This is a genomic window from Robertmurraya korlensis, assembly GCF_023715225.1.
Lineage (GTDB): Bacteria > Bacillota > Bacilli > Bacillales > Cytobacillaceae > Robertmurraya_A.
On the sequence record NZ_JAMBNS010000021.1, the window covers coordinates 1 to 53,590 of the forward strand.

Annotated in this window: 56 protein-coding genes and 1 rRNA gene; 2 read left to right on the forward strand and 55 right to left on the reverse strand. The window is 38.0% G+C overall.

Features of this window, described 5'->3' with window-relative positions:
* Nucleotides 1–333 precede the first annotated feature (333 nt).
* From lysS to metG, 45 genes are all read right to left on the reverse strand, one after another.
* Entirely contained in the window at nt 334–1,827 is a 1,494-nt protein-coding gene (gene lysS, locus M3175_RS23325) for a lysine--tRNA ligase (protein ID WP_251524252.1), read from the reverse strand.
* Nucleotides 1,828–2,029: 202 nt separating this feature from the next.
* Entirely contained in the window at nt 2,030–3,031 is a 1,002-nt protein-coding gene (gene dusB, locus M3175_RS23330) for a tRNA dihydrouridine synthase DusB (protein ID WP_251524141.1), read from the reverse strand.
* Nucleotides 3,032–3,062: 31 nt separating this feature from the next.
* Nucleotides 3,063–3,275 (reverse strand): helix-turn-helix domain-containing protein, encoded by a 213-nt coding sequence (locus tag M3175_RS23335; RefSeq protein ID WP_251524144.1) that lies wholly within the window; start codon nt 3,273–3,275, stop codon nt 3,063–3,065.
* Entirely contained in the window at nt 3,227–3,754 is a 528-nt protein-coding gene (gene folK, locus M3175_RS23340; protein WP_251524146.1) for a 2-amino-4-hydroxy-6-hydroxymethyldihydropteridine diphosphokinase, read from the reverse strand. The genes M3175_RS23335 and folK overlap by 49 nt, the downstream gene beginning before the upstream one ends.
* A 2-nt stretch (nt 3,755–3,756) precedes the next feature.
* The gene (gene folB / locus M3175_RS23345; RefSeq protein WP_251524148.1) at nt 3,757–4,116 is read right to left on the reverse strand and encodes a dihydroneopterin aldolase; all 360 of its coding nucleotides are present in this window, start codon (nt 4,114–4,116) and stop codon (nt 3,757–3,759) included.
* A complete protein-coding gene (folP, locus tag M3175_RS23350; RefSeq protein WP_251524254.1) occupies nt 4,109–4,882 on the reverse strand; it encodes a dihydropteroate synthase in 774 nt (257 codons plus the stop codon). The genes folB and folP overlap by 8 nt, the downstream gene beginning before the upstream one ends.
* A gap of 79 nt (nt 4,883–4,961) precedes the next feature.
* The gene (gene pabC, locus M3175_RS23355) at nt 4,962–5,822 is read right to left on the reverse strand and encodes an aminodeoxychorismate lyase (protein ID WP_251524150.1); all 861 of its coding nucleotides are present in this window, start codon (nt 5,820–5,822) and stop codon (nt 4,962–4,964) included.
* Nucleotides 5,822–6,421 (reverse strand): aminodeoxychorismate/anthranilate synthase component II, encoded by a 600-nt coding sequence (gene pabA, locus M3175_RS23360; RefSeq protein ID WP_251524152.1) that lies wholly within the window; start codon nt 6,419–6,421, stop codon nt 5,822–5,824. The genes pabC and pabA overlap by 1 nt, the downstream gene beginning before the upstream one ends.
* Nucleotides 6,418–7,818 carry an anthranilate synthase component I family protein gene (locus tag M3175_RS23365; RefSeq protein ID WP_251524153.1) on the reverse strand — a complete coding sequence of 467 codons (1,401 nt, stop codon included), beginning with the start codon at nt 7,816–7,818 and terminating at the stop codon, nt 6,418–6,420. The genes pabA and M3175_RS23365 overlap by 4 nt, the downstream gene beginning before the upstream one ends.
* A gap of 93 nt (nt 7,819–7,911) precedes the next feature.
* Nucleotides 7,912–8,838, reverse strand: coding sequence for a cysteine synthase A (gene cysK, locus M3175_RS23370; protein ID WP_251524155.1), 927 nt, complete (start codon nt 8,836–8,838; stop codon nt 7,912–7,914).
* 131 nt (nt 8,839–8,969) lie between these two features.
* Nucleotides 8,970–9,839: a peptidyl-prolyl cis-trans isomerase gene (locus M3175_RS23375; RefSeq protein WP_251524157.1), complete on the reverse strand. Its 870-nt coding sequence runs from the start codon at nt 9,837–9,839 to the stop codon at nt 8,970–8,972.
* A 21-nt stretch (nt 9,840–9,860) separates the two neighbouring features.
* Entirely contained in the window at nt 9,861–10,742 is an 882-nt protein-coding gene (hslO, locus tag M3175_RS23380; protein WP_251524159.1) for an Hsp33 family molecular chaperone HslO, read from the reverse strand.
* A gap of 35 nt (nt 10,743–10,777) precedes the next feature.
* Nucleotides 10,778–11,554: a type III pantothenate kinase gene (locus M3175_RS23385; protein WP_251524256.1), complete on the reverse strand. Its 777-nt coding sequence runs from the start codon at nt 11,552–11,554 to the stop codon at nt 10,778–10,780.
* A gap of 122 nt (nt 11,555–11,676) precedes the next feature.
* The gene (gene ftsH, locus M3175_RS23390) at nt 11,677–13,656 is read right to left on the reverse strand and encodes an ATP-dependent zinc metalloprotease FtsH (protein WP_251524162.1); all 1,980 of its coding nucleotides are present in this window, start codon (nt 13,654–13,656) and stop codon (nt 11,677–11,679) included.
* A gap of 116 nt (nt 13,657–13,772) precedes the next feature.
* On the reverse strand, nt 13,773–14,324 hold the full coding sequence (gene hpt / locus M3175_RS23395) for a hypoxanthine phosphoribosyltransferase (protein WP_442638229.1): 552 nt from the start codon (nt 14,322–14,324) through the stop codon (nt 13,773–13,775).
* A 24-nt stretch (nt 14,325–14,348) separates the two neighbouring features.
* Complete coding sequence (tilS, locus tag M3175_RS23400) at nt 14,349–15,743, reverse strand: tRNA lysidine(34) synthetase TilS (protein WP_251524165.1); 1,395 nt, start codon at nt 15,741–15,743, stop codon at nt 14,349–14,351.
* A 90-nt stretch (nt 15,744–15,833) separates the two neighbouring features.
* A complete protein-coding gene (gene prkT, locus M3175_RS23405; protein ID WP_251524168.1) occupies nt 15,834–16,853 on the reverse strand; it encodes a serine/threonine protein kinase PrkT in 1,020 nt (339 codons plus the stop codon).
* Nucleotides 16,822–17,622 (reverse strand): vWA domain-containing protein, encoded by an 801-nt coding sequence (locus tag M3175_RS23410; RefSeq protein ID WP_285852443.1) that lies wholly within the window; start codon nt 17,620–17,622, stop codon nt 16,822–16,824. The genes prkT and M3175_RS23410 overlap by 32 nt, the downstream gene beginning before the upstream one ends.
* Nucleotides 17,623–17,649: 27 nt before the next feature.
* Nucleotides 17,650–20,124, reverse strand: a complete 2,475-nt coding sequence (gene spoIIE / locus M3175_RS23415; protein ID WP_251524173.1) for a stage II sporulation protein E — start codon at nt 20,122–20,124, stop codon at nt 17,650–17,652.
* 335 nt (nt 20,125–20,459) lie between these two features.
* Entirely contained in the window at nt 20,460–20,939 is a 480-nt protein-coding gene (locus M3175_RS23420; RefSeq protein WP_251524175.1) for a S1 domain-containing RNA-binding protein, read from the reverse strand.
* A gap of 95 nt (nt 20,940–21,034) precedes the next feature.
* Nucleotides 21,035–21,424, reverse strand: coding sequence for an FtsB family cell division protein (locus M3175_RS23425; protein WP_251524179.1), 390 nt, complete (start codon nt 21,422–21,424; stop codon nt 21,035–21,037).
* Nucleotides 21,425–21,439: 15 nt separating this feature from the next.
* On the reverse strand, nt 21,440–22,072 hold the full coding sequence (gene yabQ, locus M3175_RS23430) for a spore cortex biosynthesis protein YabQ (protein ID WP_251524182.1): 633 nt from the start codon (nt 22,070–22,072) through the stop codon (nt 21,440–21,442).
* Nucleotides 22,069–22,377: a sporulation protein YabP gene (gene yabP / locus M3175_RS23435; RefSeq protein ID WP_251524185.1), complete on the reverse strand. Its 309-nt coding sequence runs from the start codon at nt 22,375–22,377 to the stop codon at nt 22,069–22,071. Before yabP ends, yabQ begins: the two co-directional genes overlap by 4 nt.
* 105 nt (nt 22,378–22,482) lie before the next feature.
* Nucleotides 22,483–22,752, reverse strand: a complete 270-nt coding sequence (locus M3175_RS23440) for an RNA-binding S4 domain-containing protein (protein WP_251524188.1) — start codon at nt 22,750–22,752, stop codon at nt 22,483–22,485.
* Nucleotides 22,753–22,768: 16 nt separating this feature from the next.
* Nucleotides 22,769–24,235, reverse strand: coding sequence for a bifunctional methyltransferase/pyrophosphohydrolase YabN (yabN, locus tag M3175_RS23445; RefSeq protein WP_251524191.1), 1,467 nt, complete (start codon nt 24,233–24,235; stop codon nt 22,769–22,771).
* Nucleotides 24,235–25,845 carry a putative polysaccharide biosynthesis protein gene (locus M3175_RS23450; protein ID WP_251524194.1) on the reverse strand — a complete coding sequence of 537 codons (1,611 nt, stop codon included), beginning with the start codon at nt 25,843–25,845 and terminating at the stop codon, nt 24,235–24,237. Before M3175_RS23450 ends, yabN begins: the two co-directional genes overlap by 1 nt.
* A gap of 109 nt (nt 25,846–25,954) precedes the next feature.
* The gene (gene spoVT, locus M3175_RS23455; RefSeq protein ID WP_119706216.1) at nt 25,955–26,491 is read right to left on the reverse strand and encodes a stage V sporulation protein T; all 537 of its coding nucleotides are present in this window, start codon (nt 26,489–26,491) and stop codon (nt 25,955–25,957) included.
* Nucleotides 26,492–26,721: 230 nt separating this feature from the next.
* The gene (gene mfd / locus M3175_RS23460) at nt 26,722–30,261 is read right to left on the reverse strand and encodes a transcription-repair coupling factor (RefSeq protein WP_251524197.1); all 3,540 of its coding nucleotides are present in this window, start codon (nt 30,259–30,261) and stop codon (nt 26,722–26,724) included.
* A 78-nt stretch (nt 30,262–30,339) separates the two neighbouring features.
* A complete protein-coding gene (gene fin / locus M3175_RS23465) occupies nt 30,340–30,570 on the reverse strand; it encodes an anti-sigma-F factor Fin (RefSeq protein ID WP_251524199.1) in 231 nt (76 codons plus the stop codon).
* Between the two features lie 132 nt (nt 30,571–30,702).
* Nucleotides 30,703–31,263, reverse strand: coding sequence for an aminoacyl-tRNA hydrolase (gene pth, locus M3175_RS23470; protein WP_251524203.1), 561 nt, complete (start codon nt 31,261–31,263; stop codon nt 30,703–30,705).
* Between the two features lie 80 nt (nt 31,264–31,343).
* On the reverse strand, nt 31,344–31,976 hold the full coding sequence (locus M3175_RS23475; protein WP_251524206.1) for a 50S ribosomal protein L25/general stress protein Ctc: 633 nt from the start codon (nt 31,974–31,976) through the stop codon (nt 31,344–31,346).
* Nucleotides 31,977–32,105: 129 nt separating this feature from the next.
* Entirely contained in the window at nt 32,106–33,065 is a 960-nt protein-coding gene (locus M3175_RS23480; protein ID WP_160548422.1) for a ribose-phosphate diphosphokinase, read from the reverse strand.
* 17 nt (nt 33,066–33,082) lie between these two features.
* Complete coding sequence (glmU, locus tag M3175_RS23485) at nt 33,083–34,459, reverse strand: bifunctional UDP-N-acetylglucosamine diphosphorylase/glucosamine-1-phosphate N-acetyltransferase GlmU (protein WP_251524209.1); 1,377 nt, start codon at nt 34,457–34,459, stop codon at nt 33,083–33,085.
* A gap of 213 nt (nt 34,460–34,672) precedes the next feature.
* Nucleotides 34,673–34,963: a septation regulator SpoVG gene (gene spoVG / locus M3175_RS23490; protein WP_003347151.1), complete on the reverse strand. Its 291-nt coding sequence runs from the start codon at nt 34,961–34,963 to the stop codon at nt 34,673–34,675.
* 161 nt (nt 34,964–35,124) lie between these two features.
* Complete coding sequence (locus tag M3175_RS23495; RefSeq protein ID WP_251524213.1) at nt 35,125–35,499, reverse strand: RidA family protein; 375 nt, start codon at nt 35,497–35,499, stop codon at nt 35,125–35,127.
* A complete protein-coding gene (purR, locus tag M3175_RS23500; RefSeq protein ID WP_251524216.1) occupies nt 35,496–36,332 on the reverse strand; it encodes a pur operon repressor in 837 nt (278 codons plus the stop codon). The genes M3175_RS23495 and purR overlap by 4 nt, the downstream gene beginning before the upstream one ends.
* Nucleotides 36,333–36,387: 55 nt before the next feature.
* Nucleotides 36,388–37,257, reverse strand: a complete 870-nt coding sequence (ispE, locus tag M3175_RS23505; RefSeq protein WP_251524219.1) for a 4-(cytidine 5'-diphospho)-2-C-methyl-D-erythritol kinase — start codon at nt 37,255–37,257, stop codon at nt 36,388–36,390.
* 176 nt (nt 37,258–37,433) lie between these two features.
* On the reverse strand, nt 37,434–37,610 hold the full coding sequence (locus tag M3175_RS23510; RefSeq protein WP_119706206.1) for a small, acid-soluble spore protein, alpha/beta type: 177 nt from the start codon (nt 37,608–37,610) through the stop codon (nt 37,434–37,436).
* 177 nt (nt 37,611–37,787) lie between these two features.
* The gene (gene veg / locus M3175_RS23515) at nt 37,788–38,051 is read right to left on the reverse strand and encodes a biofilm formation stimulator Veg (protein ID WP_066059266.1); all 264 of its coding nucleotides are present in this window, start codon (nt 38,049–38,051) and stop codon (nt 37,788–37,790) included.
* A gap of 209 nt (nt 38,052–38,260) precedes the next feature.
* On the reverse strand, nt 38,261–39,139 hold the full coding sequence (yabG, locus tag M3175_RS23520; RefSeq protein WP_251524222.1) for a sporulation peptidase YabG: 879 nt from the start codon (nt 39,137–39,139) through the stop codon (nt 38,261–38,263).
* Between the two features lie 136 nt (nt 39,140–39,275).
* The gene (gene rsmA / locus M3175_RS23525; RefSeq protein ID WP_251524226.1) at nt 39,276–40,154 is read right to left on the reverse strand and encodes a 16S rRNA (adenine(1518)-N(6)/adenine(1519)-N(6))-dimethyltransferase RsmA; all 879 of its coding nucleotides are present in this window, start codon (nt 40,152–40,154) and stop codon (nt 39,276–39,278) included.
* The gene (gene rnmV, locus M3175_RS23530) at nt 40,147–40,707 is read right to left on the reverse strand and encodes a ribonuclease M5 (RefSeq protein WP_251524229.1); all 561 of its coding nucleotides are present in this window, start codon (nt 40,705–40,707) and stop codon (nt 40,147–40,149) included. Before rnmV ends, rsmA begins: the two co-directional genes overlap by 8 nt.
* A 177-nt stretch (nt 40,708–40,884) precedes the next feature.
* Nucleotides 40,885–42,069, reverse strand: a complete 1,185-nt coding sequence (locus M3175_RS23535) for a resuscitation-promoting factor (RefSeq protein ID WP_251524263.1) — start codon at nt 42,067–42,069, stop codon at nt 40,885–40,887.
* Nucleotides 42,070–42,309: 240 nt separating this feature from the next.
* Nucleotides 42,310–43,077, reverse strand: a complete 768-nt coding sequence (locus tag M3175_RS23540; protein ID WP_251524232.1) for a TatD family hydrolase — start codon at nt 43,075–43,077, stop codon at nt 42,310–42,312.
* 183 nt (nt 43,078–43,260) lie between these two features.
* The gene (gene metG / locus M3175_RS23545; RefSeq protein ID WP_251524235.1) at nt 43,261–45,219 is read right to left on the reverse strand and encodes a methionine--tRNA ligase; all 1,959 of its coding nucleotides are present in this window, start codon (nt 45,217–45,219) and stop codon (nt 43,261–43,263) included.
* A gap of 461 nt (nt 45,220–45,680) precedes the next feature.
* Here metG and abrB point away from each other — a divergent pair, with 461 nt between their 5' ends.
* Nucleotides 45,681–45,965, forward strand: a complete 285-nt coding sequence (gene abrB / locus M3175_RS23550) for a transition state genes transcriptional regulator AbrB (protein WP_066059282.1) — start codon at nt 45,681–45,683, stop codon at nt 45,963–45,965.
* A gap of 39 nt (nt 45,966–46,004) precedes the next feature.
* Here the strand turns inward: abrB and rsmI are convergent, their stop codons facing one another.
* The 9 genes from rsmI to M3175_RS25220 form a co-directional block, all read right to left on the reverse strand.
* A complete protein-coding gene (rsmI, locus tag M3175_RS23555) occupies nt 46,005–46,880 on the reverse strand; it encodes a 16S rRNA (cytidine(1402)-2'-O)-methyltransferase (RefSeq protein WP_251524237.1) in 876 nt (291 codons plus the stop codon).
* Entirely contained in the window at nt 46,858–47,643 is a 786-nt protein-coding gene (locus M3175_RS23560; protein WP_251524239.1) for a tRNA1(Val) (adenine(37)-N6)-methyltransferase, read from the reverse strand. Before M3175_RS23560 ends, rsmI begins: the two co-directional genes overlap by 23 nt.
* A gap of 70 nt (nt 47,644–47,713) precedes the next feature.
* Nucleotides 47,714–48,091, reverse strand: a complete 378-nt coding sequence (yabA, locus tag M3175_RS23565) for a DNA replication initiation control protein YabA (RefSeq protein ID WP_119706197.1) — start codon at nt 48,089–48,091, stop codon at nt 47,714–47,716.
* A gap of 31 nt (nt 48,092–48,122) precedes the next feature.
* The gene (ricT, locus tag M3175_RS23570) at nt 48,123–48,932 is read right to left on the reverse strand and encodes a competence/sporulation regulator complex protein RicT (RefSeq protein ID WP_251524240.1); all 810 of its coding nucleotides are present in this window, start codon (nt 48,930–48,932) and stop codon (nt 48,123–48,125) included.
* On the reverse strand, nt 48,925–49,932 hold the full coding sequence (gene holB / locus M3175_RS23575; protein WP_251524242.1) for a DNA polymerase III subunit delta': 1,008 nt from the start codon (nt 49,930–49,932) through the stop codon (nt 48,925–48,927). The genes ricT and holB overlap by 8 nt, the downstream gene beginning before the upstream one ends.
* Before the next feature lie 12 nt (nt 49,933–49,944).
* Nucleotides 49,945–50,385 (reverse strand): YaaR family protein, encoded by a 441-nt coding sequence (locus M3175_RS23580; RefSeq protein WP_251524244.1) that lies wholly within the window; start codon nt 50,383–50,385, stop codon nt 49,945–49,947.
* A 14-nt stretch (nt 50,386–50,399) separates the two neighbouring features.
* Nucleotides 50,400–50,729: a cyclic di-AMP receptor DarA gene (darA, locus tag M3175_RS23585; protein WP_119706193.1), complete on the reverse strand. Its 330-nt coding sequence runs from the start codon at nt 50,727–50,729 to the stop codon at nt 50,400–50,402.
* Between the two features lie 156 nt (nt 50,730–50,885).
* Complete coding sequence (tmk, locus tag M3175_RS23590) at nt 50,886–51,521, reverse strand: dTMP kinase (protein WP_251524246.1); 636 nt, start codon at nt 51,519–51,521, stop codon at nt 50,886–50,888.
* 27 nt (nt 51,522–51,548) lie between these two features.
* Nucleotides 51,549–52,979 (reverse strand): aminotransferase class I/II-fold pyridoxal phosphate-dependent enzyme, encoded by a 1,431-nt coding sequence (locus tag M3175_RS25220; RefSeq protein WP_251524248.1) that lies wholly within the window; start codon nt 52,977–52,979, stop codon nt 51,549–51,551.
* Nucleotides 52,980–53,198: 219 nt separating this feature from the next.
* On the opposite strand from M3175_RS25220, the gene M3175_RS23600 reads away from it, so the two are divergent.
* Nucleotides 53,199–53,402, forward strand: coding sequence for a sigma factor G inhibitor Gin (locus M3175_RS23600; protein WP_251524250.1), 204 nt, complete (start codon nt 53,199–53,201; stop codon nt 53,400–53,402).
* 97 nt (nt 53,403–53,499) lie between these two features.
* On the opposite strand, the gene rrf is transcribed toward M3175_RS23600, so the two are convergent.
* Nucleotides 53,500–53,590 (reverse strand): 5S ribosomal RNA (gene rrf / locus M3175_RS23605); the annotation flags it as partial.

Consider the following 53,590-nt stretch of genomic DNA (forward strand, 5'->3'; position numbering starts at 1 on the left):
AGCCAGGATCAAACTCTCCAATAAAGAGTAAGATTAGCTCTTAAAGTTAAAACGTTGGCTAGTGTGTATTTCAACACTAATCATTTTTTGTTGACGTATGATTTGTTTAGTTTTCAAAGAACAATTTATTTATCCGTCGCTCTTGGGCGACTTTTTAATATTACCAGAACCAAACGTGAGAGTCAACAACTTTTTTAAATTATTTTCTCAGAAGTTTAACTTCTTTTGCGGCAACAGATAATAATATATCACCATATTGAATTGAATGCAACATGTTTTTTATAAAAAAAGCGTACAAGAATAATTTTTAATTCTTGTACGCTATTTTAATCGTTAACGATGTCTCATCGCTGGGAATAACAATACATCTCTAATAGAAGGAGCATTTGTTAGGAGCATAACGAGTCTATCAATTCCGATTCCTAAACCACCTGTTGGAGGCATACCATACTCAAGAGCTTCGATAAAGTCATCATCCATCATATGAGCTTCATCATTTCCTTCTTCACGCTCTTTTAATTGTGCTTCAAAACGTTCACGCTGATCAATCGGATCGTTCAGCTCAGTGAATGCATTCGCATGTTCACGAGCGACAATGAATAATTCAAAACGATCTGTAAAACGAGGGTCTTGATCATTTTTCTTAGCAAGAGGGGATATTTCAACCGGATGGCCATATATAAATGTTGGTTGAATTAACTTTTCTTCTACTTTTTGCTCGAAGAACTCGTTAACAATATGACCATAAAGCATAGTATCTTTAATTTCTACTCCATGTTCTTTCGCTAAGGCTCTTGCCTCTTCAACGCTCATTTCCTTCCAGAAATCAGCACCTGTATATTCCTTAATCGCGTCTACCATATGAAGTCTCTTCCACTCTGGCTTAAGGTTCACTTCATATTCACCGTATTGAATAGTAGTTGTCCCTAATACTTCTTGAGCAATATGAGCAATTAGATTTTCTGTTAGACTCATAATATCTTGATAATCAGCATAAGCCTCATACAGTTCAATCATTGTAAACTCAGGATTGTGACGAGTAGATACACCTTCATTACGGAATACACGTCCAATTTCATAAACCTTTTCTAAACCACCTACGATAAGGCGCTTTAAATGAAGTTCAATTGCAATACGCATATATAATTCCATATCTAATGCATTATGGTGTGTAATGAACGGACGAGCAGATGCCCCACCTGCAATAGCATGCATCATAGGAGTTTCTACTTCAAGGTATCCCTTAGAATCTAGGTATCTTCTCATAGATTGAATGATTAAACTACGAGTAATGAATGTGTGTCTGCTCTCTTGACTCATAATCAGGTCAACATAACGTTGACGATAGCGCTGTTCAACGTCCTTCAGACCGTGGAATTTATCAGGAAGTGGTCGTAATGACTTTGTTAAAAGCTGAAAGTCTTCTACCTTTACAGAAAGCTCTCCTACTTGTGTCTTAAACAATGTCCCAGTTACACCAACAATATCTCCTAAATCAGCAATATTAAAGATTTCATATTGCTCTTCACCCACTGCATCTTGACGAACATATATTTGCAATTGTCCCTTTAGGTCTTGGATATGCGCAAAGCCAGCTTTACCTTTTCCACGCTTTGTCATAATACGTCCAGCAATAGTTACAGCAATATTTTTATTTGCTAGTTCTTCTTTTTCCATTTCTCCGTACTGACTAATAAACTCCTGGGAGAAACCAGAACGTTCAAATCTCTTTCCAAATGGATCGAGACCTTTTCCTTGAAGAGAAGCTAACTTTTCTCTTCTTACTTGCAATTGGTCATTAAGTTCCTCATGACTCATTTTTATCAACTCCATTTTCCTTCTTGTATCTATCAAACATCAATTGCTTGAATTTATGTAATAACCCCATCTTATAAGCATACTATATTATTTTACACAAAGTGAGAAAAACAGACATTAAAAAAGTAAAATAAAATAAAAACTGCCAGCATGAACTGGCAGTTTACATAATCAAACGTATTATATTGAATGTTCGCTTAGAAGTCAAACCTTAACCTACTTGAGATTCCATCGCTTCTTTTTCTTCTTCTTCTACAACTAGAGCAGTTAATAAAGTAAAGAGATCTGCACGAGTATTGCACTCATTAATTGCATTACGCACCTTCGCATTTCCTCTAATCCCTTTTAAATACCAAGCTGCATGCTTGCGCATTTCACGAACAGCTACATATTCTCCCTTAAGAGCGATAAGGCGATCTAAGTGAAGAATACACACATCAATTTTTTCACGAACGGTTGGCTCACCCATGAGCTCCCCTGATTCCAAGTATTTAACCGTACTGTAGATCATCCATGGGTTTCCTAGAGCTGCACGACCGATCATTACTCCATCACAGCCAGTTTCTTCTAGCATACGCTTTGCATCTTGAGGAGTCGTTACATCCCCATTGCCGATTAATGGAATACCGATTGATTGCTTAACCTCACGAATAATATCCCAGTTTGCTTTTCCTTCGTACATTTGGACACGAGTACGACCATGTAAAGAAACTGCCTTACCGCCAGCTCGCTCAACGGCCTGGGCATTCTTAACCGCATAAATATGATCTTCATCCCAGCCCATACGCATTTTTACAGTAACCGGCTTTTTCACTACAGCCGTAACCGCAGAAACCATCTCATAAATTTTATTAGGATCTAAAAGCCACTTTGCTCCTGCATCACATTTTGTGATTTTTGGGACTGGACATCCCATATTGATATCAATAATATCCGCATTAGTGTTTTCATCAACGAACTTAGCAGCCTGGACTAATGTTTCTTTCTCACCGCCAAAGATTTGCAAGCTCAGCGGCTTCTCTCTCTCATCGATGTAAAGCATATTCATGGTTTTTTCGTTTTTTAAAATAATTCCTTTATCACTAATCATCTCCGCACAAACTAGACCTGCACCAAACTCTTTAACAGTTAAACGAAAAGCAGAGTTACATACTCCGGCCATTGGAGCTAACACTACTTGATTTTTCATTTCAATATCACCAATTTTAAGCATATTATCCCTCCTATCTTAGATAATCTATTTATTAATCCACCTCTTGTGGCATTAAATCCTTTATTGAAACTTTCAGTGCTTGAGCCGCTGTTTCCACTAAATGATCTGAAGGCATTCGATTTCCTCGTTCTATTTCACCTAATACAGAAACAGAAACACCGATTTCCTTTGCAAACCCTTCTTGTGTATAACCTTTTAGTTTTCGAAAAGCGCGAATACGTCTTCCCCATTTTTCTGCTTCCATATTCGTACCCCTTCTTTTTCAGCGTTCATATTGAAATAGTCTTCTATCGACTTCGCCTGATTAGGTATCATAATTGAAGAATCTATCTCAAGTAATGGCGCAAGAACAAAGGCGCGTTCCTGCATTCTTGGATGTGGAACAATTAGGTTCTCTGCTTCAATATTTTCTTGATTGTAGAGCAAAATGTCAAGGTCTATTGTTCTTGGACCCCATTTAAATTCCCTTTTTCTACCTAAATTCTTTTCAATACGTAGGCAGATTTCTAACAATTCATACGGTGTAAGTGTAGTTCTAATCAAGATTACCATATTTAAAAAGTCATTTTGTTCCGTATATCCAACCGGAACCGTATCATAAATAGAGGAGCATTTTACCAACTGAATTTCATTTTCCTCTTTTAAATACTGAATGGCATTGACTAGGTTTTTATATCGGTCTCCCATATTTGTACCTAAGGAAATATAGGCAAAGTTATTCAATTTTATCTACTCCTCATTATTTCAACTGCCACTGACTCGTAATGTCCTTGAATTGGTGGATCAGGCTTGATCACCTTTACGGTTACAGCATGAGCTTTAGAAAAGTCTCTTAACACACGCGAAGCAATTCCCTCAGCAACTGATTCAACAAGCTTAAATGGTTCACCTTCCACAATATCCTTACACAGTTGGAAGAGCTCACCGTAGTTAATGGATTCATTCAAGTTATCACTTTGACCCGCCTTCTTCAAATCCACCTCAACAACAAGATCAACCATAAATCTCTGTCCTAATCGATTCTCTTCTGGGAATACACCATGAAAACCATAAAATTGCATACGGTTAACGTAAATTTTATCCATCATATTCTCCTTTTCCCATCATGGCATCCATCATTTTTGCCATTCGACTAATTTCCTTCACATCGTGAACTCTAACGATTTGGCATCCCTGTTGAATACCGTAACATACAGTCGCTCCGGTTCCTTCCATTCGTTCATGTACAGGTAAGTCTAAAACAGCACCTATCATTGATTTGCGAGAGGTTCCAAGGAGAACAGGGTAACCAATAGCTACAAGCTTATGTAGATGTCTCATCATTTCCAAGTTTAATTTTACATTCTTTGCAAAACCAATGCCGGGATCTAATATAATTTGTTCATCACTTACACCAGCTTCCTTCACTAGCGTTATGCTTTCATATAAATCATTCATAACATCCCTGAAGAAAGACTGATAGTTCCGGTCCTCTCGGTTGTGCATGAGAATAATAGGTGCCTTTGTTTCAGCCGCTACCTGTTTCATATTCACGTCAGCCTTAGCACCCCATACATCATTAATAATATGAGCTCCAGCAGCTAGTGCCTCTCGAGCAACATCTGCTTTGTATGTATCGATAGATATAGGAACATCAACCGCATTTGATATAGCTTTAATAACAGGAACCACACGTTCAATTTCTTCTTCTGCAGGTATAAATTTCGCCCCGGGCCTAGTGGACTCCCCGCCGATATCAATAATATCAGCACCTTCTTCCACCATCTCAATCGCTCGTTTGACCGCCTCATCCATCTTATTAAAGCTTCCACCGTCTGAAAAAGAATCAGGGGTAGCATTTAAGATTCCCATGATGATTGTTTTTTTCTTAAAATCTAATGTATATGGTCCGGCAGTAATCAAATAAAGCGCCTCCTAATTCCTTTATTAATTAATTTATTTCTTTCCTACTCCAAAGACTATTTGTATACATTTGATACGCTTGGTGCAACATCCGAAAAAGCTCACCCTTTACACCTGGAAATACAAGTGAATCTACTTTCGAGATTGCGACAATCTCTTGAATCGAGTTTGTAACAAATACCTCAGTAGCTGTATTAAGTACATCTGTTTTATAGAAACCTTCCTTAACCTGTATTCCCTTTTTACTAGCAAGTTCCTTTATAAATGATCGGGTGATTCCATTTAATATTCCTGTACCGAGGTCAGGGGTAAACAATTGGTTATCTATTACCCAGAAAATATTTGAGACGATTCCCTCTGCAATCCATCCATCCTCTGTTAGAAAGATGCCTTCCACATCTGTCCGATTTTCTATTTCTTTTTTTGCCAATAGATTATTCATATAGTGATGAGACTTCAAACGTAAGGGACCTTCCGGAGTATTACGACTGAGCTTTAGAAACTGAGCTTCCTTCTCTGTCGGACCACCAGCTTCAGGAAGAGGCTTTACAAACATCATTACATTGGCATGTTCATATGGCTCCACTGGTAAACCAACCGCTCCAACACCTGCTGAAACGTTTAGTCGTATATACGCATTGGTCAGTCTGTTCTTTTTCAATAGAAGCTTGAGCACTTGAATCACTTCGTCTTTATTTAGGCTTTTTCGAATTCCAATCATCTCTAGACTGCTATTGAGCCGTTCTAGATGATCTACTAATAAAAAGGGATGACCTTCATATACACGAAATGTTTCAAATAGGCCCATTCCATAAAGGAAACCATGGTCGAAGGGGGAGATTCTAGCTTCCTCCTCCCTGACCATTTCTCCGTTCATATACAAATACATCAATATCCCTCATTCTTTGGAGACAATTCCATTTTGTAAAACGAAACAAAATTCTGAAGCAATTGTTTCCCTGCGGTAGTCATAATGGACTCTGGATGGAACTGAACTCCCTCTACTGGGAGATCCTTATGCCTGATGGCCATGATTTCTCCTTCTTTCGTCCAAGCAGATATTTCAAAGCACTCTGGAAGCGTGTCTTTCTTTACAATTAAAGAATGGTATCTTGTTGCAGGAAATGGGTTTGGTAGCCCTTCAAAGATGGTTTTTCCATCATGATACATAAGAGAAGTTTTGCCATGCATCAACCGCTCCGCTTGCACGACATCTCCCCCGAACACTTGAGCGATCGACTGATGTCCGAGGCAGACACCAAATATAGGAATCTTCCCTGCAAATTCCTCTATTGCTCTTAATGATATCCCTGCTTCGTTCGGGCTACATGGGCCTGGTGAAACCATAAGAAAGTTTGGCCCTAATTCTTCGATGTCTTTAATACTTATGGCGTCATTTCGCTTAACTTCTAGAGTCTCACCAAGTTCACCTAGATACTGAACAAGATTAAAAGTAAATGAGTCATAATTATCTATCATTAAAATCAATGGAATTCACCTTTTTCCGCAAGTTCTTTTGCTCTCCATAGAGCCATTGCCTTTTTTAAAGATTCTTTATATTCATGCTTAGGATTAGAATCAATGACAATTCCTGCTCCCGCTTGAACAAAGGCTTGTCCGTCTTTTACTAACATTGTGCGAATGACAATATTTATTTCCATGTCATCATCAAAACCAATCCAACCCATAGAACCCGTGTAAATTCCGCGCTGAACCGGCTCGAGCTCTTCAATAATTTCCATTGTTCGAACTTTAGGAGCTCCTGTAATTGTACCTCCAGGAAAAGCAGCATCAATCAAATCAAAAGATGTTTGATCTGGTCGTATGACGCCTCTCACATTCGAGACAATGTGCATAACATGCGAATATCTTTCAATGACCATAAATTCGTTTACTTCAACCGTTCCGTACTCACAAACTCTTCCTAAATCATTTCGTTCTAAATCAACGAGCATCACATGCTCTGCTCTCTCTTTTTCATTTTCAATGAGTTCCTTAGCCAGTCTTAGATCTTCTTCTTCATTCTCTCCTCGAGAACGAGTCCCAGCAATCGGTCTTGTACTAACCTCTTTTCCATGCTTTTTAACAAGGAGCTCAGGAGACCCACCTACAATCTGAAACTCAGGGGTATGTAAATAACTCATATACGGTGACGGATTCAATTGTCTAAGCTGGTCGTATACATTCACCGCTGGAATAGAGATCGCTTTTGCTTGGCGAACAGATAAATTCACTTGAAAGATGTCGCCTTGAGCAATGTATTCTTGAATTCTTTCTACCGCTTTCATAAACTGTTCGTCGCTCATCGATACATGAAGCTCATCATTATTAGGAATCATTCTATTTTGTTCGATCTTCACTACTGGACCTGTCCATTTTGACTCCCACTCATTAAGAGCATTCGTATTTTCATGTCCCTTTTCTGTAATCTGCAAGAGCCAGAGCGTTTCTTCTTCATGATCAAATACAAACCATTCATTAAAGAGCAAAAAATAGACCTCCGGCATTTCTAAATCATCCGATGAAAATTTAGGCAACCTCTCTATATAACGCACATAATCATAACTGATATAACCAATAAGGCCTCCTTGAAAATCCGGAAGTCCTTCCTGACGCTCAAGCTTATATTGAGCCATATATTCTTTCATTAAATGAAGAGGGTTTCCTGGTAGCTCCTGTTCCCTTCCCTTATCAACAATCGTTAGTTTGTTGTTTTTCCCTAAAAAGATTGTTTCTGGTCCAAAAGCGGCAATATTGTATCGTCCGCCTCGGCCACTTTCTAACAACACATGGTGTTGATAGGCTTGCGAAAGCTCTCTGTACTTCTGATAAAACCTTTCTTTATCAAAAGGTATCTGTTTGCTAGTTAATGTTAATATTTTCAAAAAAGGTTCTCCCCTTTAAAAAAGTTCCTTGTTTTATTTTACTATTTGCCAAAATAAAAACAACAGCCCTAGGGACTGTTGCTTATGTTTTGATTAATCTTCGAATTGATATAATGGAGTACTTAGGTAACGTTCTCCGTTACTTGGAATAATTGCCAGTACTTTCTTGCCTGCTCCAAGCTCTTTTGCTACCTTCAATGCAGCACAGATCGCTGCTCCTGAAGAGATCCCTCCAAGAATTCCTTCTTCCTTCGCTGCACGACGTGCATATTCGAAAGCTTGGTCATTAGAGATTTGAATCACTTCGTCATAGACCTTTGTATCAAGAATATCAGGAACAAAACCTGCGCCGATTCCTTGAATTTTGTGTGGACCTGGCTTACCACCAGATAATACAGGTGAATCAACCGGTTCAACCGCATAAATTTTAACATTGTCAAAATTCTGCTTAAGAACTTGACCAGCTCCTGTAATTGTTCCACCCGTTCCGATCCCTGCAACGAATGCATCAAGACCTTCACTCATTTGCTCAACAATTTCCTTACCTGTCGTTCTTCTGTGAACTTCAGGGTTGGATAGGTTTTTAAATTGTTGTGGCATAAAGTAGCCATTTTCTTTTGCAAGTTCTTCTGCTTTACGAATAGCTCCGCCCATTCCTTCTGGACCAGGTGTTAAAACAAGCTCTGCTCCGTATGCACGAAGTAGATTACGTCTTTCCATACTCATCGTTTCTGGCATAACTAGAATTGCTCTGTACCCTTTTGCAGCAGCAACCATAGCAAGACCTATTCCTGTGTTACCACTCGTTGGCTCAACAATCGTATCTCCAGCCTTAAGTTCTCCACTCTCTTCAGCGGACTCAATCATTGCAAGAGCAATACGGTCTTTTACTGAACTTCCTGGATTCATATATTCAAGCTTTAAATATACATCTGCGCTACCTTCTTCAACAAGGCGATTAAGCTTTACAATCGGCGTTTGTCCGACTAGTTCTGAAATAGAGTTTGCTACACGTACCATCAACAACCACTCCTTATTCCGACTAATTTTATTGGTTTAATTTAATTTATAACATAAATTTGCCAAGTGTCAATCTTTTTACACAAAACTCTACTGATTTTTCAAGTAAGAAATCGTTCCAATGAACTACCCTAGTTTTGTTCGTAAAACCAATCAACCTTAGCCTCTTCCCAAAAGTCGCGCGCCGTTGCGGTTACATCCATTTGCTCTAAGGCTATTTGTCTTCGAATGCTGTCTTTTACATCCTTATATTCAAACGTTCTTCCTTTTATTTGATCGTGAAGCATAACAATGGAAAAACCATTATCTGTTTTAATCGGACGTGTCCACTCGTTTTCCTTCAACTCTTTGACAGCAGCTAAGTAGTCGCGGGCATATTGATCCATTTCTTCACTAACATAACCAATATCGCCCCCTTGATTTGCACTGAATTCATCAATGGAGCGTTCCATTGCTAAAGCCTCAAAACTTGTACCCTGCTCAAGTTCTTCTAGTGCCTTTTTTGCTTCTTCTTCCGTCTCTACAATGATATGAGAAAGGTGGTATGCGGTTGGAATTTCGTACAAGCTAGAATTTTCCTTATAAAACTTTTTTAAATCTTCTTCTTTCACTACCACATCTTTTGTCAGAAGCTCATCAAGCATGAGGCTATATTGAATTTGCTGTCTCCACTTTTCTTCATCTACATTTTCATTAGAGCCTGAACCGTACATGGTTTTCACTAGGAGAAGCTCTCTATCTACCGCTTTTTTTGAAATGGAGATATCATATTTTTTTGCTAACTGAGCAATTGCTTTCTGATCAATCATCTCACTCAAAACATCACGACCATAACGCTCTTCCATTTCCCCAAGCCATTCTTGTCTAGTTATGGTTTCCTTCCCTATCGTTGCCACTACCTCTTTACTACCGCCGTTATCCCTTGATAAGAAAAAAATAAGGGTTGCAACATTAAGCAAGAGAAGGCCGACAACTAAAGACTTTAAGTACCTTTTATCCACCAGTTCTCCCCCAGGTTTTAATTAAAATTTTGCCTGTTCCTTTAAACTCTCTAATTCTTCTTTTGTAAATAGATATTTTTCATTACAGAAGTGGCATTGTGCTTCTGCTTGACCATCTGTGACAATCATATCTTCTATCTCCTCTTTACCTAAAGAGATGATTCCATTAGAGAATTTCTCCTTTGAACATGTACATGAGAAAGTAACAGGTAATGTTTCGAGGATTTTTACGTTTTCTTCACCGAGTAGCTCATTTAATATTTGTTCAGGAGTGAGGCCCTTTTCAATCATCTTAGAAATGGGTTCAATGGTTTTTAGGCGATTTTCTATTTCTGTAATGGTTTTATCTTCGGTTCCAGGCATCAACTGGATAATAAATCCACCCGCAGCAAGAATACTATTATCAGGATTCACTAAGACACCTACTCCCACAGATGAAGGAACTTGTTCTGAAGTGACAAAGTAATAAGTAAAGTCCTCACCTAATTCTCCTGAGATAAGAGGGACTTGACCTGTAAAGTTCTCACGTAGTCCAATATCTTTAACGACCGATAAGAAACCATCTGTTCCCACCGCTCTTCGAACATCCAACTTTCCATGTTCATTCAAATCAAAATGAGTTTGGGGATTGGTTACATATCCGCGTACTTCTCCTTTTGCATTCGTATCAATTAATATCGGACCAAGAGGACCCCCACCATTAATCCTAATAGTGATTTTTTCTTCACCTTTTAACATAGCCCCCATCATAACACCTGCCGTCATAGCTCTGCCTAAGGCAGCTGATGCAGTCGGCCATGTATAATGACGTCTTTGTGCCTCCCCTACTGTTTCTGTACTCCTAGTCGCGTAGGCACGAACTTGCCCGTCATAGGCAAGAGCTTTTATTAAATAGTCACTCATTTCTTTACCCCTTTCAGTCATACAATGCTGTTATCTTACTTTATCGTTTCCAAATTTCTTTTATAAATTATCTGAAGGCCCTTTAATGTTAAAAATGGATCAACAATATCAATAACGTTAGATTCTTGTGCAATCAGGTTTGATAATCCCCCTGTAGCAATAACGGTAGGCTTTTCTTTACTTTGGTCCTTCATGCGTTTGACAATTCCTTCAACCTGGCCTACATAGCCATAAAGAATCCCCGCTTGCATGGCGGCAACCGTATTTTTTCCTACAACCCCTTCTGGACGAGCAATTTCTATCCTCGGCAGTTTAGCAGCCCTTGTATATAGAGCTTCTGTTGAAATATTAATACCAGGAGCAATGGCTCCTCCCATGTATTGCTTATGTTCATCTATGTAACAATAAGTAGTTGCCGTACCAAAATCAACGATGATCAACGGACTTCCATACTCATGGATAGCAGCTACCGCATTAACAATTCGATCTGCACCGACTTCCCTTGGGTTTTCATACTTTATATTTAACCCGGTCTTGATTCCTGGCCCCACGACTAAAGGCTTTATATGGAAATATTTTTGACACATACGTTCTAATGAGAACATGATGGGCGGTACAACGGAAGAGATAATAATTCCGTCTATATCGGAAAAAGAAAGATTGGCATGATTAAACAGATTCTTAATAATCATTCCAAATTCATCTTCTGTTTTTGAACGATTTGTTTCTATTCTCCAATGATGTTTTAATTCCTCTCGATCATATACACCTAACACAATATTGGTATTACCCACGTCAAATACAAATATCAAACGTCTCACCACTTTATTAAAATTTCTTAACCTTTAGTTTCATTCTGCCAACATCATACCATAACTATCCAACGCAAGCATAGAAAAGAGGCACTCAGGAAAAGAGTACCTCTTAAGATTTATTAGTCTTTTTTACTTCTTAAATCAGGTAATGTACTTTCATTCGAAGATGATTCCTCCGAAGATGATTCCTCATCCTTTTTACCACCGATGTTCACTTTCACATCGTCTACCACTGATGTTGTAGACTTGGTACTTGCACCTTCCTCACTAGATGTACGATCAGGAAGTGTTCCTTTTTCAACTAGGTGCTTAATTTGCTCAGCATCTAGAGTTTCTACTTCAAGAAGTGTATTGGCTATCAAATCAAGTTTATCTCGATTTTCAGTGAGAAGCTTTTTCGCTTTCGCGTAACACTCTTTAATGATCGTTTGGATCTCCACATCGATTTCATAGGCAATCTTATCTGAATAGTTTTGTTCATTGTGAAGATCTCTACCTAAGAACACTTGACCACCAGAAGATTGACCAAATTGTAAAGGACCTAATTTATCACTCATCCCGAATTCTGTAACCATTCGACGAGCAATACCTGTCGCACGTTGGAAGTCATTATGAGCTCCTGTACTTACTTCACCAAAGACGATTTCCTCAGCAACACGACCACCTAATAGTCCAACAATTTTATCAAGAAGCTCAGGTTTTGTCATGAAGTAACGATCTTCTTTTGGAAGCATTACCGCATAGCCACCTGCCTGCCCACGAGGGACTATCGTTACTTTATGAACCATTTCTGCTTCATCTAACACCACGCCAATAACCGTATGTCCAGCTTCATGGAAAGCAACAATATTACGTTCTTTTTTAGATATCACACGACTCTTCTTAGCAGGTCCGGCAATTACACGATCCGTTGCTTCATCGATATCTGTCATATCCACCTTTTTCTTATTTTGACGAGCAGCCACTAATGCCGCCTCGTTCAATAAGTTTTCAAGGTCTGCACCAGAAAAGCCTGGTGTACGAGCTGCAATAGCTTTTAAGTTTACTGATTCATCAAGCGGCTTGTTTCGTGCATGTACTTTTAATACCGCTTCACGGCCTTTAACATCTGGACGATCAACTGTAATTTGACGGTCAAAACGTCCCGGACGAAGCAACGCAGGGTCTAAAATATCCGGACGGTTTGTTGCAGCAACAATAATGATTCCTTCATTGGCACCGAATCCATCCATTTCTACTAGCAATTGGTTCAGCGTTTGTTCACGCTCGTCGTGACCACCACCAAGGCCGGCACCACGCTGACGTCCAACTGCATCGATTTCGTCAATAAAGATGATACAAGGAGCATTTTTCTTTGCATTTTCAAATAGGTCACGAACACGTGATGCCCCTACCCCAACAAACATCTCAACAAAGTCAGATCCACTGATCGAGAAGAACGGTACTCCAGCTTCACCAGCTACCGCACGAGCTAATAGTGTTTTACCTGTACCAGGAGGTCCTACTAAAAGTACCCCTTTTGGAATACGTGCACCTAGCTCTGCGAATTTACGAGGATCCTTTAAAAATTCAACCACTTCAACGAGCTCTTGCTTTTCTTCATCAGCACCAGCTACATCTTTAAAACGAACCTTCTTTTTATCATCATTGTAAAGCTTCGCCTTGCTCTTTCCAAAATTCATGACACGGCTTCCACCGCCTTGTGCCTGATTTAAAAGGAAGAAGAACAAAATAAAGATAATGACAAACGGAATAATAGAAGTAAAGAAAGTTACCCAACCACTTGTTTCCTTCGCTGGAAGCACATCCACAGTAGGGTCTGCCTGCTCAATCTTTTGTAATAGACTTTCACTGTTCCATACGTAAGTAATAAATGATTTTCCTTCTTCAGCACCTTCAAGTGTCCCACGAACTTCATAAACTCCTCTTTCTGGCTGAACAGAGATGGACTCCACCTGTTTAGCTTCAAGATGGTCTACGAATTTACTATAAGATATATTTTCGGTTGGTTCATTATTACCATTAAAAAAGCTAACCACACCAATAATCACTAGAAAAATTAATAAATAAAAGATGGTATTACGAAAAATCCGATTCATCCCTTACCTCCTCCCACGGGTAAACAAACTATAGTAAATAGTAACATAGAAAATTGTTCCAGTATATGAATATGCCTATGTAATATGCATACTATACTAATTCTTTTGTCGTACGCTTACTCGTTATTTGTCGTATACACTTCCGGCTTTAAAACCCCAATATAAGGTAAATTACGGTATTTCTCCGCATAATCGAGACCATAACCTACAACAAACTCATCAGGAACGATGAATCCAACATAATCTGCCGCAATATCAGCCTTACGACCAGTTGGTTTATCTAATAACGTGACAATACTGATTGACTTTGCTTTGCGGTAACGGAAAAGCTCAACAAGATAGCTAAGTGTTAACCCACTATCAATGATGTCTTCGATTATTAATATATCTCTACCCTCTACTGAAGTATCTAAATCCTTCAAAATTTTCACTTCACCAGAAGAGACCGTTGAATTCCCGTAACTTGACACATCCATAAAATCCATTTCAAGGTATGTATCCATTCGTTTTAAAAGATCTGCCATAAAAGGCATCGCACCTTTAAGTACGCCAATAGCTAACGGAAACTTATCACTATAATCTTGTGATAGTTTTGCGCCTAACTCCTTGATTTTCTCCTGAATTTCTTCTTCAGAAAATAAAACTTTTTCAATGTCATTTTTCATCATGATTTGCTTGTGCCCCCTAGAAGATCATTGCTTGTTATATTGTAAAAGTATGTATTTCTTTTCATCAGCTTGAACGAAAGAAGAGATATCAGATTTCTTTATTCCGGGAATCCAAATGATATGATCACTTGAGTCTGTAACTATAGGCCACCTATTTCTCTCAATAATGGGTAGCTTCAGATCAATAAAGATATCTTTTATCTTTTTTGTTCCTTTCATCCCTTTCACTCTCATTCGGTCTCCCTCTCTCCTTGTTCTAACCTTCAGCGGAAGATGGCTGTAGGTTAAAGGAAGTAGAAGTTGATTAATGTTAGTATATTCTATTTCTTTATCAACATATTCCCATGTAATGAAATCCCCTGTTGGTAATAATGTTTTTCCAACCGTTAATTCAATTTCAAAGATTACATCCTTTGGTAGGGTATGTTGAAATTGAAGTTGCAACTCTCCATACGAACGAGTTACCTTTAATTTTTCAGGTAAATCAATCACACCAGAGGGCTGAGGGTTATTGATAAGAGAAAAGATCTGTTCGATATGAACAGCAGAAAGGGAAGCTGGTTGATGCTTATAAAGATAGTTTAATATTAGTTTAATCACTCTTCTTTGTAAAGGCATTGGCATTGAGCACAAGGTTTGAATGTCAATAACAATTTTTTCTTCACTTTGAAATTTCATAACCTTTGTTAATTGCTGGTTTGCCATATCCTCCAAAAAGCGTTCTGTTTCTTCCAATTCCTCACTAAATCTTTGAAAATGTTCATGTACCCTAGGATTTTCAGCCTTCAAAAATGGAAGGATAGTGTGGCGAAATCGATTTCTACTATATTTGTCACTGTCATTACTAGGGTCTCTTCTTGGATCTAGCATATGTCTTTGGCAGTATTCTTCTATTTCTTGTTTAGAGACGCAAAGAAAAGGTCTTAGAAGTGTCCCTCTATCAAAGGGTCTCGAAAAAGGGATACCGACTCTAGCTTTTCCTGAACTTCCTCTTGTTAACCTCATTATAACAGTTTCCATTTGGTCATCCCCGTGATGTCCGAGCATCAAATAGCGAAGGTTTTCCCTTCTCATCGTTTCTTGAAAAAAAGAGTATCTGCATTCTCTAGCAGCTACCTGGGAGCTTAACCCTGTTTCTTCCATGTACAATGGTACATTTATAGAACGAACAGTTATAGGAATGTTCCTTTCTTCACAAAAGGACTGAACAAACCTTGCTTCACGCTCGGACTCACCTCCTCTAAACATATGATCAACATGTGCAACAAAAAGTCTGAATTGGTAACGCTCCTGACGTCTCCAGAGGAAATGTAGAAGTGCGAGGGAATCGGGACCTCCCGAAGCACCAACTAAAATGCTAGCGCCCATTAAGTTTATTTGTTTTCGAGTTAGAAAAGCTTCTACTTTTTGTTCAAGCATGAGAGATTCTTCCTTACTTCATCGTCTTATCTTTAGCTTACCATGTTCTATACATTCCTTCAAAAACTAAGGAGGTGATTTATGATTTTTTTATAACTGTCCATATATATAAAGGAAATAAAGAAAGGACAGTGTCGTTACAATGAGTGTTGTTTCTAGCGCATGCCTTTTCTTTTTCTTTTTTACAATGATTTGACGACTTTGACCTGTTTGATTTTGAACCTGACTTCTTTGCTGCTGCACAGCTGGTTTGGAGCGTTGCTTTTGGGGTTGTACCTTGGATGCCTTCGATGTATTGGGCTGTGCGGGAGCATAATTACCATCAATTAGTGCTTTTCTCATTTCCATTGCTGATTGGTATTTCCCTTTTAGCGCATGAATGATTACTTGCTCAAATTTCTGTAATTCAGACTTTTGTCTAATCATCATCTGTAGCTGATTAAGACCACCTGAAGTTTTCTCGAATCGCTTGGGATAAGCCGTATTGATCATAATCATCGCAACAGCAAACAAATCATAAGCTGGATCTGCTTTTCTTGATCCTAGTCCCCAATAGCCCCGATCATAAAACTCAGTGAATTCCTTAATTGCTCTACCTTGAATGGTTGTACCGCCAACATCAATACATCGTATTTTCGATGGTGGTCCTGTAACGATTAAATTTTCTGGCTTTAAGTCACCAAAGGTCCACCCATTGATATGTAATAAATGGAGATCGGAGAGTAGCTGAAGCACGAGAACTTCAATCCATACTGACCCCTTTTGTTGTATAAATGTTAAAAAATCTGGCCCTTTAATATATTCCATTGCATAAAAAGATACTTTTCCTGACGGCCTTATCCAATCATCCACATCAACCAAAGAAGGCCCTAGGGTTGACCCTTGGACCTTCGCAAAGGATTTGAGGACATTGACCTCAGAAGTAATTGACATCCCATTATGACTCAACTTTAATGCTACATACTGATTTAAGTACTGAGCAAGATACACAATTCCATTTGCTCCGTACCCAAGCTCCTTAACAATTACATATCTATTCTTATGCCATTTCCCTTCAACAATTGTTCCTGCTGTTATATTAGACAGATTCTTCAAAGTATTGTTCATCATCACGAGAAATTAGGCTCCTTAACGAACGTTTTTTCTTAAAGGATGACAGTGCTTCACGAAGTGCGGGACCAGTAGGTGTAATTCCACCTGTTGTAAGTTTTGAGAAAATACTAGTTAATGATTCTAACCTCGGTGTCCAATCCAGCAATTTTTCGACATCATTCTTTTTCCCGGGAAATACAAAAACGGAAAAATGATTGTCACCTGACCTAGCATTAAGGCTTAACGATAGGTCTAGTATGGCCTCTTTAACAGTTGGAAGCTTATGTTTCATACTTGCACTTGTATCGACAAGAATCAACACTTCTAGCTCTACCTTTTCTCCAAGCTCATCAACAACCTCCATTACTTCGCCCCGTTTATCAGGAGGTAAATCCTCTACTGTTTGTGAACCACCTAAAATTTGCTGTAGTTCCTTGTTTACCACTCCTTGAAGTGTTTGCGTCATTGCCTTTCTTGTAACCATTTGTACGGTTTGAGAAAGTTGCTGTGCATAGACTACTTGGCTTACTCCTCCACCAGATAATGCGATATTCTCAATTTCTCTTAATCCTTGATCATCAATAACATCCTGTTCCATTACTCCTATAACATTCACAGTGATCCCTTGTTCTTTTGCAAGAGCTGAAACAGCAATTGGGTCCTCTCCTTGGTTTGAGCATCCATCAGTTATTAATAGAATTTGTTTTAATGTGCCAGTTTTCATTCGATTCCCCTCCACGTCTAAATGTTGATAACATTTTCGACTAGTTGGAGAGGAAATATACATATATTTTCTCTTTACTGTATAAAATAACTAGTTTGCTTTTTGTTTATATTTATTTACCGGTATAGAGGACCATTTCGGAGTATTATGTTTAATCTTTGAAACAACCACTGTCATATCATCTTCAATATACCCTGAACGAGAGCGAATCACCTCTTCCATAATTAGATCCGCCACCTCTTGTGGATCATCTGTTACTAACTCTCCAATTTTCCGTTTCATCCAAAGATCGTAGTTTTCTACATGCTTAGGCCCTTCAAATACTCCATCACTCATCATGATCAGGAGATCCCCTGCCTTTAACTGTTCGCTTACCACATCCACATCAAACTCCTGAATAATCCCCATTGGAAGATTACTCGCTTGAATTTTAATAACGGAATTCCCCCTCTTAATAAAACTTGGTGTTGAACCAATTTTCAAGAATCGTACAGCAGCATTTTGTAGATCAATCATCGCTAAGTCTAAGGTCGAGAATATTTCATCCGTTGTGCGCAGTGATAAGACCGAATTAACTGACTTTATCGCCACCTTCTCTTCAATCCCTGATTGGAGGATTTTTTGTAGAAGCTGAAGAGTTTCCTGACTTTCAATATGGGCTCTTTCCCCATTTCCCATTCCATCGCTAATGGCAACAGCATGCTTACCACCACCAAGCTCAATCGTTGAATAACTATCACCTGATACAAAGCCCCCATCCTTTGCCGCATGAGCAACTCCTGTATCAATGGTAAATGCCTTCGCCGAACGGAACGTTACATGACAATAACCATTTGGATAGGAAGCGCACTCTTCTGCATTTACAACGATGTTTTCCCCTAATATGTCTGAAAGCATAGGAGCGATGATCTTTTCACATTCTCCATGGCCATTACAATAGGGAATGGTTATATCTATATCAACATTTCCTTGTTCAAGGCTGTAGATCTCCACATGTTCAATATGAACACCATACTCTCGTAAGGCTTCAAGTATAAGCTCTTCTTGCTTATAATGATTATCTCTTTCCCTTTGAATTTCCTTTGCAAAGTTCCCCATAACGGTTGAAACACCCAGGAGTTGATCAGCTACTAGTCTTCTACTTTCCTGCACTTGCTTCTTTAGCTTTTGATTCGCTTGGTAAAAGGTTAGCTCCTGTTGAATCGCATCAACTACCTTTTTGGACTTTGTGCAATGTTTCTCCCAGTCTCGTGAAAGCTTCAATGGCACAACACCAGAGTTTTGATCCATTTCATTCATAATATCCTTCATATATTCATAAGTTGTATTAAAGTTTCTGGACCAGCAATTCTCCTTTTTAAAGCAAGTTTGACAGGTCTTTTCTGTTACGTTTCCAAGGAAAAAGTCAAGTTCTCTATCTTTGTCTATTTCTCCACTTTCATCTAATGATGAAAAACTGTCTGACAAAGCTTGAAAGACAGAAGAGAATTGTTCTACTCTTTGTGCAGTTACATCCCTCATTTTTCTCATATACTGCTGTTGCTCAGCAGAATACTCAGGTGTTCCAGGAATATGTTTGGCCAGCTTAGATGTTAGTGCTTGAGGTGTCAGTATAAATAATAGAATCGCAGCAGATGTTTCTAAGAGGGTTTTATAAAGTGAGCCACCACCCTCACCATACATACCAATTAATAAAGTGGCTATTAATAAACCAACAGCTACCCCTATTTTTTTCCCTTCTTTTAAGAGCCCTCCTAATAGCCCAGAAAAGGCTAGTAAACTCATATGATAGAAACTAGTAATGTTCGCAAGACTGAATATTAATCCCGTCACCACTCCGACAGTAGAACCTACGGTCGCCCCTGCAACAAAGGAGAATACTAATACTAGATACCTTGACATAATATGTTCAATAGATAAATCATACAATGACCAACCAATGGTTCCTGTCATAATAGATGCCAGCATAATAATTAGACAAACGATTTCTTCAGTTTTTAACGTTTGTCTTCTTTTACTTATTGAAAGAAGAGGGATACTTTGAAGGAAAATTAGGGTTAGTATAAAGCCAAGGCTAGCCTCAACCCCTGCCATCATTCCATCGTAAAGTGATACATTGCCTGTTGTTAGATAGCTTTTTCCAATCTCACCAATACCCAAAGTGAAGAATACATAAAAGGGGATTGCACGAACTTCTGTTTTTAGCCATTTTTTCGTTAGACGAAAGGCAAATAAAAAGAGAAAAGCTGTGCAAAAAGCAAATGCGGAATTCACAATTGAAAGGGTTGCTGCACCAGCTACTAATCCGATTAAAGCAAGAGGAGCTTTGTCCTTTTTCACGAAATAAACAGCCGCAAAAAAAGGAAGGGCAAAAGGCGTTAGTTTAGCCAATATAAGCGCTCGTCCAAGCAAAAATCCGATGAGTAGTAGAAGAATTCCTTTCTTTACGAAAAACGTCTCTACCTTTGCTTGTAGCTTGTCCAACATATTTCCAAACTCGATCTTATGTTTATTAAAATTGACATCACCGACAGGATCAATAATATTCCTTTCTACCTTTTCCATAATTTTTACACCCCATTTTTGTTTCGTTGCAAGCATTATAAAAAACATAAGTTCAAAATTTTGTCAAAATTACTCAACATATTCCAATTTTCCTTCGACGTAATTCTTGGATTAATTCAAAACTTATTCAATAACGTGACAAGATTCTATATATTTCATCGCTTTCGGAACTATATTCATAACTTCGGAAGCAAAAACCCCTTCCAAAAAGAAAGGGGTTTTTGTAGAAATTAAAGGAATAAAAATAGTTATTTTTATAGAAAAATATGAGTTCATACAAAAAGGCAAGCCGTTTTTCGGCTTGCCTTCATATTTATTAATGTATAAGCAGCAAGTTACCCTCTTCTAGCTCCTCTTCCGCCACGCTTAGATTCTGTATTGCGCTTAAGAGAAGACAGTCGATCTTCACTATCTTTTAAGAAACGAGCCATTTTAGATTCAAAATTCTCTTTAGGAGGCATTCTATCATTGGCTTTCCCTTGACGAGGACGTCCTGCTCCTCTTGAATCATTTCCGCCACCACGATATGGTGGTCTTTCCGATCTTTCTGGACGAGAGCTGCGTTCAGGTCTCTCAGGTCGATCTACAGCTTTTTTAATTGATAAACCGATCTTTCCATCTTTCTCAACATTGATAACTTTTACTTCAACTTGGTCACCAACTTTAAGATGGTCGTTAATGTCTTTAACATAATTATCTGCAACTTCACTAATGTGAACAAGACCTGTTGATCCTTCCGGTAGCTCTACAAAAGCTCCAAAATTAGTAATGCCTGTTACCTTTCCTTGTAACTTGCTGCCTACTTCGATTGACATAAAAAGAATGTTCCTCCTTAAGAATATAAAAAATCATACTTTATATATATTATACAGAAAGGAAAAAAAGCGTGTCAATAAGCCGAGTTACCGGTTCATTTTTCCTTGTCTTTTTTTTCCTCTGGGAGGTTGAAAATTATCTCGTTACTATTGGAAAGAAAGAAATCCTTTCTTGCTAATTTAGCGATATATTCTTCATCATTTAGCTTAATGATTTCCTCTTTAAGGATGGTTTCATCCTTTTTTAAGGCGACTAATTCCTGGTCTGCCTTTTGCTTTTCTTCCTTCATTGCCTCAAGAGTCGCGGATTGCCTAAGGAGTGTAGATACAATAAAGTATGCTGCTAATCCTACAATTACAATAAAAACAGTTAGCCTTCTTATAAGCAGAGTTCTTTTTCTTGCATTTTGAATCACTGCCATTTCCTGATGCTCCACATATTGTGAAGGTATTTTTGTTATATTGCGTTTTCTGACAACACTCACCTCGGCGTTCCCTCCTTACTCTTTGTCCTTTCTCCACCTAGAAAGAACGTTATTAATGGTATTCTTTATTCGTTGATAATATCCTGCTAACTTATTATATAACTTCTCGACGGTTTTTTTAATATGTTTCGGCAATAAATTCCAAAATAATATCAAGAGCCATTTGACAGGGGTAAGTACAAGTTTTATTATCATCCAAATGACCTGGATTGCCCACTTTACAAGCGCGAATAGTCCCTTTCCTATCATTGTAACTAGACTTACACAACCTAGCAAGAGAGAGACAATTGGCCTATAAATAAGCATAAGGAATATTTTAACAGCATACCGATAAATAGAGATTATCATGGTTATGATAATCTCTAAAACTCTTGCGTACCCACGCTTTAAGAGACTTTGGTAAGCAGCAAACCCACAGAGAATGGCCAAGAAAATATAAAACCTTAATTCTCCTTGGTTAATAACAAATAATACGTAGAAAAAAATCAATCCCTGTAGAATCCAAAAGAAAATGTCGTTTAAAAATACAAGCCAAGACTTTCTTTTTGATCGAAATAAGAAACGATTATACGTATCAATTGCAGCACCTAGATAGCTTCCCATGGCCGCCATGGAAATCATTGTTAAAAATTGTGTGGTAAGTGTCATCGGAATAACTTGCTAAAGAAACCTTTAGCCTTCTCCCCATGCTGATCATCTAAATACACAAGATCAAAAACTTTCCCTTTAATGGATACAATCCCTTTATCAACATCTAGGTTTTTCATCTGCAGATTCTGACCCTTAATAGCAAGAAAGCCCATTACGGTTTCAAGCAGAAACTCTTCATTATCAAAACTTTCAACTTGTTTCACACCTGTGATGTCTAAAAGTCTACGTCCCCTCATAATGACATCATGATCTGGTAACGTAGACCCCTTTGAAGAAGTATTTGTGTCATAGTATTGGCTCATTCTCTCATCCCTCACAATCACTTTGTACAACCTTTTGTACATATGTATGAAGGGGATGATTCAATTAGAACAGAAACATACGTGGACGATTCCTCATCTAGCTAGCTATTCTACGGCTTCTTCAACCTTTTCTTCCTTAACGAGACTATACATATCTGCCGCTTCCTCTTTTCTGGACGTTTCTTGAAGCTTTTCGATTTTTACCGTTACGATCTTTTGTCCAAATCGGACAGCCAGCTCATCTCCAACTTTTACGGTTGAGCTTGCTTTTGCCTGTAGGCCATTTATCGTAATTCTTCCTTGGTCACTAACCTCTTTCGCAAGTGTTCTTCTTTTAATAAGACGTGAGACTTTTAAAAATTTATCTAATCTCATATAAAACTCCTCCTCATCACTCTTCTTTTTTTGCCTCATTCCAGAACTGATCAAGCTCTTCTAATGTAAATTCATCAAAACCTTTCCCACTAGCAAGTACCTTAGTCTCTATAAAAGCAAAGCGCCGCAAGAACTTTTGATTTGTTTGAAATAATGCCTCTTCAGGTTGAATTTCTAGGAACCGAGCAATATTGACCAGAGCGAACAAGATATCTCCCAATTCCTTCTGTAAGTCGTCTGTATGTGTCTCCTTGGCGAGTTCTTCCTCAAACTCAAGTAGTTCTTCCTTTACCTTTTCCCATGCTTGTACTACATTTTCCCAATCAAAGCCAACTTTTGCCGCCTTTTTTTGCAGTTCATAAGCACGTATTAAATTAGGTAAATGGGTACCTACACCATCAAGAATAGAAACTTTTTGTTCTCCTTTTTCCTCCACTTTAATCTCTTGCCAATTCTTCAATACATCTTCAGCCGTTTCCGCGGTTACATCACCAAATACATGCGGATGCCTTCTGACCATTTTTCCCGATATCCCTTCAATTACTTCATCAATAGAGAAATATCCTTCATCTTCTCCAATCTGCGCATGTAGCATCACTTGAAGTAGCACGTCTCCCAGCTCTTCAATCATATGGTCAATATCATCTTCATCAATTGCTTCAATTAACTCATACGACTCTTCGATAAGATACTTTTTTAAGGATTGGTGTGTTTGCTTTTTATCCCACGGACAGCCATTTGGTCCACGAAGTTCAGCAATAATCTTTCTAAGCTTAGAAAACTCCTTATAAGATAACTCTTCTTTTTGAACAGGTGGAACATATACTGAGGTTAAGTTATTTAATGTCACTTCCCGGTCAAGCTCATGCAACGGAACCTTTTTGACTTGTTCTTTGGATGTACCTGCTGCTGTTACAATGGCCACAACATGGTCAAAAGGGTATTTTTCCATTAATGTTAGTTTCACTTCTGAGGCAATGAACGTGTCATATACCTGCCCAATAATCAGATGCTGATTCATATAAAGTTCATCACGTTTCAGATTTGTTCCATCTAAAAGTTGGAATCCCTCAATGGGGTCGATTTTTACTGCCTGAAACAAAGGATCTAAAAAACTTTGACCTCCAATAACCTCAATCTCTACCTGTAGCTCATTCGCTTTTTCTAACAGGATTTGAACCGTACGCTCGGCAACCAGTGGATGTCCAGGAACAGCATACACTAGTGACTCCACATGGGCTTTTGAGATAAGATCATCACATATAGACGCATAAACCTCATCAAATGTTTCTTTTGCTTCGTATATATGATCATATGAAGAAAACTGAAAATCTTCTTCTCTAACTAACTGTTCCACTACAGGATGTTCTTTCGTTCGAAGATATACTCTCTCACTTTGTTTTAAAATTTTATATATGCCCATTGGCAGCTGATCCATATCACCTGCACCCAGACCAACGATCTGAATTTGATTCAAATTCATCAACTCCTATTTTTTTTCGGGAGTAATTGTATTAGTTTGCTTCCAAGAGGCAGTAAACTCAATTCACTCTCTTTAAATGTATGTAATCTTAATATAACAATTAAGTAGCTTAGACCACCTAATATAACTCCAACCATTGCTTCTAACCCGGCCACTAATCGACTCGGTTCAATAAGGAAATGATCAATAAGCCACTGATACCCTTTTAATATCAGAAACATAATTAAAGCAGCCACTGCAACCTTTATTAACTCTTTCCCTTTTATAATCTCTCCCTTTACCCTTGTTAGGAGAACCATAAACAAAAGGATGCTGATGATCACAAGTGATATGACGGAAGCAAAGACCGCACCATAAGCTCCAAATAGGGGCACGAAATACATATTAAATAAATATTTTAACAAACAGCCAAGTACAATTGTTATCGCAGGGAATACGATTTGCCCCAGTCCTTGAAGTACGGCACATAAAGTGATAATTAGTGAACTTAAAAGAATAATGGTGCTTTGCATGGCAAGAATAGATGATCCTTCGCTATTCTGAAATAAAAAGATATTGGTCGGCTCAATAATGGAAAGAAGACCAATACTTGCTCCAATTCCAACCATTATACTAATAAGTAAAGATAAACGGATCCGATCATGTAGCACCCTCATATTCATTTTCACTTTTTCACTAGAGATGATTGGGACAAGAGATAAGGACATTGATGTAGCTACTACTGTTCCGAGTTGAATAAGAGGAACTCCTCGATCATATATTCCCTTAATTTCCTTTGCAGCATGTTCATTTGTCATGATTTTTAATAATAAAGAATAGAGGTTCAGAGAATCTGCCAGTTGAATAAACAAGAGAAGCATACTACTTACACTGATAGCAAATCCTTGAATACATAGTAATTTTATTAGTCCCTTTGCTTCATACCATGATGGAAGTGATGTTTTTTGGAAAAACACCGGGAGATCCTTTTGCCTTTTTTTAAAATAGAAAAGCAATACGGACACTGCTACTAACCCTCCGACAATGGAACCGAACATTGCCCCTGCTCCCACTGTATAAAGATCTTCATTCCTTAGGGCGAAGGCAATCATAAGAATGGTGCTGACTCGTATAAATTGTTCACTTACTTGTGAAATTGCCGTTGGCTTCATATCACCACTTCCCTGGAAAACCCCTCTTAAAATAGACAGAACCGGGAATAAAAGAAAGATAAATGAAATGGCCTGTAACAGAAGGGCAATATGTGGGTCTTGCATAAAAGAGGCTATATAGGGAGCACCGTAAAATAAAGCTACAAATAGGATGACTCCAATCAAAGATAAAAGAAAAGAGGAGGTAACAATTAGCTTCTTTGCTCCTTGAACGTCTTTTACGCTCATTTTTTCGATATAAAGTTTAGATATAATAACAGGAAAGCCGTATGTACATAACACCAATGCCATTCCGTAGAAGGGATAGGCTTGTTGATAGATATAAAATCCTACGTCCCCAACTAGGTTTTGGAAGGGAATTCGATAAAACGCACTTAGCACTTTGATAATAAGTGCAGAAACAGTAAGAAGTAAGGTTCCCTTTAGTATGGTATGTGACTCTTTATGGGGTTTAATCACCCTCACCCCCAATTTATGTAATTCGGAGTTATTATAGCACATCGGAGACATGCATACATGATAAGACGGAAAAAGAGGTAGCTGATTGCTACCCCTTTCCATTTAATCTTTATGACTCCATTTGTCTTGCAAGGAATCCAGCAGCTGTTTCTACAGCTTTACGCTCTACTTCACCGATTGTGGATTCTTTCGAGAAGATGATAACAGCACCGATAGGATCACCGTTTGCAATAATTGGACCGACGGTGTATGAAGAAATGGTTTCATCAATTCCATCGATTAATGCCACTTCACCCTGTTGAGTAATGATGACCGAGGTTCTGTCTTCCATTGTCTTTTCAACAAGATCACTAATATTCTTATTTAAATAGTCCTTCTTTGAGCTACCTGCAACAGCTATGTAAGCATCTCTGTCACAAATTAAGATGGGATTTCCTAAGCTATCGTATAGAGCCTCTGCATATTCCTTTGCAAAGTCACTTAACTCGCTGATTGGAGAATACTTCTTTAAGATCACCTCTCCATCGCGGTCTACGAAAATTTCTAACGGGTCTCCCTCACGAATTCGAAGAGTTCTGCGGATTTCTTTAGGAATGACGACACGACCCAAATCATCGATTCGACGAACAATACCAGTTGCTTTCATCCAACGTTGCCTCACTTTCATCTGATGATTTAAACGATTGGCATCCATCTCTCTACGTTGTGAAATGATTGCCATTGTTTGAACTTAGTATCTTTCATATGGAAAGTTCTATACACTTACATAGTTTTTTCTCTAAAATGTTAAATTTAACAATAATGGATAAATATACCGGTTTATTTTTACTTCCCCCTTACCATTGCAATTAAACATTTTACTATGCTATTTATCTCTTAAGAGACAATACTTCCTAGATCCTTCCTTGCATTATGAAGACCTTTCATCATCTTGAAAGCAGCGTCTAGCCACTGATCTAACCCAACTCCCTTAATATGAAGAACCATCTTTAATTTACTTCCGTCCATTCCAAGTCCAACCATACGGCCAAATTGACTGCTTACCTCAAATATTTTTTGACCATCTATTTGAGAACTATCCTCTTCAGAGACAATAATATTAATTTCATTTTTACTTTGCTTAATTGTCTCAACACCAGCCATTCTTGCATAGACCTTTAACTCAGATAATTGGAACAGGTAAGCCACTTCATCAGGGAATTCACCGAACCGATCGATCATCTCCTCTTGAAGCTCTTGTACATCTTCAAGAGTTAATAGTCCACGGAACCGCTTATACATTTCAATTTTTTGATTTCCATCACGAATGTATGTGTCTGGTATATATGCATCTACCTCCACATCAATCTCAACAGGCTTAATAACCACTTCTTTATCAATACCAACTTTTCTTTCCTCTATTGCTTCCTTAAGCATTTGAGAATATAGGTCAAATCCGACAGAATCAATAAATCCATGCTGCTCTGCACCTAATAGATTTCCAGCCCCACGAATAGATAAGTCACGCATGGCTATTTTGAAACCTGAACCAAGCTCGGTAAATTCTTTAATAGCCTGAAGTCTTTTTTCTGCAACTTCTGTTAGAACCTTATCTTTTCTATAGGTAAAGTAGGCGTATGCCACTCGATTGGATCGTCCTACACGTCCTCTTAGCTGATACAACTGAGAAAGCCCCATACGGTCAGCATCGAACACAATCAATGTATTTACATTAGGAATATCTACACCTGTTTCAATAATGGTCGTACTAACAAGTACATCCGATTCTCCTTCTAAAAACCCAAGCATAACGGACTCAAGCTCATTCTCTGTCATTTTCCCGTGCGCGTACGTCACACGTGCATCTGGCACAAGCGCTCTGATTTCTTCTGCTTTTCTTTCAATATCCTCCACTCGATTGTAAAGGAAATAAACTTGCCCACCACGTGCTAACTCCCTTTCAATCGCTTCTTTTACCAATCCACCGTTATACTCCATCACATAGGTTTGAACCGGGAAACGGTTCTCCGGAGGAGTCTCAATTACCGATAAATCCCTTACTCCAAGCATCGACATATGAAGAGTTCTCGGGATCGGAGTAGCCGTTAACGTGAGCACATCCACATTTGTTTTTAACTGCTTAATCTTTTCCTTATGTGTGACTCCAAAACGCTGTTCCTCATCAATAATCAACAGCCCTAAATCCCGATACGTAATGTCTTTAGAAAGAATACGATGAGTTCCTACCACCACATCTACCGTACCCGTCTTTAAGCCATTAATAGTCTCATTCTGCTGCTTTCTGCTTCTAAAACGACTTAGTAGACCAATATTAATTGGATAATCTTGAAAACGTTCCCTCATGGTCTCATAGTGTTGCTGAGCTAAGATCGTAGTTGGGACGAGCAAAGCAACCTGCTTACCATCTGCAATTGCTTTAAACGCAGCACGAATGGCAACCTCTGTCTTTCCGTATCCCACATCCCCACACAGCAGTCGATCCATCGGACGTTCTCTTTCCATATCTTTTTTAATTTCCTGGATAGAACGCAATTGATCCTCGGTCTCTTGGTATGGAAATGCTGATTCAAACTCCCTCTGCATATCTCCATCAGGATTAAAAGCGTAGCCGACAGAAGCTTCTCTTTCTGCATAAAGCTTAATAAGATCATCAGCAATATCTTGAACAGATGACTGAACCTTCGTTTTCACACGTTTCCAGTCATTCCCACCAAGCTTATAAATTTTCGGCTCTTTGCCCTCAGATCCCACATATTTTTGAACCAAATCAATTTGCTCTACAGGAACATATAACTTATCGGTTCCTTGATAGCGAATGTGTAAATAATCCTTATGCACTCCGTTAATGACGAGCGTTTCTATCCCTAGATACTTCCCTATCCCATGATTCACGTGAACAACATAGTCGCCCACTTTTAATTCTGAGTAACTTTTAATCCTCTCAGCATTAGATAACTTTTGCCTTCTTGTTGTTTTCTTCGAACGTTTATTAAAAAGTTCTTCCTCTGTTATAACAACAATTTTCTGTATTGGTAACTCAAAGCCTGTTTGTAACCCACCTTGCATGATTTGGACTTTACCTTTTAAAATATCCTGCTTTTGGTTTGCAACAACTGCCTCAATTTCATAGTCTTCTAATACTCTTTCTAGTTTCTTACTTTTCTCACTATCTTCTCCTAAAAAAATGACCGAATACTTTCCTTTTTTCCAACGCTCAATTTCCCCTTTTAATACATTCATCTGCCCATGGAAATTCTGCATTTGCTTACAAGTGACATTAATAATGTTCTGAGGGTTCGTATTGGGAACATGTCGTAGGAAAAGTGACATATAGACAATTAATTTATTTGATTTTTGTAGCATTCCATTCAGATGGTGAGACACAAGAATATCATGAACAATCTTTCCTTCCCCTAGAAGGCTTGTATACCATTCTGCTTCCTCTTTATCCAAAGAATCGCTCATTTCCTGAACTCTACTAATTTCATCTACAAAAATAAGACCGTTTTTCGGCAAATAGTCTAATAGACTGTTAGACTTTTCATAGGCGAAAGATAAATACTTAAATAACTGCTCTGGCCTTTGACCATTCTTTAGTTGTTCGATCTCATAGCCTATATTTTGAGACAATAAAGTTTTTACTTTCTCATCCTTCAGCTTTTTCAAGCTCTTAGCTAGGTGCTCTTCAAGTCGTTGAGCGATTATTGGAAAATGGGAATCATCTAATGGAGATTCCGTTGCTGGCCCAATAAAAACCGTAGACAACTTTTCCTTTGAGCGTTGATCTTCCAATGAGAACGTGCGGATAGAATCTACTTCTGTATCAAAAAACTCTACCCGAATCGGGTCCGCTTCCGTCAGCGGATAAATATCTAATATTCCCCCACGTACACTAAATTCACCAGGTGCTGCAACCATTTCAGATCTGGCGTAGCCCATTTTCACAAGCTGAAGACTAAGTTCACCTAGCTCGATATCCTGCCCTATGGAAATCGAATATTGCTTAGATTTCCATAGCTCGAGTGGCGGAAGATATTTTCTAACTCCAGCAATTGGAGCAATAATGATTCCCCCTGCATTGCTGCTTAAATAATTCAAAGCCTCTATTCTCTGCGCCTTTAATTCTGGACTAGCAATACTCATCTCGGCTGCTATTAGTTCATTAGCTGGATATAGGAAGACCTCATCTACCTCGACCAATTGAATTAAATCATCGTATAGCTTTTGCGCTTGTAACAGATTATGAGTAACGATAAGCATTGGCTTTTTCATACGTTCATATATCGATGCCAAAAATACTGTTCTTGCAGAACCTGATAGCCCCGCAATCAGCTGTTCAGTAATGCCTTCTTCAATTCCAGAAAGGACAGATTTTGTATCATCTAGTTCACTGAAAAGTTGCTTAATTGCTAACATATATGCCCTCCTCCCAATACCTACACATGTATGTAATATAAAAACAGAAAAATGCTTTGGATGTTTCTCCAAAGCGTTTTACTGAATTAGATAGTCTTGTTCATGAAAGTCTGGATTTCTTTCTAGCAATTCCTGACAATCCTCACAAATCGATTTAATATGCATATTTCCCTCTGTATCATACCTTACCATATCAAGTCGCTCTTCACCATTCAGCATGTGAAGTCCTAATCTTTCAGACTCTAAAGTAGTTTGTTCAATGGTGCCCATTGTATGTCCGCAGTGTCGGCAATGGTAATGAATGGCCATGCCTGTCCCTCCTAGTAAACAATTCATTAAGCTTAGTATTGACCTTTTAGGACAGACTTTATTCACTCATTACTTATATACGATATGTAATCCACGCAACAATGATAACCGAAGATTCATTTTTCCTTACAATTATTGATTATAATGGTTCATTACTTGCAAGAAAGGGTCCTTTAGCCAATCCATGCATGCTTCCCCGGATTTTCTCACTATGAGGTTAATGGTTTCTTGCTCTTCCTTTGTAAATCTACTAAGGACATAGTCACTAATACTCATCCCATTTGTTGGCCTTCCAACTCCCACACGTATACGTTTAAACTCTTGTGTTCCTAGATGAGCGATAGACGACTTTATGCCGTTATGACCACCAGCACTGCCTTTCTCTCTTAAACGTAGCTTCCCTACTGGCAGGTCAAGATCATCATATATAACAACGATATCTTCAATCGATATATTAAAGTAATCCATTAACGGACGGATAGACTCTCCCGACAAATTCATATAAGTTAATGGCTTTAGTAGAAAAACTTTTTCCCCATTTACATAACCCACACCATAGATTCCTTTAAATTTCGATTGATCAAGCTTTATATTCCATTCATTAGATAAATGATCAATGACTTCAAATCCTACATTATGTCTTGTTTGATCATACTGTTTTCCTGGGTTGCCTAAACCGATAAATAGTTTCATGTTTCACCTCTTACAACATCAAAAGGGGCTGGCCAAACGAATATGGTCAGTCCCTTTAGTGATTGCTTTGTTATGTTTAATTATTCGACAGCCCCTGTCTCTCTTCCTTCTAGATTTTCAGGAATTCCTGGTTCTTGTTCTTCACCAGTACTAATTTCCTTTTCTTGTCTAGGAGGGAGAATAGACACGATGGTCTCTTCGTCTTCATTGTTAATATGGTAAGACGTACGTCCTTGAATATCTGCAATAGACATTGTCTCTCCAACTTGAAGATTGCTAACATCTACCTCAATAACTTGTGGAATATCCGCTGGTGTGGCTGTAATGCTTACTTCATGTAAAGGTTGTTGGAGAACTCCACCATCTTTCACCCCTGCAGCCTCACCTACAAGTGTAACACGAACGTTTACTTGTATTTCTTTTGACATATCCACAGCGAGAAAATCAGCGTGTAGTATTTCCTTCTTTATTGGATCCATTTGATAATCCGATAAAATGACATCGTATGTTTCTCCATCAAGATCAAGAGAAATCACACCATTTCTGCCCACTTCTCGAATTGTTTTAAGGAAATCACTAGCATTTATATATAGCGCTTTGCTATCTACATTTGTGCCATATACTACTGCTGGCACTTGTCCTTCGTGACGCATAATGGACAAAGTGGATTGACGGAAATCCTCACGTTCATGTGCATGTAATTGGGTAGTCAAAGTCGTTTTCTCCTTCCAATATTAAGGTCTCTTTATAAAAAATGCCCTTAAACAGGAAAGTCTAAACGTAGAAATTTTTAATTTAACCTAAACAATGAGGCTTGCATTAAAAGCAAGCCTCATCTTTTATTAATCAAACAAAATACTTACAGATTGTTCTTCGTGAACACGGATAATAGCCTCTCCTAAAAGCTCAGCAACGGAAAGTTCCTTGATCTTCTTAGACGCTTTTTTCTCTTCAGATAACGCAATTGAGTTTGTTACAACAAGCTCTTTAATTTTTGAGTTTTCAATTCTTTCAATGGCAGGACCAGATAGTACTGCATGTGTACAGCATGCGTACACTTCAGCCGCACCATTTTCAACAAGTGCATTAGCAGCAAGTGTAATCGTACCAGCTGTATCAATAATATCGTCGATTAAAATAGCTGTCTTTCCTTCGATATTACCAACAATATTCATTACCTCAGCAACATTTGGTCTAGGTCGACGCTTATCAATAATTGCAATTGGTGCTTTAAGTCTTTCCGCCATTTTACGCGCTCTGGTTACCCCACCATGATCTGGTGAAACAACTACGATGTCACCACTTAGATCCTTCTTGCTAAAGTATTGAGATAGAATTGGAACACCCATAAGGTGGTCAATTGGAATATCAAAGAAACCTTGGATTTGTGGTGCATGTAGGTCCAATGTAATCACACGAGTAGCTCCCGCAGTTTCAAGTAAATTCGCTGCCAGTTTAGCTGTAATTGGTTCACGAGCTCTAGCTTTACGGTCTTGACGTGCATACCCGTAATAAGGCATTACGATACCAATTGATTTTGCAGATGCTCTCTTAAGTGCATCAATCATAATCAATAACTCCATCAAATGCTCATTAACCGGTGAGCTTGTGGATTGGATAATAAACACATCACAGCCACGGATACTTTCTTCAATATTGATTTGGATTTCCCCATCGCTAAAACGAGTTACTGAACATTTCCCTAATTCTACACCAATGACCTTTGCAATTTCTGCTGCTAACGCTGGATTAGAATTAAGAGTAAACACCTTTAAATTTGGATCTAAATACTGATTTGACATGATGGACCTCCGATTGCTTATTTCTTTATGCTATTTAATTTCGAAACATAATCTTCTTTGTTTACTTGTTTTGCTCTAGCTATAGCAAGTGCTTCTCCAGGGACATCTTTCGTGATGGTTGACCCAGCTGCTACATACGCTCCTTCTCCAACTCTAACAGGAGCTACAAGATTTGAATTACAACCTATAAATACATTGTCTTCAATTGTTGTTAAGTACTTATTTTTCCCATCATAGTTCACCGTAATCGATCCACAACCAATGTTTACATTGCTACCAACTTCTGCATCTCCAATATAGCTCAGATGGGAAGCCTTACTTCCTTTGCCAAATACAGCTTTCTTGATTTCAACAAAGTTTCCAATTTTCACATCATCATGAATATTCGATTGAGGTCTTATGTGCGCAAACGGACCAATGGCAACCTCATTACCAATTTCACTATCGTAAGCGGCTGACTGACGGATAGCCGTTCCTTTGCCAATTTTACAATTGTGGATTTCAGTTTGTGGACCAATTATGCAATCCTCACCAATAACTGTTCCACCAGATAATATCGTTCCAGGGTAAAGAATGGTATCTTGACCAATCTCTACATCCGGACCAATATATGTACTTGAAGGATCAATTATTGTAACACCGTTACGCATATGCCACTCATTTGTACGCTCTTTAAAGATACGTTCCGCTTCAGCTAATGCTACTCGGTCATTAACACCCAATGTTTCTTCAAAATCTTCTGTTTGATATGCTGTTACTATCTCACCAGCATTTTTTAGAATTTCAATCACATCTGGTAAATAGTACTCTCCTTGAACATTATCATTTGAAACCTTTGATAGGGCGTCAAAGAGGGCTTTATTATCAAAGCAATATGTTCCCGTATTAATCTCTTTAACTAAGCGTTCTTCATTCGTTGCATCTTTATGCTCAACAATTTTTTCAACCGATCCATCTTCATTTCTAATAATACGTCCATAGCCTGTAGGGTCATTTGTCCACGCTGTTAAAATCGTTGCTTTAGCAGAAGTCTCTTCATGATGCTTAAACAATGCTTCCATCGTCGTTGCCTTAATTAAAGGTGTGTCGCCACATACAACAATGGTAATGCCTTCTTTATCCTTTAGTATATCCCTTGCTTGCATAACAGCATGTGCTGTTCCAAGCTGTTGCTCTTGAAGCACATAGCTACTCTCTTCGCCTAGCTGTGCTTTTACAAGTTCCGCTCCGTGTCCAATAACTGTTACAATGCTGTTTATATTAAGCTTTTTCACATGATCGATTACATGCTGCACCATAGGCTTACCACCAACAGGATGGAGAACTTTGTACAGTTTTGATTTCATCCTAGTTCCTTGACCTGCGGCTAATACTACCGCATACCGATTCGACATTTACAGGCCTCCAATATACCTTTTTATCCATTAAGAATATATCTTAAATACACGTATATTTCAAGAACTGATAGAAAACTGCATGATTTTAACATTAAGGAAGGTTTAACCGTTTATTTTTATGGGTAGTAGTATGTAGGAGAGAACATATGGGTTTAGAAGCCATAAAAAAGAGCCTTACCCTTAGGAAGTAGGCCCTTGTTGTTTATTTTTTTAGGAAGCACCGGCTTCTTCAAATTCAACTTCTAATTCACCTAAACGGTGGTACTCAGCTAAAACTGCTTCTTGAATCTTCCCACGTGTACCTGAATTGATCGGATGAGCGATATCGCGAAACTCTCCATCTGGTGTGCGTTTACTAGGCATAGCAACGAATAATCCGTTATTTCCGTCTATCACGCGGATATCGTGAACAACAAACTCATTATCAAGCGTAATGGATGCGATTGCTCTCATACGTCCGTCTGTATTAACGCGGCGTAATCTTACGTCTGTTACTTCCATCCTGTTCACCACCTTTGCACAATTAGATATAATCTACGTTTACATATTCAACAAATTTTTCATATCTCCTTCTTTAAATTCATTTTTTTTTGAAAAATTAGTCTAAATCGTGAACTTTTTGTAATTTATTAAGAATCAAGCTAATAAAAAAAACACTCGTCTTATTTGACGAGTGCAATTACTTCGATTTCTACTAATACATCCTTCGGCAATCTTGCTACTTCCACACAAGAACGAGCTGGTTTATGTACAGAGAAATATTCACCATACACTTCATTTACTGCAGCAAACTCATCCATGTTCTTAATAAATACAGTTGCCTTTACTACCGTTTCGAGCGTTGCTCCTGCTTCTTTTAGGACAGCCTGTAAGTTTTTAAATACTTGATGTGTTTGTTCTTTAACATCTCCTTGAAGTAAATCACCATCGGCAGTTAAAGGAATCTGACCAGAGCTATAAAACATATTGTTTACAACGATACCTTGAGAATATGGCCCGATAGCTGCAGGTGCTTCATTTGTTTGAACTACTTTCATACTAATTCCTCCTGTTTATGTAAAAAATAATTTCCTTCATTCACTTGAATTTGCTTTTCTTTTACATCTACATCCGAAAGCTTTACTAAGGATAAATAATCGTCCACTAGTCTCTCTTCGATTTTTTCAGCTTCCACCAGTACGGCAATTCCAGCTAAATTAGCATTAAACTCATTCAACATACTAATCATTCCGTTAACCGTTCCGCCTGCTTTCATAAAATCATCAACAATTAAAACGTTAGCTCCCTGCTCCATGCTACGTTTGGACAGAACCATCGTTTGAATTCTTCCGGTTGATCCAGACACGTAGTTAATACTTACAGTTGAACCCTCAGTTACTTTATTATCTCTGCGCACGATAACAACCGGCACATTTAAATGACTTGCTACGGCATAAGCCAAAGGAATTCCCTTAGTTGCCACTGTCATAACAAGATCAATTTTCTCTTCTGTAAAAGCAGAAGCAAGCAAGCGACCAGCCTTTTGAACAATCGCAGGATCTCCTAATATATCTGTCATATAAAGATATCCACCTGGTAGCAGCCGATCAGGGTCAGCTATCAGGCCACATAATTCATTAATAATGGGCCTTGCTTCGTCATCTGATACTTTTACGGTAAACTTTACACCACCTGATGCTCCAGGAACCGTTTTCAGCGTTCCAATTCCTCTCTTCTCAAAAGTCTCTTTTATGATTGCTAAATCTTCACTTATGGATGATTTAGCGGAACCATACCTTTCTGAAAAGAAAGAAAGTGATACTAATTGCTGGGGGTGCTCAAGCAAATAATTCGTCATATCTACTAACCTTTCGCTTCGACGAAACTTCATAATAGACCTCCCATATCCGAATGTTTTAACGATAATATACCATTAATGTACGGATTTAATCAAGGGTATGTCGTTCTCCTAGCATGCGTACAGCAAAAACCTGATCACAAAATCCTCTCAGCCCATTGTATAATCGGTGCATTCTTGAATCATGATGTACAAGAGCAAATACAGTTGGACCACTTCCACTCATCAACACCGCATCTGCACCAAATCGTTGCATTTGATCCTTAATTTGAGCAACCTCTGGATAGAGCTTTAAAGTCACTTCCTCTAACACATTTCCAACATTGTCACAAACACCTTCAAAGCTTCCCTTCTTAATCGCCTCGACCATTGCAGGAAGGTTTGGATGACTGATTCCACTTAATTCAAGCCTTCTGTACACATCTGCTGTAGAAACACCGATAAATGGCTTTGCTAAAACGACCCAACAAGTAGGGGGTGGAGGAAGTTGTGTAATCTTTTCTCCACGCCCTTTTGCTAACGCCGTTCCACCGTAAACACAAAAGGACACATCCGACCCAATCTCGGAACCTAACTCTGCAAGCTCGTCCAATGTTAAGTTCAATTTCCAAAGCTTGTTTAATCCCCTTAAGGTTGCCGCTGCATCACTGCTCCCACCAGCTAACCCTGCCGCAACAGGTATATTTTTCTCAATAGAAATATGAACACCAGCTTTTACTTGAAATCTTTCTTTCAATAGTTTTGCTGCTTGAAAAGCTAGATTTCTTTGATCATCTGGAACAAACCGATTTTGGGAATTGATTCGAATGGTATCCTCTTCTAAAAAGGTTAATTCAACTCGATCAGCAAGGTCTATGGTTGTCATGATCATTTCTACTTCATGAAACCCATCTGATCGTTTATGTAATACATCTAACGATAAATTGATCTTTGCGGGAGCTTTTATTAAAAGCTTCAACATCTCCACCTACTTTAAACATTCTCTCTAGTCCATTTTTGTCCTATTTTACCACAAAACGATAAAAGTAAGACCTCTCCACACAAAAAAGCCGGAGAATCAGTTTTCTCCGGCTTTTGTCGCAATGAATTCGAATTGTTAGTTAACTCTCGCATGAAGTAAAAAGGTTGCTGCTTTTAACGCTTTTCCGTTAACTGCTGTTGCGCTATTTCAATCGCACGCTTGACCATGTTGCCAGCGTCTTTTGCTTTAATGCCGCCCCAACCTTCTTTTTGAACGACATCATAGAAACCCAGCTCCTTCGCTAGTTCCTCTTTAAACCCTTCTGACATCATCCCTCTTCTTCTGCTCACGATTAACATCCCCTTTCTTCATCACGACACTCTTATTATGTTGAAGTGGTTAGAAATTCATTAGCTTTTAGAGAAAAATTGATTAATTTATGTATAGTTTTTAAAAGAAAATATAAAATATAAAACAAATTAAAAAGCAGCAAACCATAGTTCACTGCTTACACGATAAGGACAACATTAACTTAGTGCCATTTGTCCTGTTGTATCTTCATAGAAAGTAATTTGAACCGTCTCTGTTAAAACGTCTGCATAGCTGTACGATACACGTTCGAAAGCATTTTCTTCTTGATCTAACTCAATTACAAACACAGATGGATACGTTTCTGCAAGAATTCCGTATCTTTCAATCGTCTTTCTTCGACCACCATTGGCCTTGAGCAAAAGTCTTTTTCCTAAATTTGAATCAAGAGCTTTTTTAATATCAACCAAAGTTTTTGCCATTCGGTCCACCTCACTATGTAAAGTATAACACATTTACACTGTATAGTCAAACAAAATAATAAATTATAACAGTGTTTAAAAATAAAAGTCAATATTTTTTGTTCAGCATTTTCTTCTAATTTTCAACATTTTTAGGATTACCTATTTATTTTGAAATATGTACCGAATTTTGAAACAAAAAAATACCGTTCTATTTTGAACGGCATTTCTTATTCATGATTACCTTTGTTATAAGGCATACCTGTTCGTAGTACGCCTTTTGTTTCGATTCCTCCGAGTCCTTTTTCTCCCGTTAATGTATTTCTCAATACATCCCATACGTTAATTCTCTCCATAAACGGAGTAAAGGAAATTTTAGCTACAATATAGACAGGATCCAGGGCGTGTATGTTTACTCTTGATGGGGAACTTGCAAAGTTAGCACCCGCTTGAATCAAGGATTCAAAATGCGACTGACAGGCTCCTGCAAAGATGACCAGTTGGTCGAGATGAGGGAACTTTTTTCTAGCCTCTCTTACCGTTTGAACAAAGTGTTTGGAATGCCGATATGCATTGATATCCGTAGGTTTCCCCTTGGACTTTGAATACGCATCATGCCCTGTTATTACAAGGATATCTGGACGATAATAATCAATTAAAGATCCTATTTTATTAGGCATTTCCTTTTCATTTACATGTATGCCTGTTACAGGTACTCCTATTTTTTCATACAAAGTTAAGCACTTTTGCAAATAGGAAGGATCACCATCAAGATGTAACACTTTACCTGGTACTTGAAAATAATTAAACGGCTTACTGTAACCTTCAGTTACTTCAAACTCCTGTTTAAACTGCAAAAGGTCCACATCCTGCCGAAAAAGCTGGTAAGATTGCTCCTCAAGTGACTGATACTCTGAAGCTACTTTAGATCGGGTATTTTGATCAATCACGACCAAATCTTCATAGGGTGCGTCCGCAATAATTCGAATATCCTCCCCATATAAAATAGCAAGCTTCTTTCCTTTTTCTTCACGTATATCTATAACCCGAAAGATAATATCACAATTATACGAAACTCTCCCAACGACATCCAAAAGGTTAATCGTCAATGTAGTCACTCCAATTAGCCCAAAACTAGAGCATTCAAATAGAATAATTCTTAATTATCCTATGCAGGGAGCTTAAAAGTCGTGATATCGTTGAGACATTCAATTAATATAAGAAAAAGACCCTCAGTGGGGTCTTTTAAGCAAAGTGGTCGAGCAATGCATCGCTAAGTTGTGCAAACTCAGCAATCGACAATGTCTCCCCTCTTCTAGATGGCTCAATTTGAGCTTTTTCAAGCGCCTGCAATATCTTGTCCTTTTTGATCTTTCCGTCGGGTAACTGGCTTGTTAAGTTGTTTAAAATCGTTTTCCGACGCTGAGCGAAGCTTGCTCTAGTTACTTGAAAGAAAAAGTCTTCACTTCGAACTTTAACTATCGGCTCTTCCCTAACTGTTAATCGAATAACTGCAGAATCCACATTTGGTTGTGGCATAAACACGGTTTTTGGAACAATCATAACCGTCTCTGCTTCTGTATAATATTGAACAGCAATCGAAAGGGATCCATATTCCTTTCCGCCAGGTTTCGCAGCGATACGGTCGGCTACTTCTTTTTGAAGCATACAAACAATTCCTCTAATTGGGAGTTTCTCCTCTAATAACTTCATAATAATCGGAGTCGTTACGTAGTATGGTAGATTGGCTACAACCATAATGTCTTCAATGCCCGTGAACTGTTCCCCGATGACTTCTTTTACATTTGCTTTTAATACATCTTCATGAATGATGGTTGTGTTTGGATAGGGAGCTAGTGTCTCTTTTAAAATTGGTAGCAATCTCTGATCAATTTCAAACGCAACTACCTTTTCACTATTTCTTGCTAATTGCTCTGTTAATGCCCCAATTCCTGGCCCAATTTCGATGGCTCCGGACTTTTCAGTTAAATTAGCATGATCAACAATTCTCTTTAGAATATTCGTATCAATCAAGAAGTTTTGACCTAAGCTTTTTTTGAAAGAAAAGCCAAACTTCTTTAGTATTTCCTGTGTCCTTACAGGGGTAGCTATATCTTTATTCATCTGTTTCCTCCTGAAAAATAACGGCTAGAGCTTTTGAAAACTCTGTTTTACTTATTTGAAACATCAATAGTCGCTTATAAAGTTGCTTTCCATTTGTATATCCAATCGAAAGGAGTTTACCGAGCTTCTCTCGCCGTTCCTTTGCCTTTGGCCCACCGATTAAGCCTGCAGTTAGTAAATCCTCTTGAGTAATTTGTACTTCTACTTCTTCCTTCATAAGGTGCGCATGTCGAAGAGCCTTTTGAATCTCTTCTACTGAAGCATGTTCGACACCAACACCCTTCCCTCTTTTATGTAGTGCATTCTCCTTTGGGATAAAGGCATGCTTGCAATTCGGTACATGTTCAGCAATCGTTTGTCTTATTTTTTGACCAGGATAGTCTGGGTCAGTAAAAACAATAACTCCCCTCGTCTGCTGGGCCCTTCTTATCCTGTTGATTGTATCTTCATTTAACGCAGAACCATTGGTTTCAATTGTATCCGCATCTACAGCCCTTTGAATGGCTGTAGTATCGTCTTTACCCTCCACAACGATAATTTCCTGTATCTTCATAAAGTCCTCCCACTACACATACCATTAAATAAACAGTCATCTGAAAAAAAATTAAAATAATTGAAATAAAAATGAAACATTCTCGCTACTTCATTCGTCTATATAGTATAAACCAATTGTAATGAAAAACGGATAAAAACACAAAAAAGCAGAGGGCAGCCCCCCTGCATAAATGAATTAGTTAAGAATTTTAATTTTGACGGTTTTACGACCCCAACGATAGGCATCTGCTTTCGACGCAAAAAACACATCGATTTTATTCCCTATAATTGCCGATCCTTTATCAGCTGCAACTGCATAGCCATAGCCTTCTACATATACCTTTGTTCCTAGTGGAATCACACTTGGATCAACTGCAATCACTTTTGCACCTGGATTAGCATGAAGATTCAATCCCGTTGCCGTAACGCCAGAGCAGCCATTGCAACTTGCAGTATAAGCAGTGGATGTAACAAAGAACTCCTTGCTAGCACTGTCACTACCACGTGATACGATTTGGTTACTCACCTTTGTTCCTACCGCTACAACCTTATCTTGTTTCTCTTTAACCTGTGTTTCTTTTAGAAGCGTTCTAGAGACTTCTTTGCCATTCTCTAATACCACCTCATACTCCTTTGTCATCAGTCCTTCTTGACCAGGAGTTACTACCTTTTCTGTACCTTTTGATAGATTACTATCATTCTTTGTAACAACTGCAAAATGAATCGGTTCTTCCACTACATCGGTGACTTTTTCAACCTTGACGATGCTAACAACAGCATCTTTCTGAATAACTGAGTCTTTTTCAGGCTCTACACGGTCTAGTTCTCCTAGAGTGATTCCTTGTTGTAGTAAAAAGTCAGCGACCGTAGTCGAAGTAGTAGTCCATGCTTCTTCTTCTGTACCACCGTTATTTAACTTGAATGGAAACGCAATGTTTACTTCAATGTTCATATCCTTCTTGATTGCAGTGTCTAAATCAGGTGTAACCTTATCGTGCTCAGTAAGTATAATTTCTTGTTCCTTTAGGAACTCTTCTACAGTATCCGCTGTAGACCAAACTGCTTTTTCCTCGGTGTCTTTAACCATTTGGACCTGTTTCGCAGGTTTATATACAACCTTTAAGTTGTCTTTGACCTTTGTGTTTTCCGAGGGAAACACATAGTCCTCTGAACGAAGATCAATGTCAAGTTCGTCGAAAATACCTTCAATTGTGGCTGCATGTGTCTTGATGATACGTTCTTTGCCGTCTAGTGTCATGGTAACAGTTTCTTTGGTTGTTTCATAAACTGTAAACCCCGTTGCTGTTGTAAAAACTATGAAACTAGCAGAGATAACGGCCCACTTCTTTGTCCTCAAAGACCTGGAAAACAGGTTTTTCATGCTTTGAATCACGATGAAAAACGCCTCCTTTTCTCATGGAGTGATTATATAAAGTATCTTGTTGCCTGTCAACCCTCAGGATTTTCCTCTGAACGTACTCACTATTATGACTAATAGATTTCAAAAAAGAAAGAGAGAGTTGTCGACACGGTTATCCTATGAGAGAAAGGAGACATGTAGAACTTTTTAGAAAAAGAAAAGATTCGGACAAGCTTTTATTTTATTCGACAGGTTTCCTTATCAGTTTATGCCGAATAATATTTTTGCGTTTTCTGTTGTTACTTGTGAAACTTCTTCATAACTAAGGTCCTTTAGTTCAGCAATTTGTTCTGCCACTAACTTTACATAACTTGGTTCATTTCTTTTCCCTCTATATGGATGTGGGGCAAGATACGGGCAATCTGTTTCAATTAAAAGCTTATTTAACGGAATCTCCTGTGCGATTTCTTTCGGCTTTTTTGCATTCTTAAATGTAACCGGTCCACCAAGGGATATATAGAAGTTCATATCTACACATTCCTTTGCGACCTCCACACTTCCACTAAAACAATGCATAATGCCCCCTACCTCAGCAGCATTTTCTTCTTTTAAGATTGTAACAATATCTGCTGTTGCCTCTCGGTTGTGAATGACAATTGGCAGTTTCAGTTTTTTAGCTAACTGTATTTGCTTTCTAAACACTTCTTGTTGTACGTCTTTTGGTGACTTATCCCAATAATAATCAAGTCCCATTTCTCCGATAGCTACCACTTTAGGATGTTTCGCAAGCTCCTCAATCCAATCTAAATCTTCATCACGCATATCAATTGCGTCAACAGGATGCCAACCAATACTTGCATAGATAAAATCATATTCTTCAACTAATTCCATTGCCTTTATAATGGTCGGTCGATCGAATCCTACAACCACCATGTATTGGACACCTTCCATTCTAGCTCGGTCAATTACCTCATTTAAATCGTCTGAAAACTGTTCCGCGTTTAAATGTACATGTGTATCAAATAGCATTTATTTCCTCCAATATTATTTTTTCGTTACATATATAATTTTTATATTTCCACTATTAAATATCTAATTTTCTTTCACTCATTCGCTTATTTTAACAGAAAGATAAGAAAAACATAGGAATGAGCCATGTGTAATGTTACACGTGAAACATTTCTATGTTTTATCTTAGTAAGACTTTATTCCTTATTTCACTTTTGCTCCTAGAGGAAGACTGTCACTCACAGTGGCTAACGACATGATTCCATCCTTTTGACCTGCAAGAATCATTCCTTGAGATAATTCACCACGTAATTTTACCGGTTTTAAATTCGTCACACAAATGACTCTTTGTCCAACTAATTCTTCTGGTTTATAAAATTGAGCAATTCCCGAAACCACCTGTCTACGCTCAAAACCAAGATCTAACTGTAGCTTTAATAGTTTATCTGCCTTCTTAATAGGCTCTGCTTCTACTACTTGTGCTACCCGCAATTCAACCTTCATAAAGTCATCAATTGTAATTTCCTCAACCTCTGGAATTTCTTCTGCTTTAGGTTCTTCTACAGCAGGTTTTACAGTCGATTGCATTTTTTCTTTAATAAAAGACACCTCTTCTTGGATATCAAGTCGTGGGAAAATAGGTTCACCTTTCTCCACCTTTGTACCTTCTAGAATTATCCCGAACTTTTCGAGACTTTCCCAGGACTGAAGATTACTATCTACAATAGAAAGCTGCTTAAATATTGCTTTTGGTGTCTTTGTTAGGAATGGCTGAAGCAAAATAGCCACTCGTCTAAGTGTTTCAGCTAAATGAACCATAACACTTGCTAACTCGTCATTTTTCTCTTCGTCTTTTGCTAAAGCCCAAGGCGATGTTTCATCAATAAATTTATTTGTTCGGCTAACTAACTGCCAAAGTGCTGTAAGAGCAACTGAAAACTCCATCTTCTCCATTGCTTCTTCATACTTTTTCACCGTTTCTTCATTTACTTGGAGAAGTTGTCCCTCGAATTCACCCTTTGAACCTTGGTACCTTGGAATCGTTCCATCAAAATACTTATTGATCATAGCAACTGTACGATTCAACAGGTTCCCTAAATCATTGGCTAAATCAAAGTTAATTCTTTCTACAAACCCTTCAGGTGTAAAGACCCCATCTGCTCCAAATGGAACTTCTCTTAACAAGTAGTAGCGAAGGGAATCAAGTCCATAACGATCAATTAATGTTACTGGATCTACCACATTCCCTTTAGATTTAGACATTTTTCCATCTTTCATGAGAAGCCAACCGTGAGCGAACACTTTTTTAGGGAGTGGTAGGTCTAGCGCCATGAGCATAATTGGCCAATAGATCGTATGGAAACGAACGATTTCCTTCCCCACTAAATGGACATCGGCTGGCCAATACGTTTCATATTTAGAAGCATCCTCGGTGCCGTAACCTAAAGCAGTAATATAATTGGACAAAGCGTCAATCCATACATAAATAACATGCTTTGGATTACCTGGTACCTTAACACCCCAATCAAACGTCGTTCTCGATACAGCAAGATCTTCTAATCCTGGTTTAATAAAGTTATTAATCATCTCATTTTTACGAGACTCAGGTTGGATAAACGCAGGGTTTTCTTCATAGTATTGCAATAAGCGATCTGCATACTTACTTACTTTAAAAAAGTAAGATTCTTCTTTCACCTTTTCTACAGGTCTACCACAGTCAGGACAATTTCCTTCATTTAATTGTCTTTCCGTAAAGAAAGATTCACATGGAGTACAGTACATGCCTTCGTATTGATCAAGATAAATATCCCCTTGCTCAAGAAGCTGAGTAAATATCTTCTCAACCACCGTTTTATGTCTGTCTTGTGTCGTCCGAATAAAATCATCATACGAAATGTCAAGCTTCTTCCAGAGTTCCTGAATTCCATCTACAATATCATCAACGTATGCTTGAGGAGTAATTCCTTTTTCCTCTGCCTTACGTTGAATTTTCTGGCCATGTTCATCAGTACCCGTTAAATACATGACATCAAACCCACGTAACCTCTTATAACGAGCCATCGCATCTCCAGCTACCGTTGTATATGCATGTCCAATATGTAAGTTTCCACTAGGATAATAAATTGGTGTTGTTAAATAAAATGTCTTCCTTTTCTCATCCAAATCACTCACTCCTCATCCGATTATCATTCTGAATCGAGTCACTTCTTATACTCGTCAGCATAACCTCTTATCTCCTCAAAATATACCTAATAATGAAGAAATGTGCAATATAATCAACTATATAGCCTTTTCCACTTTTCCCTAGCGTTTATACCTACTTTCAAAGAACAACATTTGTTGTTTCTTGTCGAATGATGTATTAGATTATGACCATTTGTCGACAAACATTTTTTCATTCTTTCTTTTTAAAAAATATAATACACATCCTAACTCTCCTTAAAAACGTTGATATACCAATGTTTTTCAAATGCTAATATTTTCTAATTTAATCAGATATAAAGTTATTGACGTTTTTGGGAATGGCTGGTATTATAAAAACATAAAAGAAATTTGTCGAATAATGGCGAATAAGAGATAGAAAAAAATAAATAAAATGGAGATTTGAGAGGAGCTAAAAAATTATGAAATCTACTGGTATCGTTCGTAAAGTTGATGAGCTTGGTCGTGTAGTTATTCCTATTGAATTAAGACGTACACTTGGAATTGCAGAAAAGGATGCGTTAGAAATTTACGTTGACGATGAGCGTATCATTCTTAAAAAATACAAGCCAAACATGACTTGCCAAGTAACTGGTGAAGTTTCTGATGATAATATCACACTAGCAGGCGGAAAGTTAATTCTTAGCCGTGAAGGTGCAGAACAACTACTTCAAGAAATCCAAAACAATTTTCAAGTATCTAAATAATTTCAACAAAAAGCTTCTCAGATAAAGAGAAGCTTTTTCTTATTCTGGAATATGATACGCCTGATACACTTCACGCTTTTGTAAATTTCGATCCTTTGCCACTTCTTTTATGGCTTCTTTAGATGATTGTCCTTTAACAGTCATATAGTGCTCCACATGCTGAGGAATAGTTAAACTCTCCCACCAGCTTTCTTCTTCAACTGCTTCTTCCTTGTTTCCTTCTATTATTATACAAAACTCTCCACGAACTTCTCCTTGAGTAGACCATTCCACCAATTCAGAGGTAGTCCCTCTAATGAACTCCTCGAATTTTTTGGTTAATTCTCTGCATAAGGTCATCTGTCGGTTCCCTAAAACCTCCTCGATTTGAAGAAGTGTTTCTTTCAACCGATGGGGTGACTCATAGAAGATCATTGTCGCTGTTTGATTTTTTAGTAATTCAAGCTCTTTTTTTCTATCCTTTTTCTGACGTGATAGAAATCCATAAAAGTAAAAGGGCTGTGTTTGTATGCCTGATGCTATAAGCGAAGTTAATGCCGCATTAGCTCCTGGTAAAGGGACAACTGCAATCTTTTCATGAGTTGCTTCTACTACTAGTTCATAACCAGGATCTGAAATGGTTGGCATTCCTGCATCACTAACCAGAGCAATCTTTGCTCCTCCCTTTAGCTTTTCGATTAATTTTGCGCCACTTACCATCCGGTTATGCTCATGGTAACTAACGATTGGTGTATCAATTTCAAAGTGGTTACATAGCTTTTTTGTATTTCGAGTGTCTTCTGCTGCTATGAAATCCGCTTCTTTCATCATTCGAACCGCTCTATAACTCATATCCTCTAAATTTCCAATGGGAGTAGGAACCAAATATAGGATCCCTTTATTCTCCTCATTTTCAAAGCTTTTTTGTTCCCACATGAAGACCACCCACTTCCTCTTTCCCTTCATATTCTCCATACAATATTTGTTTCACTTCATCAGTATATTCGTTGTTGTCATGATAAACAAACATAGGAGGGAGTATTTTTAGATCTGGGTTACCGTCCTTGATTGCCTCCACTAATAATATGTTGGCTTCTTTACCAACCTTTGGGTAAACCAATTGTATTCGCTTTGGTTCTAAACGATAATGTCTCATTAAAGTCACGATATCTAACAATCGTCCAGGGCGATGTACAAATGCCACCTTTCCACCTTGTCTTACAAGCTGACTAGATACAGAAATGGCATCTTCTAAAGTACATAGAATTTCGTGTCTGGCAATCGCTAAATGCTCATTCTCATTTCTCTCTTCTTTTCCATCAGTCAGAAAATAAGGAGGATTGCATGTAACCACATCAAATTTCCCATGACCAAGACGCTTTGGCATGTCCTTAATATCTCCATGGATCATTTCAATTTGCTGATCAAGCTGATTGTATTGAACACTTCTTACCGCCATATCATACAGACGTTCCTGTATTTCTACTCCAGTTATATTCCCCTTTGTTCGTGTGCTTAAAAAGAGAGGAATAACCCCATTTCCACTACATAAATCAATGACATTTCCTTTCTGAATAGGCATATAAGCGAATCGGGCTAATAATACAGCATCTAGAGAGAATGAAAAAACCGTTGGACTTTGGATAATCCGAAGGTCCTCAGCTAATAAATAATCCAAACGTTCGTCGCCTTTTAACATATCGTGTTGACCTCCTACCTCAATTCCTTTATTCTCCGAAAAAAAAGCCCCCTTGTCAAAGGAGACCGTCTTACTTTTTATTTAAAAAGGATAAGCAGAACAAACAGTCATCCTTTCTAGGACTTCCAAAGTGAAGATTACAGATATGAAATCCTTCTTGATAAAGGCGAGCAAGGTTATCATATCCTTCGCCTATATCAACAATTTTTTCGTTCTGAGTCTCCTCTGCTTTTTTACCTTTTTTGCTTTTACTTACCTTGGGTTGCTGTTGCCTCTCGATGGATGTTCGATCAAGGTGTTTCCTTAAGTGCTCATTCTCTAGCTTTAAGGAGTTATTTTCTTCAAGCGTTTCAGCTAAATGTTTCTTTAACTCACCTAATTGCTTATATAGATGCCCAATTTGGGCTTCCATATTGCTTACTGAATCAAAAATTTCTTTTTTATTCACGCCTTCCACCTCATTAATCTGTGGATTGAATCTATACAGCGCCTTCCTTTAATATTTCATCGAGAGTATATTCGAGGACACGCTCATGATCAGCTAGTTCAACCTGGAGTACTCTTTCCAGTATATTTAACCCCACTACTCTTCCAGGACCTTGTGGTGTAGTGATGACTTGGCCTAGATCAGGTAGTAGCTCTTTTGCTGACTCATATTCATCATTTTCGTATTTTAAACAGCACATCAGACGCCCGCATAACCCTGAAATTTTCGTAGGATTTAATGAGAGGTTTTGATCTTTTGCCATTTTTATAGATACAGGATCAAAATCACCTAGAAAGCTCGAACAGCATAGCATTCTACCACATGGACCAATACCACCAAGCATTTTCGCTTCATCTCTAACACCAATTTGACGAAGTTCAATTCTTGTACGGAATATAGCCGCTAAATCTTTAACAAGCTCACGGAAGTCAACGCGACCATCAGCTGTAAAATAAAAAATCACTTTATTTCGGTCAAATGTATATTCAACATCCACTAGTTTCATATCCAGTTGATGTGTAGATACTTTTTCACAGCAAACATCGTATGCTTCCTTCGCCGCAAAACGATTTTCTTCAACGATTAAACGATCCTTTTGATCAGCAATTCTAAGGACTTTCTTAAGAGGAAGCACAACATCATGCTCATCAACCTGTTTCGGAGCAATAACTACCTTGCCATACTCGACGCCTCTTACTGTTTCAACAATAACAAATTCATCCTTTTGAATTAAGAGATCTCCGGGATCAAAATAATATATTTTACCCGCTTTTTTAAAGCGTACTCCCACTACATTATACAAATGAAGATCCCTCCTGCAATCGTAACACCAGCTCTTCCATTAGGAGCTGGGGATTCATATTGGCTTGCAACTTTCTTTTTGCCTCCAATATTATTGCCATTCCATCTGCAACTTGCTTTCCCGATGCATGGAGAGCATAATGCTGCAGACGAGTCATTTCACTAACATAAACGACTTGGCTTGATTTCTCAAGCTGTAAATATAGTAAATCTTTATATAATAGAAGAAGTAAGTCTAAACCTTGATCAAACTGTTCTTTTTCTTTAAAGTGTAAAAACCATTCCTCTTGAAGCATCACCAAAGCTTCGAGTGGGTTCTTTTTTAGCACTTCATATAATTTTAACACTATTTTTTGAGCTTGTGCAAACCAATCGTCATGACTTAGCTCTAAAGCTTCATCTAAATTATTGGTAAGTTGGGCAATAATAGGAGCTTTTGTCCTTTCTACCCCATGTTCATCCAATTTCTTTATTAATATAGCCGGAGAGAAAGGCTGGAATTTAATGATCTGACAACGGGACAAAATAGTAGGGAGAATTTGCTGAGCACCCTCCGTTAATAGTATAGCCGTTGTCTCTGAATGCGGCTCTTCTAGAAACTTTAGTAAACTATTGGCTGCATTCCCTGTCATTCTATCCGCATGCACTATAATGTACATTTTTTTCTTTGATTCCACACCAGTTTTTGAAAATTCCTCTTGTAAATCTTGTATTTGCTTTTTCTTTATCGAAAGGCCATCTGGCTCTAACAAATGGAGATCAGGGTGATTCCCACTTGTAATCCTTTTACAATTACTACATGAATCACATGGGATATAGTTGTCGATAGGACTAGAGCAGAAAAGGCTTTTAGCTAATAAATAACTAGCTTCTTTTTTCCCGATTCCTCTCATACCTTCGAACAGGTAGGCATGAGCTAACCTATCCTTTTGTATACTGTTTTTTAATAGCTTACCAACCATCGGCTGCACTTGATCCATCTCATCCCAAGTTTTAAGCATCGTCTCACTCACTTACGTATATAAATTAATTAAAAGACCTTTTATTTCACCAATTTTACCGAGTAAATCTATAGAGTTTCCTTCCTTTTCAAGTACTCCCTCGGTTAACTCCACTAACTTTTCATCAATCGTCTCAACAATCTTTAACGATCTTCCTTGACCGTACTGATTCCAGCTATGTGACTGCTTTAAGTCCATGCCAAAATCAACTGCTTCCTTCACAAACCTTTTGACTAAGGTCTTATACTTTGAGAGGTCTTTGAATGTTCTTGACCTCGACAACCTTTCACCCGCGCTCTCAATATCCTTTAGAAGATTTTGAAGTTGCCCGATTTGCATTTTTTGATCCTGTTTTTGAACAAGCTCATTAAATTTTAAACTCGTATTTGTCGCTGCCTTTTGTTCGGAGCGAATCTTATCTGTATTTAAACGAATATCCTGATTTATCTTCATAGGTGACCTCGCTATTAAAAGTGATGGAATTGCTCAACAGGTAATACAAAAACTGTAGCTCCTCCTACTTCTACTTCGACTGGAAATGGAACATAGGAATCTGCGTTCCCTCCCATGGGAGAAACAGGAGCCACCATCTGGTCTCTTGATTTACAATTATCCTTTATAATCTGTAAGGCTTTCTCTACACGTATATCTTCCGTTCCAATCATAAAGGTAGTATTCCCCGATTTCAAGAATCCTCCTGTAGTAGCAAGTTTTGTTGCACGAAAATTATTATCAACTAAAGCATTGGATAACCGATTACTATCTTGGTCCTGAACGACTGCTAAAATTAATTTCATATCATCCACCCCTTAGCGGTATAATATATTCTGAATTATTACCTTTATTATAACAGGTAATTAGCGTTGTACCATGCTCTAACCTATAAACTAAAATAGGAAATTCAAGGATTACTAAAAAAATAAAGTGTCTTAACTTGTAAGACACTTTCCCTCTTATTGTTTATTTAACACTTTTAATAAGCTATTTAAAGCTTGCTGAAAAACATGTTCTACAGATTGTGATGCATCAATCATTATGATTCTATCCTTAAACCGTTCTTGGAGGAGATGATATCCTTCTCTCACTTTTTCGTGAAAATGAAGTTCTTCCAAATCAAGTCTGTTTACTTCTCTTCCTTTATGCTGACCAATTCGGTCCAAACCAACTTCAGGATCAATATCAAAATAAAAAGTAGTATCTGGCATCCTGCCTTCAATGGCAAAGTGATTAATGTTATACACTTCATCCATTCCAAGTCCCCTTGCATATCCTTGATATGCCAATGAACTGTCAATAAACCGATCACATAAAACGATAGAACCTTCTTGTAGATGCGGCAATACCTTTTCAACTAAATGTTGACGCCTTGCTGCTGCATATAGTAATGCTTCTGTCCTCGCATCCATGGCTGTATTTTCTCTATTTAATATGACTTCCCGAATTTGTTCAGCAATCGGAATACCACCTGGTTCTCTTGTTACTATAACCTTTATACCTCGTTCCATTAGAGCTGTTGCTAGCATGCCAATAATAGTTGTTTTTCCAGCACCTTCAGGACCCTCGATTGTAATAAATAAACCCTTACTCATAATACCCTCCAACTAATTCACTTGTTTCTAGTATTGATATACTTTTATGTTGTGCTGCGTTATATTTTCTCCACCTTGAAATCTCGATCCAGCCTCTAATAAGCTGTAAATCTGTTCAATATCTTCACTTTTTATTGATTCCCCCGGTAATAATAACGGGATGCCAGGAGGATAAGGAATAACACTCTCTGCACATACTCTTCCAACTGCTTTTGACAAAAGGATGATTTCTACTTTCTTTTTTTGCTGTTCCTTATATGACATTTGTAAAGTTGATATGGAATTTCCCTTAGTTAACTTCTGAAAGTTTCTTTCAGAGGCTTTATTTTCTCCAATTCCTTTTTTTATTGCATACCATACATCCTCTATAGGATAGAGATCCCCTCTTTTTAAGAGTGGAAAAATAAAAAGTACATTATGCTCATCTGCTAGCTCTGTAAAGATTCCAAACTCCTCTAAGGTTGACTGCATGTCAAAACCAGATAATTCTGTTCTTGATTGGATCGTTACTTTTAAAGGATCTCCTTCACCTTTATATGAGAGAAGCTTAATGGATGGAATCTGATTCATTTTTTCTCTAAACTGAGAGATCATTTGAAGAGTATATTGTAAGTCTTCTTCCTCATATGTTGCAATATACTTTCTAGCAAGGTCAAGAGAAGCCATAATTGGATAAGATGGACTACTAGATTGTAACATACGGAGAAACATCTTTAATCTTCCCAGGTCAACCCTTTCACTATTGTAATGCAAGTAGGATCCCATGGTCATTGCTGGCAAGGTCTTGTGTGCAGATTGTACCACCACATCCGCACCTAGTTCTGTCGCACTCACTGGAAGCTTCTTGCTTCCTTTAAAATGTGCACCATGAGCTTCATCCACTAAAACAATCATGTTACGTTCATGGCAATAAGTAATAATCTCCTTTAAGTTCGTTACCATTCCATAATAGTTTGGATAGGTAACAATTAGTGCTTTGACCTGTGAATGGCTCTTTACTGCTTCTTTAATACTATTTAATGTAAGTCCTCCGGCTACTTGCCATTCTGTGTCAAACTCTGGTGCTATAAATATTGGTCTCACATTAGCTAAGCTCAGTCCGTTCATGATTGATTTATGACAATTCCTTTGAACAAGAACTTCATCACCTTCACTTACAGCTGAAAGGATCATAGCCAAATTACCAACCGTTGAACCGTTTATAAGAAAGAAACTTTTTTTCACCTCATAATAGTCGGCTAACAAAGTTTCTGCTTCAAGAATTGCCTCACTAGGAGAATGCAAATCGTCCAAACCTGATAATTCAGTTACATCCACATTTAAAATGTTTTGGAATACTGGATGAGCTTCTTTTAAAAATACCTCTCCATTTTTATGCCCCGGGACATGGTAGGAAATTGATTTTCTATTTTTATGTTGAATTAATGCATCATATAATGGGGTTTGTTTTTGATTCACATAACGTCCCTCTTATCTATTTCGAGTATCATACTTGTCTATTTTAACAAACTAGCCCTTTTAATTCTTATTTATTTTTAATAAGTACCCATGTAGACATACAACGATTAACTTATCAAACATAAAATAGTATTCAAGCAATCTACCGAAAAGATTATTCGAAAAATTGTATACAAATAGTGGATCTTGGTAACAATAGGTGTATGGAGGTGGAGTTATTTGGAACCGATTATAGCTATAAAACAGCTGGGGGAAATTTGTGTTGTTTGCGAGCAGTCCAAACCGAAAGGAATACATCTATACACTTCATTTATTTGTGTTGAGTGTGAACGAAGTTTAGTAGCGACACCAACAACAGACCCAAAATATAAATATTATATATCAAAACTTAGAAAAATTAATAAGCCTGAGATATTCTCCTAATATATGAACCCGTGAAAAGTACCTTAATCGGTGCTTTTTTTATCTAAATATTTATACGCATAACAAAAAAAGCACCCATTCAGGTGCTTTTTTCTTTGCCTAGCGACGTCCTACTCTCACAGAGGGAAACCCTCAACTACCATCGGCGCTGAAAAGCTTAACTTCCGTGTTCGGTATGGGAACGGGTG

Excerpts from the sequence above, each read along its gene's own strand:
- fin (WP_251524199.1), bottom strand. The coding sequence starts at position 30,570 with ATGGCCATTCATTACCATTGCCGACACTGCGGACATACAATGGGCACC.
- yabQ (WP_251524182.1), bottom strand. The coding sequence starts at position 22,072 with ATGACACTTACCACACAATTTTTAACAATGATTTCCATGGCGGCCATG.
- M3175_RS23560 (WP_251524239.1), bottom strand. The coding sequence starts at position 47,643 with ATGTTAAAAGGCGACGAACGTTTGGATTATTTATTAGCTGAGGACCTT.
- rsmI (WP_251524237.1), bottom strand. The coding sequence starts at position 46,880 with ATGTGGGAACAAAAAAGCTTTGAAAATGAGGAGAATAAAGGGATCCTA.
- tmk (WP_251524246.1), bottom strand. The coding sequence starts at position 51,521 with ATGAGTAAGGGTTTATTTATTACAATCGAGGGTCCTGAAGGTGCTGGA.
- holB (WP_251524242.1), bottom strand. The coding sequence starts at position 49,932 with ATGCTTAAAACTTGGGATGAGATGGATCAAGTGCAGCCGATGGTTGGT.
- rsmA (WP_251524226.1), bottom strand. The coding sequence starts at position 40,154 with ATGAATAAAGATATAGCTACCCCTGTAAGGACACAGGAAATACTAAAG.
- M3175_RS23535 (WP_251524263.1), bottom strand. The coding sequence starts at position 42,069 with ATGAAAAACCTGTTTTCCAGGTCTTTGAGGACAAAGAAGTGGGCCGTT.
- darA (WP_119706193.1), bottom strand. The coding sequence starts at position 50,729 with ATGAAATTAATTTTAGCAGTCGTTCAGGACCAAGATAGTAATCGGTTA.
- M3175_RS23440 (WP_251524188.1), bottom strand. The coding sequence starts at position 22,752 with ATGAGATTAGATAAATTTTTAAAAGTCTCACGTCTTATTAAAAGAAGA.
- M3175_RS23420 (WP_251524175.1), bottom strand. The coding sequence starts at position 20,939 with ATGTCAATCGAAGTAGGCAGCAAGTTACAAGGAAAGGTAACAGGCATT.
- abrB (WP_066059282.1), top strand. The coding sequence starts at position 45,681 with ATGAAATCTACTGGTATCGTTCGTAAAGTTGATGAGCTTGGTCGTGTA.
- folP (WP_251524254.1), bottom strand. The coding sequence starts at position 4,882 with ATGGGAATCTTAAATGCTACCCCTGATTCTTTTTCAGACGGTGGAAGC.
- M3175_RS23410 (WP_285852443.1), bottom strand. The coding sequence starts at position 17,622 with ATGTATATTTCCTCTCCAACTAGTCGAAAATGTTATCAACATTTAGAC.
- M3175_RS23335 (WP_251524144.1), bottom strand. The coding sequence starts at position 3,275 with ATGGAAGCAGAAAAATGGGGAAGACGTATTCGCGCTTTTCGAAAACTA.
- yabP (WP_251524185.1), bottom strand. The coding sequence starts at position 22,377 with ATGAGCCAATACTATGACACAAATACTTCTTCAAAGGGGTCTACGTTA.
- spoVT (WP_119706216.1), bottom strand. The coding sequence starts at position 26,491 with ATGAAAGCAACTGGTATTGTTCGTCGAATCGATGATTTGGGTCGTGTC.
- glmU (WP_251524209.1), bottom strand. The coding sequence starts at position 34,459 with ATGTCGAATCGGTATGCGGTAGTATTAGCCGCAGGTCAAGGAACTAGG.
- yabN (WP_251524191.1), bottom strand. The coding sequence starts at position 24,235 with ATGAATTTGAATCAAATTCAGATCGTTGGTCTGGGTGCAGGTGATATG.
- ftsH (WP_251524162.1), bottom strand. The coding sequence starts at position 13,656 with ATGAATCGGATTTTTCGTAATACCATCTTTTATTTATTAATTTTTCTA.
- mfd (WP_251524197.1), bottom strand. The coding sequence starts at position 30,261 with ATGTTAGCAATTAAGCAACTTTTCAGTGAACTAGATGATACAAAATCT.
- cysK (WP_251524155.1), bottom strand. The coding sequence starts at position 8,838 with ATGGTACGTGTAGCAAACTCTATTTCAGAACTAGTCGGACAAACGCCG.
- M3175_RS23540 (WP_251524232.1), bottom strand. The coding sequence starts at position 43,077 with ATGCTATTTGATACACATGTACATTTAAACGCGGAACAGTTTTCAGAC.
- folB (WP_251524148.1), bottom strand. The coding sequence starts at position 4,116 with ATGGATAAAATTTACGTTAACCGTATGCAATTTTATGGTTTTCATGGT.
- prkT (WP_251524168.1), bottom strand. The coding sequence starts at position 16,853 with ATGATGAACAATACTTTGAAGAATCTGTCTAATATAACAGCAGGAACA.
- pabC (WP_251524150.1), bottom strand. The coding sequence starts at position 5,822 with ATGTATTTGTATATGAACGGAGAAATGGTCAGGGAGGAGGAAGCTAGA.
- hslO (WP_251524159.1), bottom strand. The coding sequence starts at position 10,742 with ATGAGTGACTATTTAATAAAAGCTCTTGCCTATGACGGGCAAGTTCGT.
- M3175_RS23495 (WP_251524213.1), bottom strand. The coding sequence starts at position 35,499 with ATGAAAGTAGTTCAAACAAATGAAGCACCTGCAGCTATCGGGCCATAT.
- dusB (WP_251524141.1), bottom strand. The coding sequence starts at position 3,031 with ATGCTTAAAATTGGTGATATTGAAATGAAAAATCAAGTAGTGTTAGCT.
- veg (WP_066059266.1), bottom strand. The coding sequence starts at position 38,051 with ATGGCAAAAACTTTGGTTGATATTAAAAAAGCTCTTGATTCAAATTTA.
- hpt (WP_442638229.1), bottom strand. The coding sequence starts at position 14,324 with ATGATGAAAAATGACATTGAAAAAGTTTTATTTTCTGAAGAAGAAATT.
- M3175_RS23480 (WP_160548422.1), bottom strand. The coding sequence starts at position 33,065 with ATGTCAAATCAGTATTTAGATCCAAATTTAAAGGTGTTTACTCTTAAT.
- tilS (WP_251524165.1), bottom strand. The coding sequence starts at position 15,743 with ATGCTTGAACAAAAAGTAGAAGCTTTTCTAACTCGAAAACAAATAAAC.
- purR (WP_251524216.1), bottom strand. The coding sequence starts at position 36,332 with ATGAAGTTTCGTCGAAGCGAAAGGTTAGTAGATATGACGAATTATTTG.
- rnmV (WP_251524229.1), bottom strand. The coding sequence starts at position 40,707 with ATGAAGATACAGGAAATTATCGTTGTGGAGGGTAAAGACGATACTACA.
- pth (WP_251524203.1), bottom strand. The coding sequence starts at position 31,263 with ATGAAACTATTTATCGGTTTAGGCAACCCAGGAAAACAGTATGATCAA.
- M3175_RS23580 (WP_251524244.1), bottom strand. The coding sequence starts at position 50,385 with ATGAAGATAAATCAGGATATTCGTTTAAATACAGATAAGATTCGCTCC.
- spoIIE (WP_251524173.1), bottom strand. The coding sequence starts at position 20,124 with ATGGAAAAGGTAGAAAGGAATATTATTGATCCTGTCGGTGATGTCAAT.
- spoVG (WP_003347151.1), bottom strand. The coding sequence starts at position 34,963 with ATGGAAGTAACAGACGTAAGATTACGCCGCGTTAATACAGACGGACGT.